Below are 57,671 nucleotides of genomic sequence, written 5' to 3' on the forward strand. Positions count from 1 at the left end.
ACCGGTGACCGCGCCCGCGTTGGCGACCCGGCACCAGGTCATCCTGTGCTCCGACCCCGCCCGCGTGATCGCCAAGCTGTTCGTTCCCGGCGAGGACGCCGCGGTGGTGCACACCCGCGCATCCCCGCGCAGCACCGCCGCGACCTTCTCGCGGCCGGCCTCGCCGAGCGCAGGAGACCTTGGAACAGCTGCGGCGCACCAACGCCCGCCGGATCCCCTACGGATCCAGCGACACCCGCATCGGCTTCGCCACCGTGCCCGTCGCAGGACTCCTCGACGCCATGGTCCCGATGGTGCGCTGAACGGTACCCACCGGGCGGGTCGGCCGGTCCGGCGCCTCAGCGGGCCGCGTGTTCCTCGCGGGCCGGAGCGCCCACCTGATGCAGGTACCGCAGCGCCTGCCGGTAGGACGTGGTGAGGCTGGTCTCTTCATAGGACACCCCGAGCTCGGCGCAGTACGCCCGCACGATCGGCTGGGCCCTGCGCAGGTTCGGGGTCGGCATGCCGGGGAACAGGTGGTGCTCGATCTGGTAGTTCAGGCCGCCCAGGGCCGCGTCGGTGAGCCAGCCGCCGCGGACGTTGCGGGAGGTGAGCACCTGCTTGCGCAGAAAGTCCTCGTCGCCCGTCGGGTGCGGCATTCCCTTGTGGTTGGGGGCGAAGGTCATGCCGAGGTAGACGCCGAACAGCCCCTGGTGGACCAGCAGGAAGGCGACAACCTGCAGGGGCGAGAGGACGAACAGCAGGGCGGACAGGTACGCGACCGCGTGCACGATCAGCAACGCGCTCTCCAGGCGGGGGCGTTTGACCGTGCCGTCGCGCAGCGCCCTGACGCTGGACACCTTCAGGTCGACGGCGAGCAGGGTGAGCAGCGGGAAGAACAGGGCGGCCTGGTGCCGGGTGATGAATCCCTTCAGCCCGCGCCGGCCCAGGGCCGACTCCGTGGCCCAGATGAGCACCTCGGGTGCGACGTCTGGGTCGAGGTCGTCGTGGTTGGGGTTGTTGTGGTGACGGGTGTGCTTGTCCATCCACCAGCCGTAGCTCATCCCGATGCCGAGGTTGCCGGCGACCAGTCCGGCGATGTCGCCGGGGCGCCTGGTCCGGAAGACCTGGCGGTGGGCCAGGTCGTGTCCGATGAGCCCGACCTGGGTGAACGTGACGGCGAGGAAGGCCGCTGTCACCATCTGCCACCACGACGATCCGACGAGGAAGAACGCGGTCCACCCGCCGGCGAACATCAGGGTGACGACGCTCATCCGGACGAGGTAGTAGGCGGGCCGCCGCTTCATCAGCCCCTCACCGGTGATCCGGCGGGACAGGACGGCGAAGTCACTGCCCGTTCTGGTCGGCGGTGGCGGCAGGGTAATCGTCATGTCCCCATCGAACCGCCTGCGGGCCGGCCCGTCAGGAGCACTACGACCTGCGGCATGGTGGTGCTGGCACCACCGGTCACCTCCGTGCCGCAGGGCACTATGAGACCTGTGGACATCGCCGCGATGGGAGCACGACTGGGGCGCTGGGCGCACCGCGGACTGCGCGGCGCCCTCAGCGGCCTGGCCGCGATGGGGCTGGCCTTCACCAACCTGCCGTTGCTGGCCGTCTCATTTGTCGCCTTCGCCCTGGCGCCGGTGCCGTTCCTCGGCCTGGCGTTGGTGCCGTGGACGATGACCCTCGTCCGGATGCGCACCGACCTGGAGCGCAGACGCGCGTCACGAACCGGGATCCTGGTGACCCGCCCGTATCAACCGCGCCCGGAACGGGCCGTGGCCGGCGGCTGGCCGCACTTCCGGTGGACCGTGACCGACCCGGCGACCTGGCGGGACCTGGCCTGGCTGGCGCCGGGTGCGCTGGTCGGCTTCGGGCTCGGGCTGGTCGGCGTGCTGGTGCCGTTGTACGGGCTCGCGGGTGTGACGCTCCTGCCGTTCTGGATCTGGCTCGGCACCGGCTGGTACGGCTACGGCGCCACCCTGGCCGTCGACACCTGGCCCGCCGTTCTGCTCTGCCTGCCCGAGGGCGCCGCCGTTCTCGTGGGCGGCCTGTGGTTGGCCCCGTGGCTGCGCCGCGTCGACGCCCACTTCGCCAAACTCTTCCTCGCGCCCACCAGGGCCGCCGAGCTGCGGCTGCGCGTCACCCAGCTGACGGTCACCCGCGCGGACACGGTCGACGCCCAGGCGGCCGAGCTGCGGCGCATCGAACGCGACCTGCACGACGGCGTCCAGGCCCGGCTCGCCTCGCTGAGCATGACGATCGGCCTGGCCGACAAGCTCATCGACCGCGACCCCGCACAGGCCCACAAACTGCTCGACGAAGCCCGCGAGTCCAGCCACACCGCGCTGGTCGAGCTGCGGCATCTGATCCGCGGCATCCACCCTCCGGTTCTCGCCGAGCGCGGACTCGGCGGCGCGATCCGCGCACTGGCGCTGAGCCTGCCGATGCCGATCACCCTCGACATCGACCTTCCCGGTCGGCCGGACACACCCGTCGAGTCCGCGGCGTACTTCGCCGTCGCCGAGACGCTGACCAACATGATCCGGCACAGCCGTGCCCACAGCGGATCGGTATTCATCCGGCACGCGGACGGCGCGCTTACCATGGTCGTCACCGACGACGGTGGCGGCGGCGCCGACCCGACCGCCGGGACCGGCCTGGGTGGCATCACACGACGACTCGCCGCGTTCGACGGCACCTTCGCGTTGTCGAGCCCGCCCGGCGGGCCCACCGTCATCACCATGGAGGTGCCGTGCGCGTTGTCATCGCCGAGGACCATGCCCTCCTCCGGTACGGACTGACCCGGCTCCTGGACGCCTTCGACTTCGACGTCGTCGCCGCCGTCGACAACGGCCCGGAGCTGCTACCGGCCCTCGTCACCCATCGGCCCGAAGTGGCGATCATCGACGTCCGCCTCCCACCGACCTTCACCGACGAAGGCCTACAGGCGGCGATCGCGGCCCGCACCGAACTGCCTGGTCTGCCCGTCCTGATGCTCTCGCAGCACGTCGAACCGCTCTATGCCCGCGAACTGCTCGCGACCCCGAACGGCGGGGTCGGCTATCTGCTCAAGGACCGCGTGTCCAACGTCGACGACTTCATCGACGCCGTCCGGCGGGTCGCCGCCGGCGGTACCGCCATGGACCCCGAGGTGATCACGCAGCTCTTCGCCCGCAGAGAACCCCTGGCGGTACTGACCGCGCGGGAACGCGAGGTGCTCGGCGAGGTGGCGCAGGGCCGGTCCAACGCCGCGGTCGCGACAAAGCTCGGCATCACCGAGAAAGCCGTGAGCAAGCACATCAACAACATTCTCACCAAGCTGCACATGCCGCCCTCGGACGACGACAACCGCCGGGTCCTCGCCGTCCTCGCTTACCTCAACGCCTGAACGCGAGGATCCCGTCCAGGTGTTGGCTGCGGTTGCGGATCTGTGACATAGCCGGCCGGACACCGAACAGACTCGCACTTGATCATCTTCCATCGCCGATTACGGCGGTCAGGGCGTGGCTGAGCCAGTAGCGGCGGCCGGTAAGAATGGCCCGCTCCTGCGCACTTCTCGGTGAGGGAGCAACCTCCGCCACCGAGAGGGGAGCCAGTGACAGAGATCGACCCACGAAGACGGTTCACCGCGATGTACGACGCGCACTACGCGCGGGTGTACGCCTACGCGGTCAGCCGGGCCGGGCGGCAACTGGCCGACGACATCGTCAGCGAGACGTTTCTCGTGGCGTGGCGGCGGTTGGCCGACGCGCCGGACGTGCCGTTGCCGTGGTTGCTGGGCATCGCCCGCAACGTGGTCCGTGAGCGTTACCGCGCCGAGGTCCGGCAGGTGAGCATCGCCGAGGAGATGCGCGCCTGGACCGACGACGCCGAGGACGACGTGGCCGACGCGGTGGTCGACCGGGCGGTGACGCTCGCGGCGCTGGGCAGATTGAGCGACGACGACCGTGAGCTGCTGACCCTGATCGCCTGGCACGGGTTGTCGCCCCGCGAGGCCGCCCGGGTCGTCGGTTGCTCGACGGCCACGTACTTCGTCCGGCTGCACCGCGCCCGGAAACGGCTGCAACAGGCACTGCAACAGGCACCGCAACAGGCACTGTCCACCGGGGCGCAGGCCGCTCGTCCCGCCCGTATCACGTTCCCGTCCGAGGAGTTCAGCCGATGAGCGTCCAGCACGACGTCATGAGAACCCTGGCCGAGGCCCGGCCCGCCCGGCTCGACCCCGGCCACGACGCGCGCCGGGTCGACCCGTCCGACATCATGTCCCATTCCCGGGCGGCCGTTGCGGGCGGCGCGCACCGGCGCACCCGCCGGTGGGCGCTCGCCGTCGGCGTGCCCGCGGTCGCGGCGGCCGCGGTGTTCGTCGGGGTCGGCGGGTTCGACGAGGCGTCCCGCACAGCGTCCCGGGAAGAGGGGACGCACGCCGACGGTCGGACCGGCACCACGAACACCGACCGGCCGCCAACCTCGTCCCGTGAACTGTTCCTGGCCGCGGCCGACCGTAACCTGGCCGCCGCCGCGACCGGCGGGCGCTACTGGGCCCTCAAGGCCGAGCACGGCGAGGCGCGCACGAAAGGACCGGCGAACCGGCCGTACGACATCATGATCCGCCGGTACACCGAGGAGTGGCAGCCCGTGCGCGCCGGCGACGCGACGGTCGTCGCGGGCCAGTACCTCGGGGCCGCGCCGATCACCGACGCCGACAAGGCCGCCTGGCAGGCCGACGGCGCACCGACCCGGTGGACGGAGTCGGCGCCGGGAATGGACCCGGTCGTCATCGACGCCGCGGCCGAACCTAAGTACGCCCGGCCGATCCAGGACGCCACGCGCGAGGCGACCTACCCCCTCGGGGGCGCCACCGTGACCGTGGCACAGCTGGCCGCGCTACCCACCGATCCGGCCGCGTTGAAGACGGCGCTGCTCGCACTGTTCCGGCAACAGGGCGTCACCGAACCGGACGACTACGCCCTGTTCTGGACCGGGGCCCACCTGGTCTCCGACCTGCCGGTACCGACCCAGCTCCGGGCGGCCTCCTACCGGATGCTGGCCGACGTCACCGGCGTGACACTGCTCGGCCCGGCCACCGACCAGCACGGCCGCGCCGGTGTCGCGGTCGGCTACACCAGAACCGGTGACGAGGGACGCCGCAGCCAGACCAGGCTGATCATCGACCCGAAGACCGGCCAGGCCCTGGCCCAGGAATCCTGGGACGTCGCGGCGCAGAAGCTGACGGGTTACACGCTGATACTGACCGCCATCTTCACCGACGAGACCCCACCGACCGATCTCCCCACCCGGCCGGCACGCCAATAGGCTTCATCCACTGTGGACCGGGCGCGGAGCCGTCCGGTCCACACCGGCTTCAGGGCCTTCTTGCTGGTCGACCGGCTCGAACCGGCCACGGCGCTGGTCAGAGCAATGTCGGCCGCCGAGGACCGACAGCCCGATGAGGCCGGCGATGTCGTACGGGCGCATCGGGCCGATGCGAACCGAAGCACTCCTCCGCCTCAGTGGCGACCTGGGTCGGGACCATGAACCACGACTCCAGCATCGCGGACACTCTGGCGGCGATCCCGGGGTCGGACCAGCCAACCGCGACCGTCTCCTGATTCAGCAGCTGACGCACATCGATGACCGACTCGTCGCTCATGCTGCTCGCCGTACCGGCGGACAGGATGGGGACTTTCTCGCTAACGGTGTTTCCGGCGTGGTCTTCCAGAAGATTTCAGGGGCACCTACCCGATCTTGCTGCTGCACGAGAGTTCCTCAGGCCTTACGGAGTTGATTTCCTGTGACCGAGTCGCTGGTGCCACCCGATCTGCTGGCCGCGCTGCCTCTTCCGTGGCGGATCGCCGACCTGGTCGAACGGGGCCACGCCATGAGGAAGACGGCACCGACTCCCGAGAACCGGAGCGTGGCGTTGTCCGCATTGGCTGCCTGCCTCGCTTACGGCGTCGAGGCCAAAGCCCGGTATGGCGACGACCCCGACTGGGGCCTACCGCCAGAGCTTCACGACGACTATTCGTTCGTCGTGTACAACACCCTCAGGGAATGGATGCCGACCCTGGCTGAAGTGACCCGGGAGACCGTACGCGAATGGGCCCAGACGAACATCGACGCACCGGCGATGTTCGGTGCCGCATGGACCACGCCACCACAGAACTTCATCGACAACATCGCCCGGATGTGGGTATACGGAATCGCCGTCGGGGCATGCGAGCACCTGATCCAGTGGTTCCGCGAGGTGGCGCGCGACCACCTGACCGATCAGCACCGCGCGCAGGTGGTCCAGCTACTCAAGGACGCCACACCGCAACTGTCATGGCGCCGCGCGATCGTGACGATCCCCGCCATCCTGGACCTTGGCGGCCCGTCACAGCGAGGCTACTTCGACCAGCTGGCGAACGACCCGACCGTACCCGAGAAAACCCGCGAGACGGCGGCGAGCAAGCGTTGGCTCATCGACCGGGGATAACCGACCGACCTGACCCTCGATCCCACCGGACAGTGGCCAGATGCGCGTCCGCGATGCGCCATCGGCCCACCTTGCCCATCGATTCAGCCGGATAGGTACGGAGGACCCAGGCGGGCCATCTGCTCGATTGATAGGCGCCTGGCCCGGTCAACGCCTGTTCATGACGCCTACGCGGCCTGCCTGGGCACGTTACAGAATCCGCGGGCGTCGTCCCGCGCCCGTGACGCGCCGAGGGCGGGTGGTACGGGCCTCACGTTTCCGAATCCCGGCCATGTCCCGCGGCGCCCGGGCTGTGTGCCGGAGCGAGGTTCGCTCGGGCGAGGGTGTCCACCCGGATCGCCTGGTCCCGGGTCTGATCGACGCGGGAGGCGTTGGCGACAGCGACACGGGTAATGGAACGCCTGTGACGAAGACGGTTCTGGTCAGTGGCGCGTCCGGTTTCATCGGCTCGCACGTGGCGGCGCGCCTGGTCGAGGGGAACTACCGGGTGCGGGCCATGACCCGCAACCCCGACAACTACCACGGCGCCGGTGAGCCGGTCGAGGCGGACGTGTCCGATCCCGGCACGCTGGCGGCGGCGTTCACCGGGGTCGACGTGGCCTACTACCTGGTGCACTCGCTGGGGTCGGACGACTTCGAACAGCGCGACGCCCACGCCGCCCGTCACTTCGCCGAGGCGGCGGCCGCGGCCCGGGTGGAGCGGATCATCTATCTCGGCGGTCTCGGCGCGAACGACGACACCCTGTCGGCGCACCTGCGCTCCCGCCGGGAGGTCGAGAAGATCCTCAGATCAGGACCGGTACCGGTGACGGTGCTGCGGGCCGCGGTGGTCATCGGCCACGGCGGCATCTCCTGGGAGATGACCCGCCAGCTCGCCGATCGGTTGCCGGCGATGGTGACGCCACGCTGGGTGCGCACCCGGACCCAGCCGATCGCCCTGCGTGACGCTGTGCGGTACCTCGTCGGGGTGCTGGAGCCGGCCGAGGCGCGGGGCGCCACGTTCGAGATCGGCGGCCCGGAGGTGCTGAGCTACCTGGAGATGTTGCAGCGGGTGGCCAGGGTTCGCGGTCGTCGTCTGCCCAACGTGACGGTGCCGCTGCTGACGCCGCGGTTGTCGTCGGCGTGGTTGAAGTTCGTCACCGACGTCGACACGGCGACGGCCCGCAACCTCGTCGACTCGATGACCACCGAGGTGGTCGTGCGCGACGACGCCATCACCCGGGTCGTGCCCGGCGCACCGATCGGGTACGACGAGGCGGTGCGGATAGCGCTGGCCGACCGGGAACGGGCCGCCGCGGACGACCGGTCGAGGGCGGTGCGATGACGTCGCAGTGGTGGCGGCGGACGTTAGGGCCCTCACTCATCGACCGCGTCGAACGCGACCACCTCCAGACCGACGGAGAGTTCCGTCGGCGCCGCGTCGTGGTCGTCGTCACCCTGATCGCCGGCGCCGTTCTGCTGGGAGTCTCGTTGTCGGTGCGTCCCGGCGACGATGTCTTCTACCTGCTGACCGCGTCCGTCGCGCTCACCTGGATCGGCGGGGCGCTGCTGTCGGGCCCGCTGCACCTGGGCCACGTACCTTTTCGGGACCGGCTGCGGCGCCCGGTCGTCACTCCGATCGTGACCGGTCTCGTGCTGGCCGCCGTTTTCGTGGCCGGGTCGCTCGTCGTCCGTGAGCTGGAGCCGTTGCGTGATCTGGTCAACAGCGTGCTGGCCCACGCCCGGTACGGTGCCGTCGTGCCGATCGTGGCCGTCACGGTGCTCAACGGCGTCGCCGAGGAGGTGTTCTTCCGGGGCGCGCTGTTCGCGGCGATCGGCCGGCGTCACGCCGTCACCATCTCCACCGTCGTCTACGCGGCGGCGACACTCGCGACCGGCAACCTGATGCTGGTGTTCGCCGCGTTCCTGCTCGGGCTCGTCCTGGGCCTGCAACGACGGGCGTCCGGTGGTGTCCTGGCCCCGATCCTGACCCACATCACCTGGTCGACCACGATGCTGTTCGCGTTGCCCGCCCTGATCGGCCGGTGACACACGCCGGTGCCGGCGGCAGGCGCCGGCCGCGACACGGCAAACCGGTGCTCACTCCGCGGCCGCGGCGACCTCCCGGGCCCACTCCAGGTCGGCCTTGCCCGCCGGGCTGCGCCGTAGTTCCGGCAACACCACCACGCGCCGGGGCTGCTTGTGGTCGGCCAGGTGCCGCCCGACGAACGAGCGCACCTCGTCGGTGGTCACGCCCTCGTCGGCGGCGACCACCGCGACGATGCGATGCCCCCAGCGCTCGTCGGGCACCCCCACCACCATCGCGTCGCGGATCGCCGGATGCCGGCAGATGACCTGCTCGACCTCCTCGGCGAACACCTTCTCGCCGCCGGTGTTGATGATCCCGCTGCCGCGACCCTTGAAGACCAGTGCGCCGTCGGCCTCCAGGCTCGCGAGGTCGCCGGGAACCACGTACCGCTGGCCGTCGATGACCCGGAACGTGCGCGCGCTGGCGGCTTCGTTGCCCAGATAGTGGATGTGGTCGTCGGTCGGCGCGGCGAGCACACCGACCTGTCCGGAGCCGGGCGCCACGTCGCGGCCGTCGTCACCGATCAGCCGGGCCCGCGGGGCGAGGGTGAACCGCGCGGTGGTGACCGGGTCGCCCCGCCGGGTGACCGCCAGCGCGAACGGGCCACCCTCCGACGCGACGATGGAGTCGTAGCAGGCGAAGTCGCCGTGCGCCAGCAACCGCTCCTTGACCTCGGCGCTGAACGTGAGGCCTACGCTGCGCAGCCGGCGCAGGTGCGACAGGTCGTACGGACGGCCGGCGGCGGCCGCCGCGTCGAGTTCGTCGGCGAGCGGACGCGCGAACACGTCGCCGACGAGTCCGATGTCGGTGACCCGGTGCCGGTCGAGCAGCGTGGCCGCCTCGACCGGATCGTACGAGCGGCCGGCCATGTACACCACGGTTCCCGCGCCGAACAGGGTGGCCAGCGTGTTGTAGATGCCGGAACCGTGCATCAGCGGGGCGAACGGCAGGCAGACGAGTCGGTCGTCGCCGTCGCGGATGCGGCGGGTCACCGTGACGAGTTCGGTCAGTGTTTGCGGGACCGGTAGGCCGCGTACCGTGTAGCCGCTCTGCTCGCACACCCTGAACACCCACGAGTGCCGGGCGAGCACGCCCTTCGGCTGCCCCGTGGTGCCGCCGGTGTAGAGCAGCCACTCGTCGTCACCGCGGACGCGCCGCGGCAGCGGCGGGCCGGACACCGCTTCCGCGTACGCGGTGGCGGCCAGCGGATTGTCCACTGTAGACAGCTGTACGAACGTGTGCATCCCGTGCGCCGTCGCGGCGACACGGTGGGCCAGCATCGGGTCGAGAACCATCGCGCGCACGCCGGCGTCCTGGAACACATGCCGGAGTTCGGTCTCCTTGTACCGGTAGTTCACGTTCACCGGTACGGCGCGCAGCTTGAGGATCGCGAACAGGCTCTCGACGTACTCGATTCCGTTGAACAGCGAGATGGCGACCCGGTCGCCGGCCCGGACTCCGCGCCCGTCGAGGAATCCGGCCAGGCGCGCGGCGCGGTCGTCGAAGTCGTACCACGAACGGATACGGTCGCCGTGCACGAGCGCCGGACGGTCACCCAGCTCGTCGGAGACGGTCTCCAGAACGGTGGCGAGATTCTCCTTCACGACTGCCCGTCCAGGCCGAGCAGACGGATGGCGTTGCCTTTCAACAGGTCCGGGCGTACCTCGTCACGGATCCCGGCGGCCGGCAGGTCGGCCAGCCACCGGTCGGGTGTGATGACCGGGAAGTCCGAGCCGAACAGCACCTTGTTCCTCAGCAGCGTGTTGGCGTACCGCACCAGGTTCGGCGGGAAGTACTTCGGTGACCATCCGGACAGGTCGATGTAGACGTCCCTCTTGTGCATCGCCACCGCCAGCGCCTCGTCCTGCCACGGAAACGACGGATGCGCGAGAATGATCCTCATGGTCGGGAAGTCGACCGCGACGTCGTCCACGTGCATCGGGTTGCCGTACTTCAGCCGTACCCCGCCGCCGCCCCGCGTGCCGGCACCGACGCCCGTCTGTCCACTGTGGAACAAGGCGATCAGCCCGTGTTCCTCCATCACCTCGTAGAGCGGGTAGGCCACCCGGTCGTTCGGGAAGAACTCCTGGGTGTTGGGGTGGAACTTCACGCCCCGGATCCCGTGGTTCTCCGCGAGCCGGCGCAGCTCCCGCACACCGGCCCCGCCCCTGGCCGGGTCGATGCTGGCGAACGGGATCACCACGTCGGCGTGCCCGGCGGCAAGCTCGGCGACCTCTTCGTTCGAGGGGCCGGTGGCGCGCTTCACGGAGTCCACGGTGAACACCACGCAGGCCATCCGCCGCTGCCGGTAGTAGTCGGCGATCTCGGGCACGGAGTACCCGCGCACCGGACCCGACCGGAAGTACCCCGCCATCTCGCCGAGGCGTTCGTCGTCGCTCCCGACGGCCCGCGCGGACCTGTGGACGTGCACGTGGACGTCGATCGCCGTGATGCCTTCGAGATCGATCGTCACCGCTTCTCCAGGTGCGGCCGGATCCCGTCGGCGAACGCGTCGGCGATGGCCTCGGCGGTCCAGCCGCCTTCACGGTTGGCCGCGAACGCCTCGCGCGGATGGGCCCACACGCTGAGCCGGTCGCCGCCGGCACCGAGGTACTGGCCGGTGACGTCGGCCGCCGCGTCGGAGGCGAGGAACACCACGAGCGGCGCGACGTCGTCGACCGTTCCGAGCCCGCCACGGCGCATCGCCGCCGGGACCGCCTCACCGGCCTCCACCGCAGCGACGACCTCGGCCAGCCCCGGAATGGTCGCGGCCATCCGGGTCAGCGCCATCGGCACCACCGCGTTGACGGTGACGCCGAGCTTGGCGCACTCCACCGACCACACCCGTACCAGGGCGATGACGGCCGCCTTGGCCGCCGCGTACGCGGTCTGGCCGAAGGTGCCCCGCTGGCCGGCCGGCGACCCGACCAGGATGAGCCGCCCGCCGTCACCCTGCTCGCGGAACCGGGCGACGGCGGCCCGGCCGCACGTGAACGTGCCGCGCAGGTGGCTGTCGACCACGAGGTCGAAATCGTCGTCGGTCATCTTGCCGAGCGTGCGGTCGCGCAGCGCGCCGGCATTGGTGCACATGACGTCGAGCCGCCCGAACCCGGTGACCGCCGTTGTCACGAGGGCGTCCGCCACCTCGGCGGTGCCGACGGCACCGACCTGCACCGCGGCGCGGCCACCACCATCCACAATGGACTTCACCGCCTGCCTGGCCGCGTCGCCGTCGACATCGTTGACGACCACCGCCGCCCCGGCCGCGGCCAGCGCCCGCGCGTACGCCAGCCCGAGCCCCCGTCCGGCACCGGTGACCACGGCTACCTTCCCGTCCAGTCGCATGTGTGGTGATTTCCTTCCCGCATGTACCCACGGGGCCTCGTCGTCGCCACGTGCCGTGGATCGCCGTCGGGCCGGCCCCGACCACGATCGCGATGCTATCCCGCGTCGGGGTGCCCGAAAGTGAACGTCGTCGCTCCCCGGAAGCCGGTGGGGCGAACCCGAACCGCTCGACCGGCACAGTGCCGGTCGATATCCTGTTGCCTCATCGGCCCGGACGGTTCGGTTGCCGTCCACAGCGGCAGCGCATGGAGGATTGGCGATGGCGACCGGTGCCCGGGCTCCGACCGCGTCCACTGAGGAGGACCGCGCCAGGGCGATCTGCGCGATCGACCCGCAACTCCGGCGCATCCGCCCGTTGGAGACTGTCACCGCGGCGATCCGGAGGCCCGACCTGTCGCTGGCGGAGCTCCTCACCACCGTCATGGAGGCCTACGCCGACCGGCCCGCGGCCGGCGAGCGCGCCCGCGAGGTGGTCCGCGACCCCGTGACCGGCCGCCGTTCGGTGCGCCTGCTCCCGCGGTTCGACACGGTGACCTACGGCGACCTGTGGTCCCGGGTCCGCGCCCTCATGGCCGACCTGCACCACGACGGTGCCGCGCCGCTCGCCGCCGGCGGGTTCATGGCGATCCTCGGCTTCGGCAGCATCGATTTCATGACCGTCGACCTGGCGTGCATGGGTCTCGGAGCGGTGCTCGTACCGCTGTCCTCCGCCGCGTCGCCCGCCCAGCTCGCGCCCATCGTCGCCGAGACCGGCCCGCGGGTGCTGGCCACCGGCCTGGCGCAGCTCGACACGGCGGTGACGTGCGCGATGGACAGCGGGTCGGTACGCCGGGTGCTGGTGTTCGACTACGACGACCGGGTCGACGACCAGCGGGAGCGCCTGGACGCCGCCCGCGCGCGGCTGGCCGCCGCCGGCGCGCCGATCGCGCTCGCCCCGCTGTCGGAGCTGGTCGAGCACGGCCGCACCCTGCCGGAGGTACCGCTGTACTCCGCCGGGCCGGGCGGGAATCCGCTCCGGCTGCTCGTCTACACGTCCGGGAGCACCGGCACGCCCAAGGGGTCGATGCGCCTGGAGAGCACGGTCCGTGGCACGTTCGTCGGGCCGTCACCCACCCCCGCGTACCTGCCGCTGATCACCCTCAACTACCTGCCGTTGAGCCACGGGGCCGGGCGCATGGTTCTCCTGGGGACCCTGGGCGCCGGCGGCACCTGCCACTTCACCGCGCGCAGCGACCTGTCCACGTTCTTCGAGGACCTGGCACTGGTCCGCCCGACCGACCTGCTGCTGGTACCGCGTGTCTGCGACATGTTCTTCCAGCGGTACCACAGCGAGCTGGAGCGCCGGGTCGCGGCGGGCGCGGACCGGACCGCGGCCGACCTCGAGGTACGAAGGGGCATCCGCGACGACGTCCTCGGCGGCCGGTTGCTGCGGATCGCCGTGGGCTCCGCTCCGCTGTCGGCCGAGATGACCGCGTTCATCGAATCCTGCGCCGATCAGGCGCTGCGGAACATCTACGCCTCCACCGAGGCCGGCCTCATCACCGTCGACGGCCGGGTGGTGCGCCCACCGGTCGTCGACTACAGGCTGGTCGACGTGCCGGAGCTGGGCTACCACCGCACCGACGTGCCGCATCCCCGCGGCGAGCTGCTACTCAAGAGCCGGAGCGTCACCCCCGGGTACTACAAGCGGCCGGACGCCACCGCCGAGGTCTTCGACGCCGACGGCTACTACCGCACCGGTGACATCATGGCCGAGGTCGGTCCGGACCGGCTGGTTTTCGCCGACCGTCGCAACAACGTGCTGAAGCTGTCGCAGGGCGAGTTCGTCGCCGTCGCGCGGCTGGAGGCGGTGTACGCCACGAGCCCGCTGGTACACCAGATCTACGTCTACGGCAACAGCGAGCGGGCCTACCTGCTGGCGGTGGTGGTACCGACCGCCGACGCGCTGGCCCGGTTCACCGACCCCGCCGAGCTCACCGCGGCCGTCCTGACCTCGTTGCGTGACCTCGCCCGGGCCGCCGACCTCCACCCCTACGAGATCCCCCGCGACATCGTCGTGGAGACCGAACCGTTCAGCACCGTGAACGGGCTGCTGTCGGACATCCGCAAGCAACTGCGCCACCGGCTGAAAGAGAAGTACGGTCCGCGCCTGGAGCAGGTGTACGCGCGGCTGGCCGAGCGGGAGGCGGCGGAGCTGTCCGCGTTGCGGCACGGTGGGCACGACCGACCGGTGCTGGAGACGCTGCGCCGTGCGGCGCAGGCGCTGCTCGGCGGATCGTCCGCCGAGATCAGCGCGGAGGCACCGTTCACCGACCTGGGTGGGGACTCGCTGACGGCGCTGTCCTACGCCACCCTGCTGAGCGACATCTTCGGCGTCGAGATACCCGTCGGGACCGTCCTCGGCCCGGCCGGCAACCTGAGCGCACTGGCGTCCTATGTGGACTCCGCACTGGCCTCCGGCGTCCGGCGCCCCACGTTCGCCACCGTGCACGGCGCGCACGCCTCGGAGGTCCGGGCCGCCGACCTGACCCTGGACCGGTTCGTCGACGCCGGCGTCATCGCCGCGGCGGCGGCCCCGCCGCCTCCGACCGGGCCGCCGCGCACCGTGCTGCTCACCGGCGCCACCGGGTACCTCGGTCGCTTCCTGTGCCTGGAGCTGTTGCGGTCGCTGGACCGTACCGGAGGCACGCTGGTCTGCCTCGTCCGTGGCGCGAGCGCCGGGGCCGCCGCCGGGCGCCTCGCCGCGGCGTTCGACAGCGGCGATCCCGAGCTGCTCGAGACGTACGGGCAGCTGGCCGACCGCCGTCTGGAGGTGCTGCCGGGCGACGTCAGCGAGCCGAACCTGGGGCTTCCCGCGGAGACATGGGACCGGCTGGCGGAGACCGTCGACCTGATCGTGCACGCGGGCGCGCTGGTCAACCACGTGCTGCCCTACGAGCGGTTGTTCGCTCCGAACGTGGCGGGGACGGCAGAGCTGATCCGCCTGGCGCTGACCACCCGGCTCACGCCGTTCGCGTACGTCTCCAGCGTCGCGGTCCTCACGACGGCCACCGGTACCCGCGAGGACGACGACATCCGCGTCACCAACCCGGTGCGGTCCCTGCACGCCGGTGGGTACGCCACCAGCAAATGGGCCGGTGAGGTGCTGCTGCGAGAGGCGCACGACCGGTGCGGACTACCGGTGACCTGCTTCCGCTCGGACATGATCCTGGCGCACCGCCACTACACCGGGCAGCTCAACGTGCCGGACATGTTCACCCGCCTGCTCCTGAGCATCGCGACCACCGGCCTGGCGCCACGGTCGTTCTACCGTGCCGACGACACGGGCCGGCACCGCTCCGGGCACTACGACGGGCTACCGGTCGACTTCACAGCCGCGGCCATCGCCGCCCTGGCGACCGGCACCACCTCCGGATACCGGACGTTCAACGTGGTCAACCCGCACGACGACGGCGCGTCCCTGGACGCGTTCGTCGACTGGCTCATCGACGCCGGGCTGCGCGTACACCGCGTCGAGGACTTCGCCACCTGGCGCACCCAGCTCGACACCGCCCTCCGGGCGCTGCCCGACCGGCAGCGGCGACGCTCGCTGCTCCCGCTGAAGCACGCGTACGCCACGCCCGCCGAACCGGTCGCCGGCTCCGCCACGTCCGCCGACCGGTTCCGCGCCGCGGTGCGGGACGCGGGAATCGGCCCCGGGCGGGACATCCCGCACATCACCCCCGAACTCATCACCAAGTACGTCACGGACCTGCGGCATCTCGGCCTGCTCTGACGGTTCCTCCACGCGACGTACGCCGGCCGGCAGCGCGGCGCTCCGGCCCGATCGGACAAGAAGTCGGACACTCCCCGATCACCTTCATGGGCGGGCGACGGCGGGCGATGTAACGTGCCCGCAAGTTCCCCGACGTGCCGACGAACGGATGTCGTCGGCCTCGACAAGGATGTCGCGCCGGGAGACTTCGATCGAAGGTCACGAGCCAGGCCGGAGGGTCGACTTGGGACAGCATGCGGTTGTCGTCGGGGGTAGCGTCGCCGGCCTGTCGGCCGCGCAGGTGCTCGCCGGCCGGTTCTCCGATGTGACAGTGATCGAGCGCGACGCGCTGCCCGACGGGCCGGCGTACCGGCGCGGGGTCCCCCAGGCGGCGCACGTGCATTCACTGCTGACCGCCGGGCTGACGTCCCTGGACGAGCTGTTCCCCGGCCTGCCAGACGAGCTGGTCGCCAAGGGCGCCGTACCCATGGACGCCGGCCGCGACGTCCTGTTCCACCAGCTGGGTCACTACCGGCTGCCGTACGACAGCAGCACCCGACGGATCACGTTCAGCCGGCCGTTGCTGGAGACCGTCCTGCGCACGCGGGTGGAGCGCCACGCCAACGTCACGGTGCGGACGGCGGCGGCGGTCGACGGCCTGCGGATGGTCGACGGCCGGGTGACCGCCGTCGAGGTGAGCGGCGGCGAGGTCCTGCCGGCCGATCTGGTGGTCGACGCGTCGGGACGGAGCAGCCGGCGGTTCACCCGGTGGCTGGAGTCCTCTGGTTTCCCACCGCCACCCACCTCCACGGTCAAGGTCGGTGTCGGATACGCGAGCCGCATCCTTCGTCGGCGCCCCGACGACCTGCCGCACGGCAAGATGGTGATCCTGTCCGCGCGTGCGCCGGTGAGCAAGCGGTTCGGTGTGCTCTTCCCGATCGAGGGCGAGCAGTGGATGCTCACCCTCGGCGGCTTCCACCATGACCATCCACCCAACGACGACGAGGGGTTCGCCGCCTACGCCCGCAGCCTGGGGACGACGGTCATCGCAGATGTGGTCGACCGCGCCGAGCCACTCGCGCCGATCGTCACGCACCAGTTTCCGGCGAGCATCCGGCGGCACTTCGAGCGGCAGCGCCGGCTGCCGGCCGGCTACGTGGCCATCGGCGACGCGATCTGCAGCTTCAACCCCGTGTACGGGCAGGGTATGTCGGTGGCCGCGTTGGAGGCGCAGGCACTGGGCCGCTGCCTCGACCGCGTCGGTGCGCCGTCGGCGCGGATGGCCCGGGCGTACTACCGGGCCGCGGCGAGACCGGTGCGGCTCGCCTGGTGGCTGGCGGGCAGTGTCGACTTTCTCTTCCCCGAGACCAGCGGCCCGAAGCCTGTCGGCGCCGACCTGGTCAACCGGTACCTGCGCCAGGTCGTCCTCGCCTCGCATGTCAACGTCGACGTGCACCGCGTCCTGCTCGAGGTGTCCCATCTGGTGCGGCGGCCGGCCGCGCTCGCACGACCGTCCACTGTGGTCGCCACCTACCGGTGGGCCCGACGCTCACCGGTAGCGGCCGGCGCTCCCGTCCCGGCCGCATAGCGACCGGAACGCTGTCGCTGCGTACGGCGCTCGAGACGCTCGGCTTCGGACCGTGCTACCACATGATGGACGGTCGATGCCGGTCCGCTCACGGGAACACCAGGATCGTCACCCCCGACCTGCTCCTCATCACCGGGACGGCCACGCGCCCGACGCCGGGGTCAGCGCCGGGGCAGGACGAGCATCGTGATCGAGTTCGCCGGGTACGTCGCCTCGATCCTGCCGTGCCTCGCGGCGACGTCGGCGCCGCGCACGATCGAGGTCAGATCGGCCGGCCCGTACGTGTAGCGCTGCGCCGTGCCGTTGCGGTTGGCGCCGGCGATCGACAGGGACGAGGCGATGTCCCCGCCCGTCTTGTTGACGACCATCAGGGTCACCGCCCGGTCGGACGAGCGCTGTGCGGCGAACACCGACAGCTGCCCCTGGTCGCTGCTGGTCGCCGACACGCTGACGTCACCGAACCGGCTCCCCGCGCCGTCGTAGTTGCGGTACATCCGGAACGCGAAGGCGCCGGGCTGCTGCGGCCGGGGTTCGCCCCAGATGGTCGCGAGGTCGAGGCCCTCGCGTCCGAAGATGCCGAGGACCTCGGCCTGCGTCAGCGCGCCGTTGATGTGGTCCAGCGCGCCGAAGTTGTATTCGGTGATGGCGGTCTTCGTACCCGGGTAGTACTGGGCGATCCAGGCCTTCATCGTCCGGATGAACTGCAGCGGCGGGGCGTTGACGCCGCCGGGGCCGATCCACGACTCCTCGACGTACGTCGGGTCCCACAGCGACCGGGTGGCCCGCAGCCGCAACGCGTTGGCGTCCGGGTCCGTGCCCCCGCCGATCTGCGGGTAGTAGTGCTGGTCGAAGTAGTCCAGGAAGCGCCGGCCGCCGTGGGCGTCACCGAAGTCCTTCATGTTCTTCAGGTACCACTGGGACAGGTTCAGGCCGCCGTGAGCGGCCGCGTCGGCACCCGGCCCGCACCCGTCGACTCCCGAGGCGACCCACTCGCAGTAGCCCCAACCGGACGGACCGAGCACGGCGGCGGTCGGGTCGGCCCTCTTGATGGCCGCGGCCGTCGCCGTGCCCTTGCCGCCCAGCTCGTCGTAGCTCACCGGATCGGGATGCACGTCGCGGTGGGTGGAGGACCACAGCACCGGCTCGTTGTCGAGCTCGTAGATCTTCACGCCGCCCCGGGCCGCCGGGCCGAACCGGCCCACCAGATGCGACACCATCTCGCCGCCGAAGGACGCGCCGACCGGTATCGAGGTGTCCGTCGGGTCCGCCCCGGTCAGGTTGGCGCCGTTGAGCTGCCCGTTGCCGCAGTTGGGGTCCCACTGGTCGAAGCTGTCCTGCTGCGGGAACCGGGTCGCCGGGTAGCCGCAGGCGAACGGGTGGTCGCGTGGCGAGTCCTTGGCGACCCAGCCGATCATCGGCACGGTGACGATCTGCTTGGCCCCGAGGGCCCGGTTCCGTTCGACGAACGCCTCGACCGTGTTGTCCGGCCCGGCCACGATGTTCTCGAAGAACCAGTCGCTACCGGTGTTGTAGGTCTGGTTCCGGAAGTTGTAGCGGCTGCTGGCGTTGCCGCCCCACCGCGCCACCGGTAGGCCGATCTCGGCGGCGAAGGCCGGGTCGGCCCCGTTCATCCCGTAGATGTCCGGGCTGATCCGGTGACGGGCGGCCGACACGTCGACCGTCAGGGTGAGCGGGGCAGCGGCCGTGGCCGGCGTCGGGACCCCGAGGGTCGCGGCGACCGTCGCCACCAGGGTCAGCACGACGCCGGTGGCGACGGCCCGAGGCCGTTTCCGCTCCCGTCCCATGGATCCTCCCGGCGATCATTCATCGATAAACATCGAACAAAGCTTCGCCGGACGACACCTCGTAGTCAAGCGGACGGCACGGCCGGTTCAGCGACGACGGGCGCACACCTTCCGGGGCCCGGCAGGTGTTCGCCGGGTTCGGTCGACGGCAGGCGTCACGACCGGAACGCCGTGGCCACACTCGACAGGGTGGAGCCGAACGTCGGCGAAGACCGGTAGCGGCCGCAGCCGCCCGGGGTGAGCACGACGACCGGACCGTGAGGCAGGGGCAGGTCAGAACGGTGGTGCGTCCTCGCCCATCAACGCCAGCACGACGCCGCCCTTCCCACGCTTGAGGCTCTGGACCACGACCTTGCCGGTACTGCCGTCGGGCAGTTCCAGAGTGAAGGTCTTCCCGACCGGGTTCCGGGGGCCGTCGCCGGCGCTGTTGGCGGGTCGGAAGTCGCCCGCCCACGGCGAGGTCCCACCCTTGCGGGCGGGCTCGGCGAAGAGAGCGGCGGTGCCGGGGGTCCTGGTGCCGTCGGAGGCGAGAAGCACTGAGGCACTACGATAGGTAGCCATATACGGCAAGGCTATCCGGACCGCACTCACTCGCGCGACGGCAACGGCATTGTGAACATGATGCGAGGATTCCGGCACCCGGCACTATCCCGTGCCGGCGAGCCACGCGGTCTCCCCCCGGTGGAACGCGGCGAGCTCGGCCGGCCGGTCGTCGCCGAGCAGGTCCTGGCTCACCGTGACGCCACGGGTCGACTGGATCCAGGTGAGGAAACGGTAGGACGGCCGGAGCCCGGCGAGCCGGTCGGCGTCCACCGGCAGCCTTTCGCCGGCGTGGACGGGGCGCAGCTCGTCGCGTTCCAGCAGGACCTCGAAGCTCATCAGCCGCCACCGTCCGTCGTCCCTGACGGCGCGGGAGAAGAACCGGCAGTAGGCGTGGAAGTCGACCTCCACTCCCTCCACCGTGGTGCGGTTGAAGATCTTCGCCGGGCTCTCGACGGTGGCCCGGTCGCCCGCGACCCGCGCGTAGGCGGGGAAGACCCAGTGCTTGCTGTTCCCGGTTCTGGCCATCCACGTCTTCGTCGCCTCGACGTAGGCGTCGCCGCCGCGACCGTCGTACCACGTGGTGCGGACGTAGGCGTCGTCGTGGAAGCAGTCCCGCATCACGTCGAACAGCCGCTGGTCGCGGGCGAAGCGTTCGCGCCGCACCAGGTCGAAGAGCTCCTCGCGGTCCAGGAGGGCCGCCAGCCGGTCGGCGTTCACCACCCGATCACGGCCTTCACCTCGAGGTACTCCTCGAAGCCGAACCGCCCGAACTCCCGTCCGTTCCCGGACTGCTTGTAGCCCCCGAACGGCAGGCTGCGGTCGAACGGAGCGCCGTTGAGGTAGACGCGGCCCGCACGGATGCGGTTGGCGACCCCACGGGCGCGGTCGGGGTCCTTCGACTGCACGAAGCCCGCCAGTCCGAACGGCGTGTCGTTCGCGATCTCGACGGCCTCGTCCTCGGTGTCGTAGAGCAGGATCGACAGCACCGGGCCGAAGATCTCCTCGCGGGCGATCCGCATCCGCGGCGTGACGTCGCCGAACACGGTCGGGCGGACGTAGAACCCCTTGTCGAGCCCGTCGGGGCGTTCCGGGCCGCCGGCCACGAGCGTCGCGCCCTCGTCGATCCCCGACCGCACGAGCGCGGTGATCTTCTCCAGCTGGGCCTGGCTCACCACCGGTCCCATCGTGGTCGACGGATCGTTCGGATCCCCGAGGCGGACCTCCTCGACCGCCCGTCGCGCCGCGGCGTACGCCTCGTCGCGCTGAGATCGGTGGACCAGCATGCGCGTGGGCGACTGACAGTTCTGCCCGCCGTTGGTGTAGCACGCGTGCACCCCGGCGACGACCGCGGACTCCAGGTCGGCGTCGGGCAGGATGATGTTGGCCGACTTGCCGCCGAGTTCGAGCGCGACGCGCTTCACCGTGTCGGCCGCGAGCTTGGAGACCCTGATGCCGGCACCGGTCGAGCCGGTCAGCGAGACCATGTCGACATCGGGGTGCGCCGCGATGGCCTCACCGACTCCTGGACCGTCACCGTTGACGAGGTTGAACACGCCGGGCGGCAGCCCGGCGTCGTGGACGACCTCGGCGAGCACCATCGCGCTGAGCGGCGCCAGCTCGCTCGGCTTGAGCACCACGGTGCACCCCGTGGCCAGGGCCGGTGCCACCTTCGACGCGACCTGGTTCAGCGGCCAGTTCCACGGCGTGATGAGACCGCAGACGCCGATCGGCTCGCGCCGCACGATCCCCGGTCCCATCTCTTCTTCAAAGGGGTAGTCGGCGAGCACGCGGGCCGCCTCCTCGAAGTGGAACAGCGCCACGGTGGCCTGGCGTTGCGTCGAGAACGTGATCGGCGCACCCATCTCGCGCGTCATCGTCCGGGCGATCTCGGGCAGCCGGGCCCGGAAGCCGGCGATGATCCGTTCCAGGTACTCCAGCCGTTGCTCGACGCTGACCTGCGAGTAGGCGGCGAAGGCCACGCGTGCCGCCGCGACCGCGCGGTCGACGTCCTCGGCCGTACCGAGGCTGATCGTCGCGAACGTCTCCTCGGTCGCGGGGTCGAGGACGCCCAGGGTCCGCGGCGCGGCGGGCTCGACCCATGCGCCTCCGATGTAGAACTGGTTCCTAGCAGACATGTCGCTCCAGTGGGACGTCGATGCGCGAGCGGAGCTCGGAGAACGAGAGACCCCACGTCTCCCGGACGAGGACCCGGTCGCCTCCGATGATCTCGAACGTGGCGACGTCGGTGTAGACCCGGTTCACGCACCGCAGCGCGGTGAGCGGATACGTGCACTCCCTGACGAGCTTCGGCTCGCCGGTCCTGGTGAACAGCGGCATCAGCACGAAGACCTGCCTGGCGCCCACGGCGAGGTCCATCGCCCCGCCGACCGCCGGGATCGCGTCGGGCCCGCCGGTGTGCCAGTTGGCGAGGTCCCCCGACGCCGAGACCTGGTAGGCGCCGAGGACGCACAGGTCGAGGTGGCCGCCCCGCATCATGGCGAACGAGTCGGCGTGGTGGAAGTACGAGGCGCCGGGCAGCTCGGTTACCGGAACCTTGCCGGCGTTGATCAGGTCGGGATCGGCCGCGTCGCCCGTCGCCGCCGGACCCATGCCGAGCATGCCGTTCTCGGTGTGGAGGACGACCCCCGACGACGGGGGAAGGTGGTCGCCGACGGTCGTGGGCAGACCTATGCCCAGGTTGACGTACGCCCCGCGGGGGATGTCGCCGGCGAGGACCCGGGCCATCTCCTCCCGCGTGAGCGGGCCGCGATCGGTGTGCTCCGCGACGCTCATGACGCCACCCGCACGATCCGGTCGACGTAGATGCCCGGGGTGACCACGGCCTCGGGATCCAGCGCTCCCGGCTCGACGACGTGCCGCACCTGCACGACGGTGGTCGTCGCGGCCGTCGCCATGACGGGAGCGAAGTTGCGCGCCGTCTTCCGGTAGACGAGGTTTCCCAGGGTGTCCGCGGTGTGGGCGCTGATGAGCGCGACGTCGGCGGCGATGGGCAGCTCGAGGACGTACGTCCGCCCGTCGATCTCGCGGGTCTCCTTTCCCTCCGCGAGGAGGGTCCCGACCCCGGTGCGCGTGTAGAACCCGCCGATCCCGGCTCCGGCGGCCCGCATGCGCTCGGCCAGGGTCCCCTGCGGCACGAGTTCGAGCTCGACCTTCCCGCCGCGGTACAGCCCGTCGAAGACCCAGGAGTCCGTCTGCCGGGGGAACGAGCACACGACCTTGCTCACCTGCCCGGCCGCGAGCAGCGCCGCGAGCCCGGTGTCGGCGTTGCCCGCGTTGTTCGACACGACGGTCAGCCCCCGCGCCCCCTGCCGGACCAACGCGTCGATCAGCTCGAACGGCATGCCGGCCGTGCCGAAGCCGCCGACCAGCACCGTCGAGCCGTCGGCGATGCCGCTGACCGCCTCGTCGACGGAGCCGCACAGCAGCGTCATGTCACGTTCTCGAGCACGACGGCCAGACCCTGACCCACCCCGATGCAGATGGCCGCCACGCCCCAACGCTCACCGGACTCCACCAGCCGCGCCGCGAGGGTCCCGAGAATGCGCCCGCCGGAGGCACCCAGCGGGTGCCCGATGGCGATCGCCCCGCCCTTGGCGTTGACGACCTCGGCGCCCCGCAGCCCGAGCCCGAGCCAGGCGTCGACACAGGCGATCGACTGGACGGCGAACGCCTCGTTCAGCTCGACGGCGCCGACGTCCTCCCAGCCGACGCCCGTCCGCTCGAGCGCGCCGTTGGCGGCCTCGACCGGGGCGTAGCCGAACTGCTGCGGCTCCAGCGCCGACCAGCCGCGACCGGCGATCCGCGCGAGCGGGTCACGACCGATGGTCGCGGCCGCGTCGGCCGAGCCCAGCAGGACCGCGCTCGCGCCGTCGTTCAGCGGCGAGCAGTTGCCGGCGGTGATCGTCCCGTCGGGCCGGAACACCGGCTTCAGCGTGGCCAGCTTCCCGACCGAGGTGTCGGCCCGGATGCTCTCGTCGCGGACCAGGTCGGCGCCGGGGACGGGCACCACGAGGTCGTCGTAGAAGCCCTTGTCCCACGCCTCCGCCGCGAGGCGGTGCGAGCGGGCGCCGAACTCGTCCTGCCGCTCGCGCGGGATGGAGAACTTCTCCCGCAGCTGCTCGTTGCACTCGCCCAGCGAGGCCGTCCACTCGGCCGGCATCCGCTCGTTCACCAGGCGCCAGCCCAGCGTCGTGGAGACGGCCGTGACGTCGCCGGCCGGGAACCGGCGTGACGGCTTCGGCAGGACCCACGGCGCCCGCGTCATCGACTCCACGCCTCCGGCGATCGCGATCTCCGCGTCGCCGACCCCGATCATGCGGGAGGCCATCATCGCGGCGTCGAGCGACGAGCCGCAGAGCCGGTTCACCGTGGTGGCGGTCACCGAGACGGGCATGCCGGCCAGCAGCACGGCCATCCGGCCGACGTTGCGGTTATCCTCGCCGGCGCCGTTGGCGTTGCCCCAGAACACGTCGTCGACCAGGCCGGGATCCAGGCCCGGCGAGCGGTCGAGGAGTCCCTTCAACGCGGTCGCGGCCAGATCGTCGGTCCTGGTGTCGGCCAGTGCTCCGTTGAACCGGCCGAACGGGGTCCGGACCGATGCGTACACGAAGGCGTCGCTCATCGGAGCGTCTCCACATCTGTCGTCGTTGGCGAAGGAGTCGTCGTGTCGTGCCAGTGCGGGAGGACGTGCCGCGCGACGAGGTCGAGCGTGTGGCCGGCGACGTCCGGCGGCATTCCGGACGGGGCGACCCGCAGCTGGACGGACGTGACCCCGGCCCGGACGTACCGGGCGATCGTCGCGTCGATCTCGTCGGGCGTGCCCACCATGGGGAACTCGGGTTCGCCCGGGCCGTCCGCGCCCATCCACGAGCCCCGCCCGGTGTAGTAGCCGGTCGCGGCCTTCAGGTGACGCACGGCGAGGTCGCGGGCGGTGGCGGCGTCCTCGTGGACGACGCAGAACCTGGTGGTGGCAACCGTTCCGCCCGGTCGCCCGCCGCGGTAGGACCAGTAGGCGGCCGACTGCTCGACCAACAGGTCGTCGCGGTAGTTCGTCGCGCCGTAGAAGCCGTCGGCGAGCGTCGCGGCACGACGGGCCGAGGCGGCCACCTTGCCGCCCACCAGGATCCGCGGCCCGCCGCGCCGCACCGGGGACGGGACCGCCACCGGCGAACCGGTATCCACGTCGTCCGACCAGGCGGAGCGCAGCAGCGTCAGCGTGGCGTCGAAGGCCGCGCCGGCCGGACCCGATGCGGGCGGCCCGGCCCGCTCCGCGACCTCCGGGCCGCCGAGCCCGAGACCGAGGGTGAGCTTCCCGCCGCACAGCTGGTCGACCAGCGCGGCCTCGTAGGCCAGCTTCCGCGGGCTGTACGCGCGCAGGAGCAGCACCGCCGATCCCAGCGCCAGGGACGTCCGTCCGGCCAGGTGTCCCAGGACCACCAGCGCGGACGGGAGGTGGAACGGCTGAGGGGCCGCGTGATAGCTCTCCCCCACCCACGCGGAGTCGAACCCGTGCTGCTCCGCCCGGGCGAGCATCGTGACCGTGCGGTCCACCTGTGGGCGGACCGGCTCCTGGGAGCTCAGGTCGATGGCGACCCCCAGTCGCATTCAGCTGGCGCTCTCTGCTCGTTTTTTCACGTCGTCGTAGGAGAAGTCGTTGAACGCCGAGAACAGCTCGTCGGTGTAGATCTCCTTCGCCGGGAACTTCCTGGTCAGTCCGGCCGACGCCATGAAGTCGACCGCGCGGGTGGCCGCGGCCCCGTCGATCCGGCCGAGGGACTTGTCGTCGAACCCCTGTCCGGCCAGGCGGACCTCGAGGACCTTGACGCCGTCGGCCAGCGCCTTCTCCTCCGGATCGGACCCGCGGGTCTCCGGGTAGAGCTTCCACATGGCGCGGATCGCGGCCTCGGGGTTGGCCTTGGAGAAGACGAACGCCTTCGCCACCGCACGACCGAACCGTTCGAGGACGTCCTTCTTACCCTCGAGGTTCTTCCGGGTCGTCGCGAAGCCGCCGCCCCACGCGTCCTCCGTCTCCTTGACCGGGAGCGGCGTCAGGTTGATGCCGGCGTTCTTGACGAGCTGGTACTGGATGTCCCAGAGCGCCAACGCGTCGACCTGGCCGCTCTTGATGGCGTTGATCTGCTGGGCGCCGGCACCGATCGGCACCAGGCTGGCGGCGTCCTGGCTCATCCCGTTGAGCTCCATCGCGGTCCGGGCGAACGTCGAGCCGGAGCTCGCGACCGCGGAGACGCCGATCTTCCTGCCCTTCAGGTCGGCGATGCTCTTCACGCTCGAACCGTCCGGCACCTGCAGACTGTAGATCCACTTCGCCCAGTAGGAGCTGAAGTAGACCAGGTTCAGGTCCTTGTCGTGCCCGATGGCCACGGGCTCGACCGTCATGAGGCCGAGGTCGGCGCCGCCGGCCGCGACCTGCTGCGCCGCCTGGGTGGCCGACGGGAACAGGTTGGTCGTGACCTTCAGACCCTCCTCCTTGTAGAAGCCCTCGGCCTCCACGACGGCCATGACCGCGTAGCCGGCGTTCCAGCTCGGTGACGCCATCGCGAACGTCACCGGCGTCAGGTCGCCGGACCCGGCCGCGTCGTCGTCGGATCCGCACGCGCTCAGGGCCGCGGCCGCGCACAGGGCGGCGACCGCGCCACTTAAGACCTTCATCGCTCGTCTGGTCTTCACATCGGGAGCCTTCCTCTTACGGGGTGGGGAGCGGGTAGGTGTCTTCGTTGAGCACCCGACCGGGCGTCCGGGAGAAGTCCAGACGCGGCGGGCAGAAGATGTCGATCAGCTGGTTGGTGCCCGCGCCGACGGCCTCACTGGTGTGGATCATGGGCGGCGGGATCACGGCGACCGACGGGCTGCCGCACCGCAGGTGCCGGTCCTCGCGCCACTCGCTGCGCCGCTTCGACCACGGGGTCCGCAGGTGGTGGACGTATTCGCCCTCCACGGCGAGCGAGCACTGCTCGAAGTCGTCGTGGTCGTGCGGCGAGAGGCTGTCGGGATCGCGCGGACCGACCCTGGGCGCCAGGAAGTTGATCATGAAGGTGCTGCACCGCACGATCTGGCCCGGGCGGACGGCGTCCCGCGTCACCGCCAGGTCGGCCAGTCGGTAGGCCCGGATGCGGTAGCCCTCGGGCGGGTCCGGCCACGGCTCGAACGGCCTGGTGTTGGGGTGCGGCTCCGCGTAGGAGTCACGGTTGCGCGCCCGGTCCAGCAGATCGGTGGACCGGGAGCTGAACAGCCGCACGACGGTGCAGTCGTCGACGCCGACGATCGCGCTGGTGCCCGGTGGGACCATCACCACCGCCTTGCCCGAGACCGACGCGTTCTCCCGCGCCGCACGGACCTCGACGCGGCACTCCTCGTACGGGAGGATCGCGACGTACTCGTCCGGTTGGTCGTCCCGCTCCAGCACGTCGCCGGCGGCCAGCGTCGTGTAGGCGAGCACGAAGTTGTGTCCGCGGAAGTACCACGTCGACGATCCGCCGGGGGTCTTCTCGTCGGGATCGCCCGTACCGAGGTCGGAGAACTCCACGTCGGGCGGGGTGGCGAGGGTGGTCATCGCAGGTCCTTTCGCGTCAGTCGTCGAGGCCGAGCAGGAAGGCCGGGTTGTCGCAGAAGATCTGCCGCAGCGACCTCTCGTCCAGGCCGAGGTCCAGCAGCGCGGTCGCGACGCGGATGTAGGAGTCCACCGGCAGCGGCCGGTCCTTCTGACCGAGGTCGGAGGCCATCACGGTGTGCTCCGGGCCGATCCTCTCGATCCAGTCCAGGAGGAGCTTCGGATCCCACTTCTTGGTCCCCTCGGGGTCGTAGAAGCCGGTCTCGTGCTCGATGAACGCCCCGTAGCCGACAAGCTCACGGCACTTCGCCTCGTCGGCGCCGATGACGTAGTCGGGATGGTTGAGCAGCATCCGGGTGACGCCCCTGTCCCTGGCCGCGGCGAACAGCTGGGTGATCGACTCGGTCTCCATGTGGCCGCCGGTCACCATCGCGCCGCACTCCTTGACCAGGTCGAGCACCTCGTGGACCTCGGGGACGAGCTCACCGTCGTCCCCGTGGATGTCGACCCGGGACGACGGCACCTCGACGCTCGCGGTGGGGAAGCCGACGCCCTCGGGATGGCAGTCGATGTGCCGGCCGGCCGAGAACGTCGGGAACCACACGGCCCTGCCGCCCATGCGCAGACACATGGCCACCGCCTGCGGGTTGATGCCGCCGACCATGCTGTTCAGGGTTATGCCGCCGAAGACCGGGGTACGGATCGTCGCCAGCCGGTCGCTCATCGAGAGCAGATCCATGACGGTGTTGTGGTGGTGGGACTTCACCAGCACGCCCCGCATGTTGAGCCGCTCCCCGTCCTTGCCGGCCTCGGCATGGTCGATGCGTCGGGGGAACGGGTTCGGCCCTGAGTGGCAGTGCAGGTCGACGCAGCCGTTCAGCAGCTTGACGACGGCGGGTGAGTCGGTCATGGAGCCTCCAGGCGTCGGCAGTGTTCGCATCACAGACTCGGAGTTCGCTATCCGGTCTGTCAAGAGCGTGATTCAAAGAGCGCATCCGCGAAATACCAGGGAAACCTTGCAGCCGGACCCAGAGCGCGCCTAACCTCTGTCCGTACTGCGAACCAGGTGAACTCTTTGTGGACACTCAACGAGACGGGGTAACGCCGATGACGGAGCGTGAGGCCGACAAGCCGGCGGCTGCTCGCGAGCAGGACATCCAGGCGGTGAGCCGGGCCGCGCAGATCCTCGGGCTGTTCGCCCCGGAGACTCCGGAGCTCTCCGTCGCGGAGACCAGCCGCCGGCTCGGCCTGAACCGCACCACGGTGCACCGCTACTTCAGCTCGATGATCAGCTCCGGCCTGCTCGAGCGCGTGGAGGACTCCGCACTCGTCCGTCCCGGACGGGCGATCCTGCAGCTCGGCAGCTTCAGCCTGGGACGGCAACGCATCCTGCAGATGGCGCCGGCCTACATGCGCGAGCTCACGCTCGACATCAAGATCAGCACCGTGCTGTCGCTGTGGGGCACCTCGGGCCCGGTGGTCTCGCTGGTGGAGGACGCCGACCATCCCACCGTGGTGACGGTGCGCGTGGGTTCGCAGCTCGCCCTGAACTCCGCGCAGGCCAAGGTGTTCCTGGCCTTCCTCCCCGACCAGTTCCACGCCGAGCGGCTCACCGGCAGCCTCCCCGAGCCCCAGCGCACCGAGACCCGCCGTCGGATCGAGGCGATCCGGCAGGCCGGCATGAGCAGCGACGTCAACCACCGTGGCATCAGCGTGATCGCGGCGCCGGTGTTCGCCGCGAGAGGGATCTGCGCCACGATCGCGGCCGTCGGCACCGAGCGGATGCTGCCGGAGGCGCTGGACTCCCGGGAGGCCATGGCGTTGAAGGCCGTCTGCAAGCGACTGACCAAGGAGATGGGCGGCACGTGGCCCGAGGCGACCGAGGAGTGACAGACATGCCGACCGGCACCGACACCGACCACGCGATCCGCCTGGACTCGCTGTCCATGATCTACCCGACGAAGTCCGGCGGGACCGTCCAGGCGCTCGACGACGTCTCGCTGCGCGTCCGGTCCGGTGAGTTCATCTCCATCGTCGGCCCCAGCGGATGCGGCAAGAGCACGCTGCTGCGGATCATCATGGGCCTGTCGCACCAGACCTCCGGACGGGTCACGTTCGGGCCGTCGGACGACACCCACCGCAACCAGCTCGGGATGGTCTTCCAGCAGCCGCTGCTGCTGCCCTGGCGCACCGTGCGGAAGAACCTGCTGATGTCGCCGGACCTTCACCGCGCCAAAGACGCCGCGACCCGGGCGAAGGCCGACGAGCTGCTCGTGATGCTCGGTCTGGAGGAGTTCGGCGACCGGTACCCCAACGAGCTGTCCGGCGGGATGCAGCAGCGGGTCGGCATCGGCCGCGCCCTGATGCACGACCCGCGCATCCTGCTCATGGACGAGCCGTTCGGCGCCCTCGACGCGATGACCCGCGACCAGATGGGGCTGGACCTGCTGAGGATCTGGGAGCAGGACCGCAAGACCGTGCTGTTCGTGACGCACAGCATCCCCGAGGCGGTGCTCCTGGCCGACCGCGTCGTGGTCATGACACCGCGACCGGGCCGGTTGGCGGACGTCGTCGAGGTCGCGCTCCCCCGACCTCGACGGCTCGAGAACATCAACACGCCCGAGTTCGGCGAGATCGTCCTGAAGATCCGCAAGTTACTCGACTCCGAGCACAGCGCCCACTAGGAGACCTGATGTCCACCCACACCAAGGGCCACGCGGCCGGCCCGGTCCCGGACGCCGGGACCGGGCCGGTGAAGGCGCCCGCGAACCCGGACAACCCGGTCCGACGCCGCCGCCGACGGCTACCGGAGGTCACCTACAGCGTGCTGGTGTTCCTCGGGCTGTTGGTGCTCTGGCAGCTCGTCGTGACGGTGTTCGACGTCTCCACCGTGCTCGTCCCCGCGCCGTCGGCCGTCGCCGGCTCCCTGGTCGACGGCTTCCAGGACGGCAGCCTGATGACCCACGCGGTCGTCACCCTGAAGGAGATCCTGATCGGGTTCGGCATCGCGGTCGGCTCGGCGCTGGTCTCCGCGGTGCTCATCACCCAGTTCCGGACCGTGGAGCGCGTGCTCTTCCCGCTGCTCATCCTGACCCAGACCATCCCGAAGGTCGCCATGGCGCCGCTGCTGATCGTGTGGTTCGGCATCGGGGTCAGCTCGAAGGTGCTGACCGTGGCGCTGATCGCATTCTTCCCCCTCCTCATCAACGCCATCCTCGGCTTCCGGTCCGCCGCGCACGAGCAGGTCGAGATGCTCCGGTCGTTCGGCGCGTCCCGCGTACAGGTCATGCGGCACCTGCAGATCCCGTCGGCGCTTCCGCACATCTTCGCCGGGCTGGAGGTCGCCGTCATCCTGTCGGTGACCGGCGCCGTGGTCGCGGAGTTCGTGGGCAGCTCCGAAGGTCTGGGCTACCTGATCCAGGCGAGCAACTTCACCCTGGACGTGGCCAGGACCTTCGCGGTGATCGTCGTGCTGTCGGCCATCGGCATCGCGCTGCACGCGGTCGTCGTGCGGCTCGGCAGGTGGCTGGTCTTCTGGACCGCCGCACCCACCAACACCGCCAGCGAGATCTGAGCCGTGGCACGGGTACGCGACGGGATCAACGGCGGCACGCTCGGAACCTGGATCAAGCTGTCCAGCCCGGAGAGTGTCGAGATCATGGCCTTCGCGGGCTTCGACTTCGTGGTCGTCGACCTCGAGCACACGATGCTGGACCTGGGCGCCGCCTCGACCCACATCGCGACGGCCCGCGCCCTCGGGGTGGACCCGCTCGTGAGGGTGCCCGACCACGGCCACAGCGTGATCCAGCGGGTCCTGGACGCCGGCGCGGCCGGGGTGGTCGTGCCGCACGTCGACACGCCCCAGCAGGCCCGGGCGGTCGTGCGGGCCACCCGCTTCCCGCCGCGAGGCGACCGCGGGTCCGGTGGCACCAGCCGGGCGGGTCGCTGGGGACTGCTGCCCCGGGCCGACTACCTCGCGTACGACGCCCTGTGTGTCGTCCAGCTCGAGAGCGAGGCGGCGATCGGGAACGCGAAGGAGATCCTGGCTGTCGACGGCATCGGTGCCGCATTCGTCGGGACGGCCGACCTCTCGATGTCGATGGGCGTCGCGGCGGGAAGCCATGAGGTGGACCGGCTCGTCACGTCCGCGGTGGCGGCCGCCGCCGCGGCGGAGGTTCCCATCGGCACCGCGTGCGCCACGATCGACCAGGGCCGGGCAGCGCTGGCCCGGGGCTACGACTACGTGGTGGTCAGCAACGACACCTCGATCCTGGCCGGTGGGGGCCGCGCGATCGTGGACGCGCTGAGAGAGCGGGTCGCCCAATGAGGGCTCCCCGGGTCGCCATCGTGACGGGCTCGAGCTCCGGGATCGGGGAAGGGATCGCCCGGGCGCTCGCGGCCGACGGCTTCACCGTCGTGGTGAACTCGGCCGCCTCGGTCGACGCCGGCGAGCGGCTCGCGGCCGAACTTCCGGGCGCGAGCTACGTCCGGGCCGACGTCGCCGATCCCGCCGACGCCGTGCGCCTGGTGGAGACGGCCGTGGCGCGGCACGGCCGGCTCGACCTGCTGGTGAACAACGCCGGGGTGTCGCGACCCGTCCCCCACGCCGACCTGGACGCGGTGACCGCCGACGACTGGCACCGGATCCTCGGCGTCAACGTCGTCGGGACGTGGCAGGTCTCCGTCGCCGCGGTGAAGGCGATGGAGACCGGCGGCCAGATCATCAACATCACCTCGGTGGGCGGCTCCCGCCCGCTCGGCAGCTCGATCCCCTACTCCGTCAGCAAGGCCGCGGTCGACCACCTCACGAGGCTGCTGGCCAAGGCCGTGGGTCCGGACGTCCGGGTGAACGCGATCGCACCCGGGCCGGTCGAGACCCGGCTGACCTCGGTCAGCCTCGCCCAGCGCGCGGCGCACACCGGGGCGGTGACCCCGCTGGGCCGGCTCGGGCAACCGTCCGACGTCGCGGCGATGGTCCTGGCGCTCGTCAACGTCCCCTTCGTCACCGGTGAAGTGATCCATGTTGACGGCGGAATCAACCTCGTCACGCACGTCGACACCCCCCGCGGTGACGCGTGACCCGTCCCGGGCCGGCCCGGGACGGCGCACCCGGCCCGGGCCGGCCCGTCAGGGCGCGTCGGAGCCGGTGGTGTAGAGGTCCTCTTCGCTGAGGACCGGTGCGATGTCGTCCTCGGTACGACCGACCCGCGCGGCCGTGCCGAACATGCGTCCGCGGGCCGGTTGCACCGGCGCGAACGCCGCGAACCCGCGCCGCTGCGGGACGTCGTCGTAGACCGCCTCCATCCCGCCGCGTAGCAGGTAGGTCTCGTGCCAGAAACCGGTGCCGCCGCTGTCGCGCAGGAAGTCGCGCCACCAGCGCCGGTGCGGTTCGGAGCGGGCCCAGGACAACAGCGACGGAAGGTCACGCCAGTACTGGCGGATACCCACGTGCATGGGGAACAGCGACCACATCAACGACTCGTGGTGCAGCAGGCCCTCGGGCTTCCCGGTCACCGACCGGCCGATCTGCGGGCCGTAGCCCATCAACGTGCGCAGGCCGAAGAGCCGGTTGACCCGCATGCCGAGGTACACGACCACGAGGTCCGGGTACGGCGACAGGTCGACGGTCTGCCGGTTGACGCGGGTAATCATGACTGGCGCTCCTTCATGAACGGGTCCTGACGTGCTCGTCGACCCGACGCTAGGACCCGGTTGTGGACAGCGACTGAACGCGCCGCCCGGACCGTTGATCACTATTGATCGACTTCAATTGACATCGGGTGGTCGACTCGTGACAATCGGGGCCTTGGGAGCGCTCCCACCCCCGCTTGGAAGGACCTCTGTGAATCCACATCGACGGCGACGGGTCACCGCCTCGCTCGCGGCAGCCGCCACTGCCGCCCTCGCCCTGAACTTCCTGACGGCTGTGCCCGCCTCCGCCGAGCCGGTCCAGCACATCCCCAACGGCACCTTCAGCTCCGGCACCACCGGCTGGTGGTCCACCGACAACGCGCCCGTCTCGGTGGTCGACGGCCGGCTCTGCGCGCAGGTGCCCGGCGGCACCACCAACGCCTGGGACGTCAGCCTCGGTCACAACAGCGTGCCGCTGATCGACGGGGCGGCGTACTCCCTCAGCTTCCGCGCGTCGGCCAGCCGGGCGGTCAGCGTCCGGGCCAACGTGCAGCTCAACGAGGCGCCGTACACGACGGCGCTGTCGCGTACCGTCGCGCTCACCGCTGACGCGCAGACCTTCGCGTACGACTTCACCGGCGGCCTCGACTCGCCCAACGGCACCCTGACCTTCCAGCTCGGCGGCAGCGCCGAGGCGTTCACCTTCTGTCTCGACGACGTCAGCCTCACCAGCGACGAGGCCGCGCCCCCTGGCGGCCCGGAACAGATCGAGAACGGCACCTTCGACGAGGGGACGTCGGGCTGGTACTCCTACGGCACCACGTCCACCGGGGTCGAGGACGGGCGGCTGTGCTCGGCGGTGCCGGGCGGGCTGGCCAACCCCTGGGACGCCGGGATCGGGCAGAACGGCGTCCCGCTCGTCGCGGGCTCGTCGTACACGTTCGCGTTCGACGCGTCCGCCGCGCCGGGCACCACCGTCCGCGCGAACGTGCAGCTCGGCGCCGAGCCGTACACCTCGTTCCTGTCGCGTGACGTCGCGCTCACCGCGAGCCCGCAGCACTTCGAGTACACGTTCACCGCCACCGCCGACACCGAGGCGGGCCAGGTCGCCTTCCAGCTGGGCGGCAGCGCGGCGGCGTACACGGTCTGCCTCGACAACGTCTCGCTGGTCGGTGGGGAGGAGGAGCCGCCCTACGTTCCGGAGACCGGACCGCGGGTGCGGGTCAACCAGGTCGGCTACCTGCCCGGCGGGCCGAAGAACGCGACCCTGGTCACCGACGCCACCGCGGCGCTGCCCTGGCAGCTGAAGAACGCCGGCGGGACCGTGGTCGCCAGCGGCACCACCACGCCACGCGGGGTCGACGCCGCCTCCGGGCAGAACGTCCACAGCATCGACTTCGGCTCGTTCCGCACCGCCGGCACCGGCTACACGCTGGTCTCCGACGGGCAGACCAGCCACCCGTTCGACATCTCCGGCACCGTCTACCAGCAGCTGCGGTCCGACGCCCTGCAGTTCTTCTACATCCAGCGCAGCGGCATCGAGATCGACGGCGGGCTGGTCGGTGCGCAGTACGCGCGCCCCGCCGGTCACCTCGGCATTGCTCCCAACAAGGGCGACACCGACGTGCCGTGCCGGGCCAACAGCTGTGACTACCGGTTGGACGTGCGCGGCGGCTGGTACGACGCCGGCGACCACGGCAAGTACGTGGTCAACGGCGGCATCGCGGTGCAGCAGCTGATGAGCACCTTCGAGCGGACCAAGACGGCGGTCACCGCACGGCACGGCGCCGCCCTGGCGGACAGCACGCTGCGGGTCCCCGAGCGCGGCAACGCGGTGCCCGACATCCTCGACGAGGCCCGCTGGGAGCTGGAGTTCCTGATGCGGATGCAGGTGCCGACCGGCAAGCCGTTCGCGGGGATGGCCCACCACAAGATGCACGACGCCAACTGGACCGGCATCCCGATGCAACCCGAGGACGACCCCGAGCAGCGCGAGCTGCACCCGCCCTCGACCGCGGCCACACTCAACCTGGCGGCCACGGCCGCGCAGTGCGCACGGCTGTTCGCGCCCTACGACGCCGCGTTCTCCGCCCGGTGTCTGACCGCCGCCCGTACCGCGTACGCCGCGGCGAAAGCCAACCCGGCCAAGCTCGCCCAGGACCTGGGCGGCGGTGGCGGCGGCTACGGTGACAGCGACGTCAGCGACGAGTTCTACTGGGCCGCCGCCGAGCTGTACCTGAGCACCGCCGAGCAGACGTTCCTCACCGACGTGACGGCCAGCCCGCACCACACCGGCGACGTCTTCGCCGCCACCGGTTTCGGGTGGGGCAGCACCGCCGCGCTGGGCCGCCTGGATCTCGCCACGGTGCCCAACCTGCTTCCGCAGGCCGACCGGCAGCGCGTCCGGCAGTCGGTCGCCGACGCCGCCGACCGCTACCTGGCGACCCTGACGGCGCAGGCCTACGGGCTGCCCATGCCGGGCAACGCGGGCAGCTACTTCTGGGGCGCGAACAGCAACATCCTCAACAACGTCCAGGTGCTGGCGACCGCGTTCGACCTGACCGGCGACGCGAAGTACCGGGACGGCGCGCTGCAGGGCGTCGACTACATCTTCGGCCGCAACGCGCTGAACCAGTCGTACGTCACCGGCTGGGGCGAGAAGTCGTCGCAGAACCAGCACAGCCGGATCTTCGCCCACCAGGCGGACGCCAGCCTGCCGAACCCGCCCGCGGGATCGCTGGCCGGCGGCGCCAACGCGGGCCTCGACGACCCGTACGCCAAGGACCTGCTCGAGGGCTGCAAGCCGATGTTCTGCTATGTCGACCACATCGAGTCCTACGCGACGAACGAGGTGGCGATCAACTGGAACTCGGCGCTCGCCTGGGTGTCGTCGTTCCTCGCCGACCAGGGCACCGGTCAACCGGCGGCCGGTGTGTCGTGCGGCGCGACCTACACGAACTACGGCCCGTGGCAGGGCAACGGCGGCTTCACCGCCCAGGTCACGGTGACCAACACCGGCACCACGGTGATCGACGGGTGGACCACCCGGTTCGCCTTCCTCGGCGGCCAGCGCGTGCGCGAGGCCTGGTCGGCCACGGCCACCCAGTCCGGCGCGACGGTGACGGTCACGAACACCACCACCAACCGGAGGATCCAGCCGGGGCAGACGCTGTACTTCGGATTCAACGCCACGACTCCCGGCGGGCCGAACCCGTCGCCGGAGCTGATCACCCTCAACGGATCCGCCTGTCGTTGAGCTGAACACCCCGGCCCGGTCGGCATCCGCCGGCCGGGCCGGGTGCCACCGGTTCCCGGCGGACCCGATCGCTGTGTGCGACCGACCATCGGAGGTCCAACGTGAGCCGGATGCTCCACCGGGTCTGGTTAATCAGCGGCCATGCGGTTGGCCGGACGGTGAAGGCCGGTCAACGACCTCGCCTGCACCGAAAACTCCTCGTCCGACCGCGACCCGTACCGCAGCGAAGCCCCGAAGTTCATGTACAGCAGCACCTTCGAGAAGAACAGGTGCAGCTCGTCGATCCGGTCCCGTTGCTGGAGCCAGTCGTAGGTGCCGAGCCCGTCTCCGACCGGCGAGGTCTGGTCGGCGGCCTGCCTGACCAGACGCTCGGGCACCTCCTCCACAACGGCGAGCAACTCTGAATCGTCGTCGGTGACGAAGGCCCGCGCCAGCCCCGGCAGCAGCCCGTCGACACGCCTGCTCAGGTGCGGAGAGTCCACCTCCACCAGGAAGGAGTCCAGGAAGTTCTCGGGATCGATCGGCTGGCCGCACAGGATGGCCAGGGTGGTAAGCGGTAGGCGTAGCCTGCGGTGCCACTCCGGCAGCCACTGCTGCCCGTCGCGCGTGGACACCTCGATCGCGACGGACAGTTCGTGGCGGCCCGCCTGCGAGTTACCCTGCGCGAGCCGGTCGCCGGCCCAGTCCATCAGCGTCACCATCCCGCCGTCGGTTCGCGCGAGTCGCGCCGCGATGTGACGCCGGAGGACCGCCGAGCGTTCGGCAAGCATCGCCCTCAGTAGATCCGGGGCCGGGACCTCTCCCTGGTCCGCCGCCAGCGCCGCATAGCGAAGATGGGGATTGCGGTCGGCCAGGTCACGTCTACTGGCCCGTCCCGACTGCACGTAGCGCCAGGCGAGGCGGTCGAGGTCATCGAGAGACTGCGCCGGGCCGGCAAGCTCCCGTCGGGCGAGCCCACGGCCCCACCGCGTGCCGTTGCCGGCGATGAGCAGCGCCGCGAGGGTCATGAACACCAGGACTGCCACGGCGTACACGGCAGGCAGGGACGCCGCCGAACGCACCAGGCTGAGTGTGACACCCGAGCAACCGGCGACGAGCAGTGTCAGGCTAAAGAGCACACCGGCGGCGATCGCCGGAAGACGGACCATCCGCGCGTTCCATTCGCGTTCCGCGGCAGCGGTGAGCTTCTCCAGCTGGTCGAAGTCGCGTTGGGCCCTGTCGGCACGGGCCTGCCGACGTTCGTGCTCGATGCGCTGGCGCTCCACGGCCCACGCCGTCCGTAGGCCTTCCAGCTGCGTGGCGGCCTGCCGCCGGTCCATCTCCCGGGTGAACGTGGCGAGCTGGTCGCGAATCAGCGTGGCGTCGTCGCGTCGGGCCTCCTGGAGAGCCGCGAGCGTGGCCTCGATCCGCTCGACGGTCTCCGCATCGATCGAGCGGCCGGTCTCACCGGCCGGCGACGTCACCTGGCTGACCACCGCCCGCATCCGGTCGGCGAAGCTCTCGTCACGTGCCACCAGGAGTTCGTCGACCGCGTCGGCCAGCAGACGCTCCGCGCCCGACGACACGTAGCCGCACACGACCAGGACCGCCTTCGCGGACGGGGCCAGACGCCTGCTCTCCTTCACAAGCCGGACGCTGGTCAGCGCGGCCGCGACGTCGTCCGAGCCGAACACGGCGTCCATGACCTGGATGAACACCGTCGGCTTCCGGTCGGGGCCGAGCAGCCGGAACTCGACGGGTTTCTCCTGAACCACTGACGTGAGCTCGTACGGCACCGATGACGCGCGGAGCACCTCCTCGACGTCCGCCGCGACGCTCTCCCGGGTGTACTCGGCCACCTCACCGGGCAGGTGGAGGTCATGGGCCATCTCGCCGGTGATGAGCTCCTGCCGCGGGCACGCCTGGTCGAACAGGTACGCGCAGGTCTGGAGGAAGTGGCGGACGTTGCCGCCGCTCGACTGGAGTACCCACCGCACGGCTTCGTCGGTGAAGGGATGGATGGTGCCACCATGGTCGTGCTCTCCGGCCCACGGCGCGAGGTAGACCGCCAGGAGGTCCCGCGCACCCCGGTCCGACAATGCCTCGGACTCGAACACGGCCGGCCCGAAGCGCTGGTGGATGTCCGCCGGCAGCGCGTGCCACGCCTCCGCCGCGCAGCCCATGACGAACATTCCCCGCTCACGCGGCACCGCCTCCGCCACGGATCGGAGCGTTCCCGCGTTCTGTTTGTCGAGCTTGCCGTCCGGCCCGGTGAGAAACGCCTCGGCCTGGTCCAGCACGAGCAGCAACGGCGTGCCGGCCCGCCTCAGCATGACCGCGATGAGCTGCAGGCCGGTGCGGATCTGGCTCCTGGTCTGCAAGGGTGCCGAGACGCCCAGGCGCTCCAGGTCGCGGGGAAAGAGCGTGCCCGCGGTCAACCAGCGGAACGCGGCCTCGGCCAGGTCGCGTCGCGAGAGACCGGTGATGATGCGCTGAAAGTCCGTCTGCCGGTTGCCGAGGCTGTCGAGCTCCTCGATCTGCCGTTGCCGGACCGCGGTCTCCTCGATCTGGTACCGGTCGAAGTACTCCAGAAGAACAGACAGACTGCCCGTCGTCTCGAGCACGCTCGCGTCCGGTTGCTGATCCGGCTCCTCTCCACGCGAGCTCAGGATCTCTCCGGCCACCGAGATGAAGGCACGGTTGCACGCGTCGAGGAAATCAGCCATGTTGAGCTTGCTGGTGAAACGTCGGTACAGCTCCAACGGATCGGGTCCGTCCGCGCGGACGTAGACGACGAGAGGCCACGGCATGTCCGCCCGGCGGAGCTCGGCGAGCTCGTTCAGGACGTACCAGAAGGTATGTGTCTTTCCCGAGCCGTGCTCGCCGAACAGCGCCGCGGCCCGTCCGGACGCCATCTCGTCGGGAAGGCCCGTGACGAATCGGCGACAGACCTGGAGCATCCGCCTGACAGCCGGCCGCACCAGGGTCGGCACCGACCGTGCCGCCAGGTCGGATCCCTCCAGGGTGAACGTGGCCTGGGCCGAGAGCGGGTTGTAGGTGGGATAGGTCATCGCGACACCTCCCGCCACGTGACATCCGCCATCGGCAGGTTGTTTCGGATCGCGTCGCGGGTGAATGCCAGCGCGTCGTCGTCCGGCCAGACCGCGCCCGGGGCCACTTCTCCATGCCTGTAGACCAGCATCTGCGACAATAGGAAGAGAACCCGGGCGATGGGTCTCTGCATGGTCGAGAAGACCTCTTCGAGGCCGTCGAGATCGAAGGGGTTGCGCAGCGGCGAAACGGTCGTCCAGCGCCTGTCGATCAGTACACGGACGTCGGCGCCCGGTAACACGTTCAGCTCCAGCAGGCCGCCGAATCCGCTGTCCGCCAAATGCTGCTTGGCGGCCGCCCGCACCTCGGACGCCGTCGGGTTCACGTCGTCGACCGTGACGACCACGAGACCGGCCGTCTTCGCGAACGCGCGCTTGAGCTCCTCGAGCAAACGACCGGTGGGTGCGCGTTCGATGACGCAGGCGAAGCCCCAGTCCTTCGCCTTGAGATCGGTATCGACGTTGCGTAGCACACGCTCGAGCTTCGGACCGATGGTTCCCTTTCCCGGCAGGCTCTCCAGCGAGTCAATCAGCTTGCTGGTCGAGTCCGCCAGATGGATGCCGCTGCTCTCGATCTCGTTCCTCAGGTATAGAACCAGCTCCGTGAGGAACACCTCGACGTCGCTGTCGGGCATCGGTTCGCACCGGACGACGAGGTTCCTCCGCGTGACAAGTCCGCGCCACAGTTTGACGAGATAATGGGCGACTGTGGTGCGTCCGGTTCCACTGCCGCCCATGACGACCACGCACATAGGCTGCTCCGCCCGGGCACGCTCACGCATCGCCGGTTCGAGAGCGGTGATGCCGTGGCACCCGTCGACCTCGCGGACGAACAGCTTCTCGTCGTCGGGTCGCGCGAAGTCCAATGTCCGGTTCTGGAAGGGGTTCCGCACCAGGTTGTAGTAGGGCAGTTCCATGCGCTGCATCACTCCACGGGGACGACGACGAGCAGATCGGCACTCTCCGGGGTCCACACCCACGGTTGTCTGCAGTTCGGTGGCGCTCCGGGCACATCGGCGGTGTAGTCGAACACGAGGACCGGACGGGTATGGGTCCCGCCGATCGCGGTCGCCGTCGCACCGCTCTGGACGAGGGTGCAACGTCCGGGACCCGCGGCCCCTTCGGGCAGCGTCGCGGTCGGCGGGACAGGGTAGATCCGCACCTTCCGAGCCGTGGTGAACCCGGCGGGCGACGGCGGGGCGAGGGAGGCGGACCTCTTCCGATCGTCCTCGGCCCGCCGCTCGGTCTCGACGGCGCTCCGCGAGATGATCGCTGTGCTCAGCGCCGACAGCACCACGCCGGCGACAGCCGCCGCCCCGAGCGCGGTGATCCACCGCAGCTTCCCGTCGTACCTGTCGCGCACGTGGATGTACGCCGCGCATTCGATGGCGTCGGAGGCCGACTGCTGCAGCGCGGTGAGACGATCCTCGACCGACCGGAGGTCACTGTCCCGTTCGCGCGATCCGTCCGCGGCCCGACGCGCCGTGTCGACGGAAATGGCGGCCGCGTGCAACACATCGTCGAGCGGTCCCATGCCGCCGTGCACGGCCACGGACGGCGGTGCCAGCCGGTCGATCTTCGCGATGAGAACCCCGTCCGGGGACCCACCGCCGTACACGGGAAAGAGCGATCCCAGCTGTCTGTCCGGGTCGCTCATGACCCATTGGCCAATCGCCACGACAACGGCGGTGCAGATCAGCGGCGTGATGGCGAACGCAATCGGTACGTACCAGTGGTCCTGTTTCGACACCAGACTGACGTTCGCGATGGTCAGTCCGGAGAACAGCGTCGCACTCGCCCCGGTGAACGCGGCGATGACCCACTTGAGCTGATCGCGAAGTGTCGTCGCCTTCGCGGCGTACGGCCCGGCCTGGCTCACGGTCCCATCTCACCGGCAACCGCCGGCGCCGGCATCGGTATGTCGGCGAAGTCGGCCGAAACTCGCCGAGAAACAACACGGGGGCGCCGCGCCCCGGCCGATCGTCGGTAGCGCACGAATGATCGTCACGGGGACCCGTACCGACGGCGAAACGTGCGGTGCCGATTGAGCGAGCGATGGTGATCGGACGATCGGTGGACCCGGGACGTGACCGATGGCGTCGATCCCACCAGCCACCCGGACGGTCCACCCGCGTACAGGGCTGGACAGCCCAGTTCCCGTCCGTCAGGGACACCCGCAGCCACGAGCGGGTGATCGCGAGGTACCGGAACTTGAGCGGCGGACGAATGAGACCTCCCACGGAGATCGGCAAGGAGCTGGACGAGCTCGCCAGGTTGCCGGTATGCCGCAATCTCGCCGGCGCCCTCAAGCAGCTTGCGTCCGACCTCCGAGCGGGGCGTCTCGGGCGGTGGGCAGGCGTGGACCTGTTCCGCGTTCTCGACCCCGACGAGGTCGTCGCCGACCGGCGGGGCAGGGTCCGTCGCGGGCTGGACGTGCTCGACCTCGTTCGCACCGTGGCACTGTTCCTCCCGCTCCTGTTCACCTGGGGCGGGATATTTCTCGCCGTTCAGGCGTACCGCGAACTGCTGGACGCGCCGCCGGAGCAGCAGGCGGTGTTCCAGGACGCGTCGTTCCTGCAGATGTGGACCAAGGGGTTCGGTGGACGGACCTGGGTCACCCTGGACGTGGTCGCCCTCCTCGACTTCATCGCGATCACGGCGGTCGTCGTCCTGTTCAGCGTCGGTGGATGGCTGCAACGGCGGGCCGAGCATGGCAGCGACAGCGACCGGCGCACGGTGATGACGCGGCTGCGCGCCATCGCCACCGAGTCGACGCTGGCGATCGGTGAACACACGAGGACCCAGCCGGACCGTGTGACCCAGGAACTCCAGACCCTGGTGCCGGCCCTGCAGAAGACGTTGAAAGGTCTTGTCGCCGCTCAGATGGAGTTCGCGGCATCGATCGAGGCCGCGAAGTCCGGTGCCGCGGTCATGGCGAAGGTCACCGACGGGCTCACCACGTCGGCGGAGGCGGTCTCCGCCAGCGTCGACGGCCTGTCGACCAGCCTCACCTCGATCGGCGCGGCCACCGGGCGGTTCGACGACACGGCCCGCTCGCTGGTCGAGGCCACGACGAGCGTGGCGGGTCAGCTTCCGCTGATCGGCGCCCGACTGCAGGACCAGCTGCAGGCGACGGAGCAGTTCAGTAAGCGCCTCGACAGCCTGCAGGACAGGCACCTCCAGAGCATGAACGGCATCGTGCCAATGTACGAGCGGACGCTGCAGAACCTCCGCGACGCCCAGTCGGACATGACCGGGATCGTCACCCGCGCGAAGCAGAACGTCGGCGAGTTCGTCCGCGCGACCGGCGACCTGGCGGAGGTGGGCAACGCCGTGGCCGGAAGCGCGGACAGCCTCCGGTCCAACGTGGCGTCGTTCGCCACCGCGACGGGTGGGTTCGAAAGCACCGTCACGTCGCTCGTCTCCGGCGCCGAGGACCTCAACAACCGACTTCCGTCGATGAAGCAGGACCTGATCGAGGTCCTCACCTCCGTCCGCGGCGTCGGCTTCAAGCTGGACAACCTGTACGAACGACAGGAGACGATCGCGCAGGAGCTGGGCTTCATCGTGGACGTGCCGCTGGCGGCGGCGCAGGCGGCCAAGCGCACCGCCGAGGTCGCGGCCGCCACCGAGACCGCTCTGCTGCAGGCGTTGACGACGCTGCCCGGTGAGATGGAGAAGCTGCGCGAGGCGACCGTCGCGGCGTTGGACCGGGAGATCGCGGAACGTCGGGAGGCGGCGGCGGCCATCGACAACGCCTCCGACGCGGCCCGGCAGATGGCATCGTCGGCCGCGGCGGTGATGCGCGAGCAGGTCGAGCTGTCGAACCGGCTCACCCGCCGGGTCGAGCAGGAGCTCGAGGCCACCACGGCCCGGCTGGTGCGCTCCACGCAGCAGGCCGCGGTGGCGTTGACGCAGGCGGTCGACCGGCTGCGGGGCATGCCGACGACCGATCCGCCTGCCCGCCGCGGCTGGTTCTCGTCGCTGCTCCGTCCACGCCAGCCGAGCGAGTGACGGCGCATGTCCGCGGAACCTCACGACTCGCCGGGCGCACCCGGTGCGACCCGCCTCCTCGGCGTCATCGGCTGGATCTTCGCCGACATGCTGCTGGTTCTCGTCGTGGTCTTTCTGGCGACCCAGACGGGCGGCGCGGTCACGATCCCGCCGGCCGCGGTCGCCAGCGGTTCTCCCACGCCGACCCCGTCGAGCCCGTCGCCGGAAGCGACACCCGGGGTCGACAGCGACTTCGTCTGCCTGCGGGTCGACACCGACCCGGCGCTGCTGACCGGCGGTCCCTCCGCCGCACGCGACGCCCACCTCGCCGACATCGAACGGCAGGTGCGGGAGCGGGTCTCGCAGCCCGATCTCGCCGGCCGGAGGGCCGGCATCGTGCTGTCGTTCGGGATCGCCGACCTTCCCGACGACGGGACAAAGCGCGCGGCCGCGTTCAACAGGGAGATCCTGCCGCGGCTCCCGGCCGTGTTCCGTCGGGCCGACGGTGGACCGGTGGCGAACCGCCCCTTCTGGGGCGGCCGACCGCGCGGGGACCGGAGATCCGGCGCGATCGAGGTGAACATCTACCCGATCATCGACGCGACGCACGGTCCGCTCGCCCGCCCCGGCGCCGAGACCTGTTGACGACACGCAGCTATCGACCAGTCGATGCAACCAGCCCAGCGAAAGGAAACCCGAGATGTCAGACCTGCCCGGCGGAGCGATCTCCAGCAGACCGCTCCGCTTCTACTGGGTCCTGGACGTGTCCGGTTCGATGGCCGGCGAGAAGATCGGTGAGCTCAACCACGCCATCCGGGAGAGCCTGCCGGCGATGAAGGCGTCGGCCGACGAGAACCCGCACGCTGCGGTCGAGGTCCGTGCGATGACCTTCAGCACGGGCTTCCGGTGGGTGACGAAGACGCCGATTCCGCTGTCGAACTTCAGCTGGACCGACGTTCCGGTCTCCGGGATCACCGACATGGGCGCGGCGATGAAGGCGATGGCGTCGGAGCTGTCCGTCGCGAACATGCCCGAGCGTGGCCTTCCACCGGTCGTCGTGCTGGTGTCGGACGGTCAGCCGACCGACGACTTCGACACCGGGCTCAAGGCGCTGATGGCCGAGCCCTGGGGCAAGCGCGCCGTGCGCATGTCCATCGCGATCGGCAAGGACGCCGACCTCGACACGCTCCGGCGGTTCATCGGCCACCCCGAGATCGAGCCGCTGACGGCGCACAATCCCGGAGACCTGGTCAAGTTCATCAAGTACGTCTCGACCACCGTGCTCAGGTCCGCGTCCGCGCCCGCGAGCCAACCGGTGGGTACGCCGTTCGACGGAACGCCGCCGCCTCCACCGCCACCGCCCGCGCCGGACCCCGACGCCGACACCGTCTGGTGAACCGGCCCCGGGCGTACCAGTGGGGAGCACAGCGTTGAACACGCAGAGAACCGGGTGGTCGTGGCAGACCACCCACGTCTCGGTCGTCGGAGCGTCGCACCTGCGGAACACGGTCGAGTGCCAGGACCACAGCCGCGGCGAGAGCGACGACGCCGGTGCATGGGCGTCTCTCACCGTCGCCGATGGTCACGGATCCGAGGCGCACTTCCGGAGCCGGCGCGGCGCCGGGTTCGCCGTCGACGCCATGACGGAGGTGTTCGCCACCTTCCGCAGCTACCTCGACGAGCTGTCCATCAGCCCGGAGGTCGCCAATGCGAACACGCGGTGGAGCGAGGCGCCCAGGCTCCTCGTCGCGAACTGGCGCGCGCGGGTGCTGAAGGACCTGATCGCCGATCCGCCGCGCGTAAGCGACTCCGGCGACCGGGAACCTCGGATGAAACGGTTCTTCGACCACATCGCCGCGCGCCAGGGCCCCGCCGAGCGCGACCGGGCGCTCCAGCAGTTCCGCGAGTTCGAGTCCTACGCCGACACGGTCCGGTCGAGCGGATCCGATGATCCGCTGGCGTCCGGACCGGGCTCCGCCGACTGGGACGCCGAGCGCCTCGGCGGCTGGCAGCTACGGGCGTACGGCTCGACCGTCCTGGGAGTGCTGATCGGGCCGTCCGCCATCCACTGGCTCCAGCTCGGTGACGGCGCGATGATGAGGATCCTCGGTGGCCAGCCGGGCTACCTGTGCCCACCGCCGTCCGACGCGATCGCGAACGTCACCCCGTCGCTCTGCGACGACAACGCCGCGTACCGCATCAGCGTGGGAACGGAGCCGTTGCTTCCCGGGCACGTTCCGTCCGCGGTCATCCTGACGACCGACGGCGTGCCGAACTCGTTCGAGGACCCGGAAGGCTTCTTCAAGTTCTGCGTCGACATCGCCGACCGGGCGGTAGGCGCCGCGGACCTGTCCGCCGATCTGGCGCGATGGCTTCCGGAGATCTCGAAGCGCGGCAGTGGCGACGACATGTCGGTGTCGATGGCCTGGGCCACCGAGCGGGTGGTCCCACCCGGGCCGGCCGACGACCTCACACCACTCGACGCGTCGGAGGCCGCGCTGGAACGCGAGCCCCGCGCCGCCGGTGCCGGGATCACGGCCTCCGCACGAACGAACGCCGACGACGACCGGGAGCGTGACCCCACATGGTGAAGCCAGGCGACAAGCTCGACAGCACGTTCGGATCGTCCGTGGCGGTCGGGAAGCTGCTGGGCACCGGCGCGCAGGGCGAGGTCTACGAGGGACGCCTCGACGACGGCAGCACGGTAGCCGTCAAGTGGTTCCTGCCCTCCTACCAACGACGCGACCTACGGGACAGCATCACGGCGCTGGTCGTGGAGAAGGCTCCGTCCACACACTTCCTGTGGCCGGACGACGTGGTCACGAAGGGCACGGAGTTCGGCTACGTCATGCGGCTGCGACCGCCGAACTTCGTCAACCTCACCATGGTGCTGGGCCGTAAGGTGAACATCCGGTTCAGCGAGCTGGTCCGGGCCGCCAGCCAGACGGTGTCCGCGTTCAAGGCACTTCAGGCCAAAGGACTGTTCTACTGCGACATCTCCGACGCGAACCTGTTCGTCGACCCGGCCACGGGTGACGTCCTCATCTGCGACAACGACAACGTCGGGTCGTCACGGACCCGGCCGACGGTACTGGGGACCACACGGTTCATGGCGCCCGAGATCGTGCGTGGCGAGAAGCGGCCATCCGCGTTGACCGACAGCTTCTCGATGGCGGTTCTCCTCTTTCTCCTGTTGATGAACGACCATCCGCTGCAGGGCGAGCAGGAGGCACGCATCCACGTCTTCGACGCGGCCGCGATGCGACGGATCTACGGGACGAACCCGGTCTTCATCTTCGACCCGAAGGACACGTCGAACCGTCCGGTGCCCGGTGTGCATCTCAACGCGCCACTGTTCTGGAACCTGTATCCGCAGGTTCTGCGCGACGTTTTCATCCAGGTCTTCACCGACGGGGTCCGGGACTCCGGTCGGCGGCCGTCCTTCGGTGAGTGGCAGTCGGCACTGGCGGCCGTGGAGGACGCGGTGGTCGAGTGCACGTCCTGCCGGCGTCAGAACTTCCTGTGTCCGACGCGGGTCGACGTCATGTGCTGGAGCTGCCGGCGACGACTCGTTCTGCCGCCACGGCTCGTCATCGACGGCAAGCGGCTGATCGTTCTGAACCGCGAGACGCGGCTGTACGCGCGTCACCTGACGCGCAATGGCAATCCCGCCCCCGCCGGACAGGCGCACGCGGAAGTCGCCCGACATCCCACTCAGAACGTGCAGGGGCTGAAGAACCTCGGCCCGGTGCAGTGGTTCGTCCACGTACCGGGCCGGGCGCCCCAGACCGTCGAGCCCGGCCGGTCGGTGAGCCTCATCTCCGGCACCGACATCGACTTCGGCGATGTGACCGGCCGGATCGAGATCTAGCGGTCAGACGTCCCCGTGCCGGCCGAAGCGTTCGATCGCCCCTCCGGGCACTCCGCTGCCCCGGCACGGGGTCCACCGGCAGTGCCAGACCCGGACCGCACCGTCCCAACAGGTCAACCGTTGGCACGTACCGCATTGGACGAAGGAGGCCGCTTCACAGTGCGGGCACCCCGGAAACCCGTCGGCGAGAAGCAACGACGACCGGACGACCGTGTCGCCGTACCTCTCGCGTGTGGCCCTGCGCTGGTTCAGCGCGAAACCCCAAGTGGCATACCAGGCATCGGACCGCTCCTCGACCCGGATGCCGTACAGTCCCGACGGCTCGGATGCCTTCTCGCAGCGGGCAAGCAACACGTCTGCGTTCACCCGGTTCAGGGTACTCGATGAAGAGGCAAAACCACCGCTGTGTCGTATGTGGACGTTCGGTCGGTTTCCGTTGGCTGGTGGACCATTTCGGCGAAATTCTCTGCCACGGCTGTGGCGGCGGGCCGTCGTGCTGGAGCTGTGGTGCGGTCACCGGCGGCGCGGGAACGCGGAAACGGACGGTCCTAGCGGACGGTCGCATCCGCTGCCACCGGTGCTCCCGGAGCGCGGTCGACGTTCAGGCCGACGTCGGTACCGTGGTGCGACTCGTCCGGTCGCTCCTGCACTCCTACGGCATCCGCCTGCCGAACCGGGTCAGGGTGGAGGTCACGTCCCTGTCCCACCTGGCGACGGCGGCGCGTCGGACCGCACACGGGTTGACGATCACCCACTACCGGTCGGGGCACCGGGGAACGGTCGCGGCCATGCTGGTCGCCGAGGGCATGCCGGCCACCCAGTTCGGACAGGTGCTCGCGCACGAGATGGGGCACGCGTGGCTGGTCGGCTGTCCGGGCGGCGACCGTGGTGACGTCGAGGAGGAGGGACTCTGCGAGCTGGTCGCGAGCTGGTGGTTGACCCACCGGGGCGGGCCGCTGGCCCGGCACCTCCTGGACGGGATGTCCACCAACCCCGACCCGGTCTACGGCGAGGGCTTCCGATCGGCGTGGCGTCAGGCGGCGGGCCTGACGCCCTCCCAGATCGTGGCACGTGTCTCGCGGACCGGCTCGTTGACGCACGGCGATGGTTGACCGCCCCGCCCGGTCAGTCGACGTGGTACCCCCACCGGGGCGGCTCGCCGGTGTCCTCCGTCGACCGCGCGGACCGTGCTCCACCCGCCCGCTCCGGTGCCGGCCACGGCGTGCGCCGAGCAGCTTCGGAGCGGGCTCCCAACGCCGCCTGTGCCTCGATCCTGGACAGTTCCTTGTGGCGCCAGGTCTCGGTGTGCTGCTCGTACACCTCGCGTTCCGCGGCCATGCGGCGTTCCACCAGTCCCTGCACCGTCTCCTTCTCGATGTCGGTGCGGACCTGGAGTTCGCGTCGGGCCGCCCGGCGGCGGTGCGCCAGCGCCTCCTTCGTCGCGTCCCGGTGATGGGTCTCGACGTCGGCGAGGATCTGTTCGTAGAGCGTCGGACGGCCCAGACTCGTGAGAAACGTGACCAGTACCGGCAGGACCTCGATGGTCGTGATGAAGAGCAACAGGAGCAGGTAGGCCGTCCGCAGGGTCGGCGCGCGACTGGTGAGGTTGGACAGCGCGCCGAGGCGGGCCAGCAGTCCGTCGCTGTTGGCCAGGTCGGCGGCGTACTGGTCCTGCTCCGCCCGCTTCAGCCTGTTCAGCCGCTCCAGCGCAGCACGCCTGTCGGGAAGCTCCGCCTGGGCCGTGGCCCGGCTCGCCGCCGCGCTCGCACCCAGCCGGTTGGATGCCTGTGCCCGAGCCACGTCCAGCTGGGCACGCAGCTCGTCGAGACGCGCTCGCAGTTCGTCGGCGGCCGCCTGCTTCTGGCGGTAGGACGGACCGGCGCCTCTGCTCCCCGATCCGCAGCTACCGTCCAGCTCGCAGGCGGCATCCGCCTGTGCCCGTTGGTACTGCTTGTCGACCTCGGTGTACTCGGCGGCCAGCCGCCGCACGGTCGGGTCGGTCTCCAGATCCGGCGCGGCGGACCCGTCTGCGACCGCCTCCAGACGTGCGATCTCCGCCTGGAGACCGGGGATCGCCGAGAACCGGGGGTCATTCGCGAGCGCCTTCTCGTACCGGATGCTCTCCGCCTGCCGCAGCCGGTTCAGTTCGGCCTCGATCTCGGCGTTGAACACCGACAGGACCAGCGGCGTGGACACGACGGCGCCGATGATCAGCGCGAGCAGCACCCGTGGGAGCACCGTGGTCAGGTTCTGGTACCACCGCTCGCGTCGCCGCGTCGCGACGATCAGCCAGCGGTCCAGGTTCATGATCGCCAGACCCCACAACGCGGCGATCGGCACAATGACCACCCACGAGGCGTGCAACGCCATCCGGAGGGCGAAGATCGCGGACAGGGCCGCCATCCCCGCTGTCGTCAGGACGACGCCGCCGACGGCGGCGAACCGACGCGTCTCGCTCGGACACCGGGCGAGCGTCACCGGGTCGACCCCGGACAGCCAGATCATCACACCCGTCGGCCGCGGGGACACGTCGGGAACGCTGGTCCCGGTGACCTGGGTCAGTTCGGGTGCGGTGGTCATGGATGCCTCCGGACTTCGCATCGACCACCACACGAAGTGCTGGTGAGAGTCGGGAACGGGCGTCAACTCACGTACGGTAACGAGCGCCCTCACGACATGTCGCGGGACGATCGAACAGCTCGTGATGTCCTTTTGGACACCGTCCGACATACAACAGTCATCCGATCCGTCGCGGGGGCCGATTGTCGCGGTCGATCCCTTCAGCGTCGAATGTTCGACACAGTGCCGTGTCGTGTCCGTCAGTTCCTACTGTCCGGTCCGACCGTCCGGTCGCGCGTCTGGAAGGTGAAACAACGGTGAAGGCGGCATCGAGGTGGGCTGCGTGGCGGGCGCGCGGCACCGTTGCCGTCCGGCTGCTCGTCGCGGTGTCACCGATGCTGTCCACGCTGGTCCTTCCGGTCGGTCCGGCGGCGGCCGGGCCGGCGGTTCCCGTCGCGCCACGGACCCCGCAGGCGCCATCGGCACCGCGTGGACCCGATACGCCCGACGACATCGAGGAGGTCTACCGCAGGCTGGGCGTCGACGACGTCGGTGCGGCCTACGTCGTCCTCGTCGACGTGTCCGGGTCCATGCGGAACAACGGCCTGTACGAACGGATGCGGCGCAGCCTCGTGGAGTTCTTCGCCGCCATGGCACCCAACGACAGGGTCAGCCTCGTCGCGGTCGGCAGCGACGCCACGATGCTGTGGAACGGGCCGGTCGGTCGGTCCCCGGAGGCCATCCAGGCACGGCTGCCGGCCGAGCCGACGGACGCGCACACCGATCTCGGCGCCGGCATCGCGGCCGCCGTGCAGGTGCTCGAGCAGCGTCCGCCGGGCCAGGTCGCCGGCGTGATCCTGCTGACCGACGGCGGCCACGACCCACCGCCCGGCAGCCCGTTCCCGTTCGGGGCCGGATACGCCTGGCAGGAACTGGCGGAACGGGCCGGGAAGCTGCCGCGTCCGCTCGTCTCGTTCGCGGTGCAGCTGTACGGCTACAACGGCGCCGCCCAACTCACCACCGTCTTCCGTGACACCACCGTCGTGGACACCACCCAGATCGACGACCTGACCCGCACGCTCCGGCGCCCGAAGGAGGCCATGCGCGCCGCCGCGGCCCGGCACCGGCTCGCCAGGGAGCTCGACTCCGGGCTGAGGGTCGAGTGGCCGTCACGCCGCGTTCTGGGGGACGGCAACAACTCTCTCACCGTGAGGCTGCGTTCCGTCGGTCCGGTGCCGTTCCGGGTGTACGGGCTCGCCGCGAAACCCGGCGCGGACCACCTCCGGGTGGTGATTCCTCCCGGCCACATCGACGTCCGCCCCGGTGAGTCCGTCCAGGTTCCGATCACGGTCGAGTGGGACGCGGGGCCACGGTCGTGGCACCCGTGGCAGCGGGTGCGGGCCGACCTTCCGCTGAAGGTGGCACCCGTCGTCGGGTCGCCGTGGACCTCGCTACTGACCCGGGGCGGCTTCGACGACCCGGTGCTCGCCAGGCCGACCGAGGTGGTGAGCCCGGCCGAGGCCCAGCTGGGCCTTCCGTGGCTGTGGTTGCTCGGTGCCGTCCTCGCCATCGCGATCGTCGCGCTGTCGGTCCTGCCGGCCGGGCCCAGTCCCGGAGGTGCCCTCGTCGCCATACCGAGCAACGGCGCTATGCCCGGCGGTTCGGTTCCGCTGCAGCGGTACCGGAGCACGTTCAGCGGTCCTGAGCTGGGACTGGCCGACGCGGTGACGGTGACCGGACCGCGGCGGCTGCGCGGAGCAGCCGACCGCCTGTCGATCTCCTACGGCGGGCCGACGGCGCGGTGCACGGGACGGTGTTCGGCCAACGGCGCGGTCGACCTCGACGACGTCAGATTCGAGTGGCACCGATGAGCCTGACGCTGGCCGACCGCATCCGTATCGTCGACGGGCTGCTCGCCGTTCCCGACATGACGACGCCGGGCGTCCGCGACGCCATGTACTCGCTGCTGCCCGACGTGCTCGCTCAGCACCAGGCGCGCCACGCGACGGCACGTATGGAGGCCGACGCGCTGGTGACGGTCTGCGAGAACCACTCCGGGTCGCGTCCGTGGGTCGCAGTGCTCGCGGCGCTGTCCGTTCTGCGGCCCCGGGATCCGGCCGTCTCCGCACTCGCGAACGTCCTGTCCGGCCTCGGTCTGGTCGCTCCGGACGACAAGTGGGAGGTGCGGGCATGAGTGCCGACGAGCGTCCGCGGTCGCTGTCCCTGCGCCAGCGCAAACGGCTGGTCGACGCGTTGATCAGCATCACCGAGTTGCGGGACGAGACCGTCTATCTGCGTTTCGTCCAGCTGGTCGGTGCCGAGCTCGACGCGACGTTGTCGTCCCCGCCGACCGACGGCGGAGCACGGTACAGGCTGGACAGCCTCATCGTCGACTGCTACCGCCTGGCACCGGCCGACGTGCCGGTCGTCGATGTCCTCCTCCTGGTCGCCGAGCACCTGTTCGGCGCGACCCACGTCGGAGTCGTCCAGCTGCGGGAGGCCAACGGCGACCTGACGCAGACGCGGGACCAGAGCGTCCGCGCGTCGCTGGACGATGTCCTGGAACCGGAGGAACGGACGGCGCTGCGCCGCATCCTGTCCACGGTGAAGAAGTCGCTCGGCCCCGCCGACGTCGCGAGCGTTCTCGACGTCGCCTTCGCCTCCGTCGTACCGGTAACGGTCGCGCAGACGCACGACCTGCCGACGCTGACCCGTCGGCTGGAAGCAATGCCGTTCTCCCACGGTGCGCCACCGCTGCTCGTGTTCCTCGCGCACCTCACGCGGTACCTCGAGGACCCGGACCCGTTGCGGGAATGGCTCGTCGACGTGGCCGACCGGCTCGAGGTCGACCCGTCGCTGCTGGACCCGCCGTCGTCGTCGCAACCGCGGGACCGCGCCTACCTGATGGTGCGAGCGGACGAGGACGACTGCCGACCCGGCCGGTACCGGCTGGCGGCGTGGTGGCGCTGGGACGGCGGCGGCGTGACCCCGAAGCACGAGCTCGACAAGCTGTGCAGCGGGAAGGAGCTGCGGCTGGTCGGTCGGTCGCTCCTCGAACAGGCGGCGCCGATGCTCACCGACCCGCGCGGCGTCAAGCTGTCGGTCGAGTTCCTCCTGCCGTGGTCCCTGCTGGACCATCCCGTCGAGGGTTGGACGGTCGGCGCGCCCACCGGCAGCCCCGTCGGCTGGCTGCACCCGGTGGTCGTCCGGTCGTCCGACCGTCTCAGCGACCTGGAGACCCTGGCCCGGCCGAGCTGGCACCAGCGGTGGGCCATCGCCACAGGTGGTGGCACGAGCCGGCCGGCCGCGAACTGGATCGTGCGTGGGCAGCCGGCCGACGGATCCGCCGACCCCGAGGTCATCGTCGAGCCCGCGGACTGGCGGCAGCTGCTGGCCCAGCTGCTGCGGAGGAAGACCCTGGCCTGCGTCGGCCTGATGTACCCCTACGAGGCGCACCTGCCGGCCAGCGTGTCCGCGCTCCAGGCGACCGTCAAGGCGGGAATTCCGGTGGTGCTGTGGAGCCGCAACGGGCGGTACGTCGACACGTTGCGCGCGCTCGTGCGGACCGCGTGCGCGGACGGCAGGCTCACCGACCTTCCCGCCGCCGTTCACGATCTGCGGCTGGAGGCGGCCGAGGACGAGCCCGACGACAACCCGGTGGCGCTGTTGTGGGACGACCCCGACCGTCTGCCGGAGCATCCGTCTCCGTTGACAGCGCCCCAGAGCAGGAGAGGACCCGGCGGATGAGCCAGCAGTCGGCCACGGCATGGTGGGTGTACCGCGGTGACGGACGGCCGCACGACGGCATCGACCGGCTTCCGGCGGCCCCGCCATGGCGACGCTTCGTCGGCCGGGACGGAGCCGACGGCGCCACCGAACGGCACATCGGCACCCACTCCGAGGCGGCCACAACGCCCGACCGGGACACGATCGACCTCGTCAACGCGGCCATCTATCTACGCCGGCCGCTACTGGTGTCGGGCCAGCCGGGAACCGGGAAGTCGACGCTCGCCTACAGCATCGCCCACGAGCTCGGCCTCGGTCCGGTGCTCCACTGGCCCATCACCAGCCGGTCGACGCTCACCGACGGGCTCTACCACTACGACGCGATCGGTCGGCTCCAGCAGGTGAACACCAAGGGGGCGGAGCCGGGGATCGGGCGGTTCCTCAAGCTCGGGCCGCTCGGTACCGCGCTGCTCGCCCGGGAGCGGCCGCGCGTCCTGCTCATCGATGAGATCGACAAGAGCGACGTCGACCTGCCCAACGACCTCCTCAACGTCTTCGAGGAAGGCACCTTCACGATCCCCGAGCTGGAACGGGTCGACGACGAGACGAACGTCGAGGTGTTCACCGCCGACCCGGCGGGCCGCGCGACCGTGGAGGACGGACGGGTCCGCTGCAACGCGTTCCCGATCGTGGTGATGACGAGCAACAACGAGCGGGACTTCCCGCCGGCCTTCGTCCGTCGGTGTCTGCGGCTGCACCTGGAACCTCCGGACCGTGACCGGCTCGCCGCCATCGTCGCGGCGCATCTCGGCCGCATCGACGACACCGTCCTCGCACGAATCGACGCGTTCCTCAGGCTCCAGCTCGACGGCCGGGAACGCGCGATCGACCAGCTCTTGAACCAGGTGTTCCTGGCCGCGTCCGGCGTCACGAACGGCGGTGACCTGAACGCCGCGTTCCTCGCCAAGCTCGTGACCCCGCTCGACGGCGACGCGGAATGACCGGGCACCGGGCAGCGTCGATCGCCGCTCTTCCCATGGTCGACCGGTTCGCCGCCGACGACCTGGCCGATGTGCTGTGGCTGCTCGGACACACCGATCTCCCGGGTCCGGTCGCGGCCGGGCCCGGTTCCGGGTCCGCCACGACGGCGCTCGACGACCGGGCACGGTCGGACCCACCGGCGCTGCCGACGCCGCGACGGCCGGTGGAGGCCGGAGCCGAAGCGGCGGCCGACACCACCACCGACGTGCATCTGGTGCGGACCGGCGACGACCCGCGACCGTCGGCCGCGACGGAGCTTCCGCACGCCCGTCACCGTGAGATCCCCGAGCGCCTGGCGGTCCAACGGGCGCTCCGACCCCTGAAGCGCCTCGTCGACGACCGCCGCCGGACGCTGCTCGACGAGACGGCGACGGCCCATCGCAGCGCCCAGGCGATGACCGTCACCCCGGTCATGCGCCCGGCCCGGGAACGGTGGCTCGACGTGGCGCTGGTCGTCGACACCGGTGCGTCGATGGCGCTGTGGCAACGGCTCGCAGTCGAGCTGCGCGACCTGCTCGAGCGCCACGGCGCCTTCCGGGACGTCCGTGGGTACTGGCTCGACAGCGGGACCGGTCGCCTGCATTCCCACCGCCGCCGCGGTACCACGCCCGGTGCCGGTGGCCGACCACCCCGCGCGCTGGCCGACCCGACGGGACGACGACACGTGCTCGTCCTCACCGACGGGGTCGGCGAGGGCTGGACCGACGGAACGATGGACGCCGCCCTCGACGGCTGGGCACGCGCCGGTCCGGTGGCCATCCTCCACGCGTTGCCCCCGCGGCTGTGGCGACGTGCGAACATCGCCACCGAGCCGGTGTGGTGGCACGCCGTGCCGTCCCGGGCCGGCCGGACCGCGAGCAGGCCACGCCATCCCGCCTCCGGCGGAGGCGGCGCGCCCGGACGCCGGAGCATCCCCGTCCTGGGGGTCGACCCGACCTGGATCGGCGGATGGGCGGGCGTGCTGGCCGGCACCCGGGCCGGAGCCGTACCTGGTGTCGCGCTCCACCGCCCCATCGTGCCGCCGGCAGGCGCCGGCCCGGACCGGACGACCCACGGTCGCGACGATGCGGTGCGGACGGTGACGGCGTTCCGGACCGGCGCCTCCACCACGGCGGTCGCACTGGCCGGCCTGCTGACCGCCGCGCCCCTGTCGCTGCCCGTCATGCGGCTGGTCCAGCAGACCCTGCTGCCTCGGGCCGGCACCGAGCACCTGGCCGAGGTGTTCCTGTCCGGGCTGCTCGTCCGCGACGGCGTCCACCACACCGGCGAGGATCCCGACTCGGTCGTGTACGACTTCGTGCCGCACGTACGCGACCTGCTCCGCAACAGCGTCACCCGGCAGCACATCTTCGACGTCCTGACGGTTCTGCGGAACGCGTCGAGCGAGCTCAGCGCCCCGTTCGGCGGGTGCCTCGACTACCGGCTGCTGGTACCGGACTCTGAGGGCCGGCTGGCCCTGCCACCGGAAAGCCAGCCGTTCGCGGAGGTGGCCGTCGCGAACCTGCGCAGCCTCGGCGGGGAGTTCGCGCGGCTCGCCGACCGCGTCGCCGACCAGTTGGCACGGCTCGCGGCCGGGGACCCGGCCGACCCGCCGGCCAGCGGGGCCGCGGACGGGGTGGCCGGTCGGCATCCCGGTCCGCGGGCCGCGGACCCACTGGCACCGGCGCGGTCGACGTCGGTCGTCGCGCGACCGGGCCCCCGGACCGGCCCGTCGTTCCCTGGTTGGCTGCGGAGGTTGCTGCCGGGCAGAGGTGAGGAGTCCGGCCCCGCACTCCGCTTCGGCGGTGTGTGTCCCCTCTGCGGTGCGGCGCTGCGAACCACGCCGGACCGGGATCCCCGTACTGGACGGTTCGTCGAACCGCCCTCCCTCCGGCTCGAGATCGGCTCGCCGGACACACACGGCGAACGCCCGTGGCGGGTCTCGGTCGTCGGGGTCAACTTCCCACCCGCGATGTCGACGGCTCCCGGCTTCGTCGAGCCCGAGATCGAGCAGACCTACGTTCTCTGCGGCGACGGACACTTCTTCCCCGATCCGGAGGAGAGCCGGGTGCACGGGGAGTGGAGGATGGTCGCCGTCGTCGGTGCGCCCGCGAGCGGGAAGACGGCCGTCCTCTCCGCGACGCTGAACCAACGCCTCGACGACCACCGCTCCGGCGGCGCCGACTGGAACGGCGTGCGGCGGCGGTGGCCGGCCCCGCTGGAGGCCGAGGTCCCCCTGTCGGTGCCCACCGACGATCCGCGGTCACGTGACACGCGGGCCACGGTCACCCCGAGGGCCGCGCTCGCCGGACACGTGCCCGACGCGGTCGAGGCCATCACCGACATCCTGGCCCGTACCGTCGCCGGCGGCACCGGCCGGCGACGGTCCTGGGGACGGCGGATTCCGCAGCCGGTCCCGGTCCGGAGCATCGACCGGGGTCGGCCGTCGTGGACCGGGCTGGCGGAGGTACCGGCGGCCCGCCTGACGCGCGTCATCGACCGTTCGCCCGACGCCTACGACACGACGCTGTGGGTGGTCGACCCGACGCTGGACACCGGCGACACGTGGGAGACCGGTCACGACCTGTCGGCTGTCAACCGCGACCTGACGCGCGCGAACCGCGCGTTCACCCAGATCAGTCTCGGGCACCGGTTGGCCGCCGCCACCCCGCGGAACGACGCGGCGCCCCGGCCGTCGCTGCTGGTCGTCGTCGCCAAGTGCGACCTGGTGTTCGCCGCCCTGACCGCCGGCCGGCCGGGTCCCGGCCGAGACCGCGCGGCCGTGGTCCGCGGAACCGCCACGCACCTGACGAGGCTCGCGGCCGACATGCACGCGGGCCGCCACGTTGACGCCGCGACCGCCACGCTCCTGCACGCCCTGGGCGGCCCGTCGGCCGGCACCGACGTGGTGCGGCAGCACGCCAACCGCGTGGCGGAGGCCCTCGTCACCCACTACTCCTCGCCGACGGCGTTCTGGAACCTGGTGCACCACGGCGAACGCGACCACATCGGGGTCGCTCCCGGGCCGGGCCGGAGCGCCCGGCCGCTCGATGTCACGGTGCCGTCCCTCGACGAGCACCTGCACCACACGGCCCTGCCCGGATCCGCCGGCCGGCTGCTCTGCCGCGACGCCGTCATGTCCGCGGTCGCCTGCGGGCTCGCCTACGGAGCCGGGCTCGCCGAGCCCCTGTCGGCGGCACACGGCGAGGGGTACTGGGACCTCAGGTTCTCCCTCTGCTCGGCCCGCGCGGCCGCCTGGGGGGCCAACGGATCGTTCGGCCGCTCCGCGGGTCTCGCACAGCTCTTCTCGACGCTGTTCTCCGACAGGCCCGGGCCCGCGTAGGTCCACCCGGCGCGCGTCGGGTGGTCACAATG

47 protein-coding genes and 1 pseudogene are annotated in these 57,671 nt (G+C 70.7%); 28 read left to right on the plus strand and 20 right to left on the minus strand.

Translation table 11 applies throughout. The features are described from left to right. Positions 1 to 179: 179 nt before the first annotated feature. A complete protein-coding gene (locus Voc01_RS54340; protein ID WP_275423830.1) occupies positions 180 to 302 on the plus strand; it encodes a hypothetical protein in 123 nt (40 codons plus the stop codon). Between the two features lie 36 nt (positions 303 to 338). Here Voc01_RS54340 and Voc01_RS46945 read toward each other — a convergent pair whose 3' ends face one another. Beyond that, positions 339 to 1,370 (minus strand): fatty acid desaturase family protein, encoded by a 1,032-nt coding sequence (locus Voc01_RS46945; RefSeq protein WP_203934289.1) that lies wholly within the window; start codon positions 1,368 to 1,370, stop codon positions 339 to 341. A gap of 99 nt (positions 1,371 to 1,469) precedes the next feature. Between Voc01_RS46945 and Voc01_RS46950 the strand changes: the two genes are divergently transcribed. The 7 genes from Voc01_RS46950 (at position 1,470) to Voc01_RS46980 (ending at position 8,488) form a co-directional block, all read left to right on the plus strand. Next, positions 1,470 to 2,786 (plus strand): sensor histidine kinase, encoded by a 1,317-nt coding sequence (locus tag Voc01_RS46950; protein WP_239161007.1) that lies wholly within the window; start codon positions 1,470 to 1,472, stop codon positions 2,784 to 2,786. Next, a complete protein-coding gene (locus Voc01_RS46955; RefSeq protein ID WP_203934290.1) occupies positions 2,738 to 3,373 on the plus strand; it encodes a response regulator transcription factor in 636 nt (211 codons plus the stop codon). The genes Voc01_RS46950 and Voc01_RS46955 overlap by 49 nt, the downstream gene beginning before the upstream one ends. A 207-nt stretch (positions 3,374 to 3,580) precedes the next feature. Next, complete coding sequence (locus Voc01_RS46960) at positions 3,581 to 4,150, plus strand: RNA polymerase sigma factor (RefSeq protein WP_203934291.1); 570 nt, start codon at positions 3,581 to 3,583, stop codon at positions 4,148 to 4,150. After that, positions 4,147 to 5,298: a CU044_5270 family protein gene (locus Voc01_RS46965; RefSeq protein ID WP_203934292.1), complete on the plus strand. Its 1,152-nt coding sequence runs from the start codon at positions 4,147 to 4,149 to the stop codon at positions 5,296 to 5,298. The genes Voc01_RS46960 and Voc01_RS46965 overlap by 4 nt, the downstream gene beginning before the upstream one ends. Before the next feature lie 478 nt (positions 5,299 to 5,776). Beyond that, positions 5,777 to 6,460 (plus strand): hypothetical protein, encoded by a 684-nt coding sequence (locus Voc01_RS46970; RefSeq protein WP_203934293.1) that lies wholly within the window; start codon positions 5,777 to 5,779, stop codon positions 6,458 to 6,460. Positions 6,461 to 6,863: 403 nt separating this feature from the next. After that, entirely contained in the window at positions 6,864 to 7,784 is a 921-nt protein-coding gene (locus Voc01_RS46975) for an NAD(P)H-binding protein (protein ID WP_239161008.1), read from the plus strand. Beyond that, positions 7,781 to 8,488, plus strand: coding sequence for a CPBP family intramembrane glutamic endopeptidase (locus Voc01_RS46980; protein WP_203934295.1), 708 nt, complete (start codon positions 7,781 to 7,783; stop codon positions 8,486 to 8,488). The genes Voc01_RS46975 and Voc01_RS46980 overlap by 4 nt, the downstream gene beginning before the upstream one ends. Before the next feature lie 51 nt (positions 8,489 to 8,539). On the opposite strand, the gene Voc01_RS46985 is transcribed toward Voc01_RS46980, so the two are convergent. Genes Voc01_RS46985 through Voc01_RS46995 form a run of 3 tightly spaced genes read right to left on the minus strand, consistent with a single transcriptional unit; the run spans position 8,540 to position 11,873 of the window. Beyond that, complete coding sequence (locus Voc01_RS46985; protein WP_203934296.1) at positions 8,540 to 10,132, minus strand: AMP-binding protein; 1,593 nt, start codon at positions 10,130 to 10,132, stop codon at positions 8,540 to 8,542. Continuing rightward, positions 10,129 to 11,001, minus strand: a complete 873-nt coding sequence (locus Voc01_RS46990; RefSeq protein ID WP_275423831.1) for an amidohydrolase family protein — start codon at positions 10,999 to 11,001, stop codon at positions 10,129 to 10,131. The genes Voc01_RS46985 and Voc01_RS46990 overlap by 4 nt, the downstream gene beginning before the upstream one ends. Beyond that, positions 10,998 to 11,873, minus strand: a complete 876-nt coding sequence (locus Voc01_RS46995; protein WP_203934297.1) for an SDR family NAD(P)-dependent oxidoreductase — start codon at positions 11,871 to 11,873, stop codon at positions 10,998 to 11,000. The genes Voc01_RS46990 and Voc01_RS46995 overlap by 4 nt, the downstream gene beginning before the upstream one ends. 259 nt (positions 11,874 to 12,132) lie before the next feature. Between Voc01_RS46995 and car the strand changes: the two genes are divergently transcribed. The 3 genes and pseudogenes from car to Voc01_RS54905 form a co-directional block, all read left to right on the plus strand. Then, a complete protein-coding gene (gene car / locus Voc01_RS47000; protein WP_203934298.1) occupies positions 12,133 to 15,648 on the plus strand; it encodes a carboxylic acid reductase in 3,516 nt (1,171 codons plus the stop codon). Positions 15,649 to 15,871: 223 nt separating this feature from the next. Further along, positions 15,872 to 17,215 carry an NAD(P)/FAD-dependent oxidoreductase gene (locus Voc01_RS47005; protein WP_203934299.1) on the plus strand — a complete coding sequence of 448 codons (1,344 nt, stop codon included), beginning with the start codon at positions 15,872 to 15,874 and terminating at the stop codon, positions 17,213 to 17,215. After that, positions 17,164 to 17,280: pseudogene (locus Voc01_RS54905) on the plus strand (sulfotransferase); the annotation flags it as partial. The gene Voc01_RS47005 and the pseudogene Voc01_RS54905, both read left to right, overlap by 52 nt. A 96-nt stretch (positions 17,281 to 17,376) precedes the next feature. Here the strand turns inward: Voc01_RS54905 and Voc01_RS47010 are convergent. The 11 genes from Voc01_RS47010 to Voc01_RS47060 all read right to left on the minus strand — a co-directional run bounded on the left by Voc01_RS47010 (position 17,377) and on the right by Voc01_RS47060 (position 28,061). Then, the gene (locus Voc01_RS47010) at positions 17,377 to 19,020 is read right to left on the minus strand and encodes a glycoside hydrolase family 44 protein (protein ID WP_203934300.1); all 1,644 of its coding nucleotides are present in this window, start codon (positions 19,018 to 19,020) and stop codon (positions 17,377 to 17,379) included. 273 nt (positions 19,021 to 19,293) lie between these two features. Next, the gene (locus tag Voc01_RS47015) at positions 19,294 to 19,557 is read right to left on the minus strand and encodes a hypothetical protein (RefSeq protein ID WP_203934301.1); all 264 of its coding nucleotides are present in this window, start codon (positions 19,555 to 19,557) and stop codon (positions 19,294 to 19,296) included. Between the two features lie 108 nt (positions 19,558 to 19,665). Continuing rightward, complete coding sequence (locus Voc01_RS47020; protein WP_203934302.1) at positions 19,666 to 20,280, minus strand: nuclear transport factor 2 family protein; 615 nt, start codon at positions 20,278 to 20,280, stop codon at positions 19,666 to 19,668. Next, the gene (locus Voc01_RS47025; protein ID WP_203934303.1) at positions 20,277 to 21,698 is read right to left on the minus strand and encodes an aldehyde dehydrogenase family protein; all 1,422 of its coding nucleotides are present in this window, start codon (positions 21,696 to 21,698) and stop codon (positions 20,277 to 20,279) included. The genes Voc01_RS47020 and Voc01_RS47025 overlap by 4 nt, the downstream gene beginning before the upstream one ends. After that, positions 21,688 to 22,356 (minus strand): 3-oxoacid CoA-transferase subunit B, encoded by a 669-nt coding sequence (locus Voc01_RS47030; RefSeq protein WP_203934304.1) that lies wholly within the window; start codon positions 22,354 to 22,356, stop codon positions 21,688 to 21,690. The genes Voc01_RS47025 and Voc01_RS47030 overlap by 11 nt, the downstream gene beginning before the upstream one ends. Beyond that, a complete protein-coding gene (locus Voc01_RS47035; protein ID WP_203934305.1) occupies positions 22,353 to 23,015 on the minus strand; it encodes a 3-oxoacid CoA-transferase subunit A in 663 nt (220 codons plus the stop codon). The genes Voc01_RS47030 and Voc01_RS47035 overlap by 4 nt, the downstream gene beginning before the upstream one ends. Further along, the gene (locus tag Voc01_RS47040) at positions 23,012 to 24,205 is read right to left on the minus strand and encodes a thiolase family protein (RefSeq protein WP_203934306.1); all 1,194 of its coding nucleotides are present in this window, start codon (positions 24,203 to 24,205) and stop codon (positions 23,012 to 23,014) included. The genes Voc01_RS47035 and Voc01_RS47040 overlap by 4 nt, the downstream gene beginning before the upstream one ends. After that, positions 24,202 to 25,188 carry an LLM class flavin-dependent oxidoreductase gene (locus Voc01_RS47045; RefSeq protein ID WP_203934307.1) on the minus strand — a complete coding sequence of 329 codons (987 nt, stop codon included), beginning with the start codon at positions 25,186 to 25,188 and terminating at the stop codon, positions 24,202 to 24,204. The genes Voc01_RS47040 and Voc01_RS47045 overlap by 4 nt, the downstream gene beginning before the upstream one ends. Next, the gene (locus tag Voc01_RS47050) at positions 25,189 to 26,253 is read right to left on the minus strand and encodes an ABC transporter substrate-binding protein (protein WP_203934308.1); all 1,065 of its coding nucleotides are present in this window, start codon (positions 26,251 to 26,253) and stop codon (positions 25,189 to 25,191) included. Between the two features lie 34 nt (positions 26,254 to 26,287). Next, a complete protein-coding gene (locus Voc01_RS47055; RefSeq protein WP_203934309.1) occupies positions 26,288 to 27,154 on the minus strand; it encodes a cupin domain-containing protein in 867 nt (288 codons plus the stop codon). A gap of 16 nt (positions 27,155 to 27,170) precedes the next feature. Further along, a complete protein-coding gene (locus tag Voc01_RS47060) occupies positions 27,171 to 28,061 on the minus strand; it encodes a DUF6282 family protein (protein WP_203934310.1) in 891 nt (296 codons plus the stop codon). Positions 28,062 to 28,258: 197 nt separating this feature from the next. Between Voc01_RS47060 and Voc01_RS47065 the strand changes: the two genes are divergently transcribed. From Voc01_RS47065 to Voc01_RS47085, 5 genes are read left to right on the plus strand one after another with little or no spacing between them, the layout of a single operon-like run. Continuing rightward, positions 28,259 to 29,041: an IclR family transcriptional regulator gene (locus Voc01_RS47065; RefSeq protein ID WP_203934311.1), complete on the plus strand. Its 783-nt coding sequence runs from the start codon at positions 28,259 to 28,261 to the stop codon at positions 29,039 to 29,041. Positions 29,042 to 29,046: 5 nt separating this feature from the next. After that, positions 29,047 to 29,835 (plus strand): ABC transporter ATP-binding protein, encoded by a 789-nt coding sequence (locus tag Voc01_RS47070; RefSeq protein ID WP_203934312.1) that lies wholly within the window; start codon positions 29,047 to 29,049, stop codon positions 29,833 to 29,835. 8 nt (positions 29,836 to 29,843) lie between these two features. After that, the gene (locus tag Voc01_RS47075) at positions 29,844 to 30,725 is read left to right on the plus strand and encodes an ABC transporter permease (protein ID WP_203934313.1); all 882 of its coding nucleotides are present in this window, start codon (positions 29,844 to 29,846) and stop codon (positions 30,723 to 30,725) included. Positions 30,726 to 30,728: 3 nt separating this feature from the next. Beyond that, positions 30,729 to 31,478, plus strand: a complete 750-nt coding sequence (locus tag Voc01_RS47080; RefSeq protein ID WP_203934314.1) for an HpcH/HpaI aldolase family protein — start codon at positions 30,729 to 30,731, stop codon at positions 31,476 to 31,478. A 20-nt stretch (positions 31,479 to 31,498) separates the two neighbouring features. Continuing rightward, positions 31,499 to 32,230, plus strand: a complete 732-nt coding sequence (locus tag Voc01_RS47085; protein WP_239161009.1) for an SDR family NAD(P)-dependent oxidoreductase — start codon at positions 31,499 to 31,501, stop codon at positions 32,228 to 32,230. Between the two features lie 48 nt (positions 32,231 to 32,278). On the opposite strand, the gene Voc01_RS47090 is transcribed toward Voc01_RS47085, so the two are convergent. Next, positions 32,279 to 32,803 (minus strand): monooxygenase family protein, encoded by a 525-nt coding sequence (locus Voc01_RS47090; RefSeq protein WP_203934316.1) that lies wholly within the window; start codon positions 32,801 to 32,803, stop codon positions 32,279 to 32,281. Positions 32,804 to 32,993: 190 nt separating this feature from the next. On the opposite strand from Voc01_RS47090, the gene Voc01_RS47095 reads away from it, so the two are divergent. Next, entirely contained in the window at positions 32,994 to 36,038 is a 3,045-nt protein-coding gene (locus tag Voc01_RS47095; protein WP_203934317.1) for a glycoside hydrolase family 9 protein, read from the plus strand. Between the two features lie 128 nt (positions 36,039 to 36,166). Here the strand turns inward: Voc01_RS47095 and Voc01_RS47100 are convergent, their stop codons facing one another. The 3 genes from Voc01_RS47100 to Voc01_RS47110 are packed head-to-tail and all read right to left on the minus strand — an operon-like array spanning position 36,167 to position 41,006. After that, positions 36,167 to 39,088, minus strand: a complete 2,922-nt coding sequence (locus Voc01_RS47100; protein ID WP_203934318.1) for a hypothetical protein — start codon at positions 39,086 to 39,088, stop codon at positions 36,167 to 36,169. After that, positions 39,085 to 40,044 carry a hypothetical protein gene (locus Voc01_RS47105; RefSeq protein ID WP_203934319.1) on the minus strand — a complete coding sequence of 320 codons (960 nt, stop codon included), beginning with the start codon at positions 40,042 to 40,044 and terminating at the stop codon, positions 39,085 to 39,087. The genes Voc01_RS47100 and Voc01_RS47105 overlap by 4 nt, the downstream gene beginning before the upstream one ends. Before the next feature lie 8 nt (positions 40,045 to 40,052). After that, positions 40,053 to 41,006, minus strand: a complete 954-nt coding sequence (locus tag Voc01_RS47110; RefSeq protein WP_203934320.1) for a hypothetical protein — start codon at positions 41,004 to 41,006, stop codon at positions 40,053 to 40,055. Positions 41,007 to 41,485: 479 nt separating this feature from the next. Between Voc01_RS47110 and Voc01_RS47115 the strand changes: the two genes are divergently transcribed. The 6 genes from Voc01_RS47115 (at position 41,486) to Voc01_RS47140 (ending at position 48,103) form a co-directional block, all read left to right on the plus strand. Next, positions 41,486 to 43,141 carry a hypothetical protein gene (locus Voc01_RS47115; RefSeq protein ID WP_203934321.1) on the plus strand — a complete coding sequence of 552 codons (1,656 nt, stop codon included), beginning with the start codon at positions 41,486 to 41,488 and terminating at the stop codon, positions 43,139 to 43,141. 6 nt (positions 43,142 to 43,147) lie between these two features. Further along, a complete protein-coding gene (locus Voc01_RS47120) occupies positions 43,148 to 43,765 on the plus strand; it encodes a hypothetical protein (RefSeq protein WP_203934322.1) in 618 nt (205 codons plus the stop codon). Between the two features lie 55 nt (positions 43,766 to 43,820). Next, positions 43,821 to 44,516 (plus strand): vWA domain-containing protein, encoded by a 696-nt coding sequence (locus Voc01_RS47125; protein WP_203934323.1) that lies wholly within the window; start codon positions 43,821 to 43,823, stop codon positions 44,514 to 44,516. A gap of 34 nt (positions 44,517 to 44,550) precedes the next feature. After that, positions 44,551 to 45,711 carry a protein phosphatase 2C domain-containing protein gene (locus Voc01_RS47130; RefSeq protein ID WP_203934324.1) on the plus strand — a complete coding sequence of 387 codons (1,161 nt, stop codon included), beginning with the start codon at positions 44,551 to 44,553 and terminating at the stop codon, positions 45,709 to 45,711. Continuing rightward, positions 45,705 to 46,991 carry a serine/threonine protein kinase gene (locus Voc01_RS47135; protein ID WP_203934325.1) on the plus strand — a complete coding sequence of 429 codons (1,287 nt, stop codon included), beginning with the start codon at positions 45,705 to 45,707 and terminating at the stop codon, positions 46,989 to 46,991. Before Voc01_RS47130 ends, Voc01_RS47135 begins: the two co-directional genes overlap by 7 nt. Positions 46,992 to 47,611: 620 nt before the next feature. Further along, the gene (locus Voc01_RS47140; RefSeq protein ID WP_203934326.1) at positions 47,612 to 48,103 is read left to right on the plus strand and encodes a protein DA1; all 492 of its coding nucleotides are present in this window, start codon (positions 47,612 to 47,614) and stop codon (positions 48,101 to 48,103) included. 13 nt (positions 48,104 to 48,116) lie between these two features. Here the strand turns inward: Voc01_RS47140 and Voc01_RS47145 are convergent, their stop codons facing one another. Then, a complete protein-coding gene (locus Voc01_RS47145) occupies positions 48,117 to 49,571 on the minus strand; it encodes a DUF4407 domain-containing protein (protein WP_203934327.1) in 1,455 nt (484 codons plus the stop codon). A gap of 296 nt (positions 49,572 to 49,867) precedes the next feature. Between Voc01_RS47145 and Voc01_RS47150 the strand changes: the two genes are divergently transcribed. The 5 genes from Voc01_RS47150 to Voc01_RS47170 are packed head-to-tail and all read left to right on the plus strand — an operon-like array spanning position 49,868 to position 57,639. Then, positions 49,868 to 51,421 (plus strand): vWA domain-containing protein, encoded by a 1,554-nt coding sequence (locus Voc01_RS47150; RefSeq protein WP_203934328.1) that lies wholly within the window; start codon positions 49,868 to 49,870, stop codon positions 51,419 to 51,421. Beyond that, positions 51,418 to 51,744, plus strand: a complete 327-nt coding sequence (locus tag Voc01_RS47155; RefSeq protein WP_203934329.1) for an effector-associated domain 2-containing protein — start codon at positions 51,418 to 51,420, stop codon at positions 51,742 to 51,744. Before Voc01_RS47150 ends, Voc01_RS47155 begins: the two co-directional genes overlap by 4 nt. Then, positions 51,741 to 53,297 carry a VMAP-C domain-containing protein gene (locus tag Voc01_RS47160; protein ID WP_203934330.1) on the plus strand — a complete coding sequence of 519 codons (1,557 nt, stop codon included), beginning with the start codon at positions 51,741 to 51,743 and terminating at the stop codon, positions 53,295 to 53,297. The genes Voc01_RS47155 and Voc01_RS47160 overlap by 4 nt, the downstream gene beginning before the upstream one ends. Further along, positions 53,294 to 54,277: an AAA family ATPase gene (locus Voc01_RS47165; RefSeq protein WP_203934331.1), complete on the plus strand. Its 984-nt coding sequence runs from the start codon at positions 53,294 to 53,296 to the stop codon at positions 54,275 to 54,277. The genes Voc01_RS47160 and Voc01_RS47165 overlap by 4 nt, the downstream gene beginning before the upstream one ends. Further along, entirely contained in the window at positions 54,274 to 57,639 is a 3,366-nt protein-coding gene (locus Voc01_RS47170; protein ID WP_203934332.1) for an SAV_2336 N-terminal domain-related protein, read from the plus strand. The genes Voc01_RS47165 and Voc01_RS47170 overlap by 4 nt, the downstream gene beginning before the upstream one ends. Positions 57,640 to 57,671 lie beyond the last annotated feature (32 nt).

Source organism: Virgisporangium ochraceum, from assembly GCF_016863655.1.
GTDB lineage: Bacteria > Actinomycetota > Actinomycetes > Mycobacteriales > Micromonosporaceae > Virgisporangium > Virgisporangium ochraceum.

Excerpts from the sequence above, each read along its gene's own strand:
- Voc01_RS46945 (WP_203934289.1), bottom strand. The coding sequence starts at position 1,370 with ATGACGATTACCCTGCCGCCACCGCCGACCAGAACGGGCAGTGACTTC.
- Voc01_RS46950 (WP_239161007.1), top strand. The coding sequence starts at position 1,470 with ATGAGACCTGTGGACATCGCCGCGATGGGAGCACGACTGGGGCGCTGG.
- Voc01_RS46965 (WP_203934292.1), top strand. The coding sequence starts at position 4,147 with ATGAGCGTCCAGCACGACGTCATGAGAACCCTGGCCGAGGCCCGGCCC.
- Voc01_RS46980 (WP_203934295.1), top strand. The coding sequence starts at position 7,781 with ATGACGTCGCAGTGGTGGCGGCGGACGTTAGGGCCCTCACTCATCGAC.
- Voc01_RS46995 (WP_203934297.1), bottom strand. The coding sequence starts at position 11,873 with ATGCGACTGGACGGGAAGGTAGCCGTGGTCACCGGTGCCGGACGGGGG.
- car (WP_203934298.1), top strand. The coding sequence starts at position 12,133 with ATGGCGACCGGTGCCCGGGCTCCGACCGCGTCCACTGAGGAGGACCGC.
- Voc01_RS47010 (WP_203934300.1), bottom strand. The coding sequence starts at position 19,020 with ATGGGACGGGAGCGGAAACGGCCTCGGGCCGTCGCCACCGGCGTCGTG.
- Voc01_RS47025 (WP_203934303.1), bottom strand. The coding sequence starts at position 21,698 with ATGTCTGCTAGGAACCAGTTCTACATCGGAGGCGCATGGGTCGAGCCC.
- Voc01_RS47030 (WP_203934304.1), bottom strand. The coding sequence starts at position 22,356 with ATGAGCGTCGCGGAGCACACCGATCGCGGCCCGCTCACGCGGGAGGAG.
- Voc01_RS47035 (WP_203934305.1), bottom strand. The coding sequence starts at position 23,015 with ATGACGCTGCTGTGCGGCTCCGTCGACGAGGCGGTCAGCGGCATCGCC.
- Voc01_RS47040 (WP_203934306.1), bottom strand. The coding sequence starts at position 24,205 with ATGAGCGACGCCTTCGTGTACGCATCGGTCCGGACCCCGTTCGGCCGG.
- Voc01_RS47045 (WP_203934307.1), bottom strand. The coding sequence starts at position 25,188 with ATGCGACTGGGGGTCGCCATCGACCTGAGCTCCCAGGAGCCGGTCCGC.
- Voc01_RS47050 (WP_203934308.1), bottom strand. The coding sequence starts at position 26,253 with ATGAAGGTCTTAAGTGGCGCGGTCGCCGCCCTGTGCGCGGCCGCGGCC.
- Voc01_RS47055 (WP_203934309.1), bottom strand. The coding sequence starts at position 27,154 with ATGACCACCCTCGCCACCCCGCCCGACGTGGAGTTCTCCGACCTCGGT.
- Voc01_RS47060 (WP_203934310.1), bottom strand. The coding sequence starts at position 28,061 with ATGACCGACTCACCCGCCGTCGTCAAGCTGCTGAACGGCTGCGTCGAC.
- Voc01_RS47065 (WP_203934311.1), top strand. The coding sequence starts at position 28,259 with ATGACGGAGCGTGAGGCCGACAAGCCGGCGGCTGCTCGCGAGCAGGAC.
- Voc01_RS47070 (WP_203934312.1), top strand. The coding sequence starts at position 29,047 with ATGCCGACCGGCACCGACACCGACCACGCGATCCGCCTGGACTCGCTG.
- Voc01_RS47075 (WP_203934313.1), top strand. The coding sequence starts at position 29,844 with ATGTCCACCCACACCAAGGGCCACGCGGCCGGCCCGGTCCCGGACGCC.
- Voc01_RS47090 (WP_203934316.1), bottom strand. The coding sequence starts at position 32,803 with ATGATTACCCGCGTCAACCGGCAGACCGTCGACCTGTCGCCGTACCCG.
- Voc01_RS47100 (WP_203934318.1), bottom strand. The coding sequence starts at position 39,088 with ATGACCTATCCCACCTACAACCCGCTCTCGGCCCAGGCCACGTTCACC.
- Voc01_RS47105 (WP_203934319.1), bottom strand. The coding sequence starts at position 40,044 with ATGGAACTGCCCTACTACAACCTGGTGCGGAACCCCTTCCAGAACCGG.
- Voc01_RS47120 (WP_203934322.1), top strand. The coding sequence starts at position 43,148 with ATGTCCGCGGAACCTCACGACTCGCCGGGCGCACCCGGTGCGACCCGC.
- Voc01_RS47125 (WP_203934323.1), top strand. The coding sequence starts at position 43,821 with ATGTCAGACCTGCCCGGCGGAGCGATCTCCAGCAGACCGCTCCGCTTC.
- Voc01_RS47135 (WP_203934325.1), top strand. The coding sequence starts at position 45,705 with ATGGTGAAGCCAGGCGACAAGCTCGACAGCACGTTCGGATCGTCCGTG.
- Voc01_RS47145 (WP_203934327.1), bottom strand. The coding sequence starts at position 49,571 with ATGACCACCGCACCCGAACTGACCCAGGTCACCGGGACCAGCGTTCCC.
- Voc01_RS47155 (WP_203934329.1), top strand. The coding sequence starts at position 51,418 with ATGAGCCTGACGCTGGCCGACCGCATCCGTATCGTCGACGGGCTGCTC.
- Voc01_RS47160 (WP_203934330.1), top strand. The coding sequence starts at position 51,741 with ATGAGTGCCGACGAGCGTCCGCGGTCGCTGTCCCTGCGCCAGCGCAAA.
- Voc01_RS47165 (WP_203934331.1), top strand. The coding sequence starts at position 53,294 with ATGAGCCAGCAGTCGGCCACGGCATGGTGGGTGTACCGCGGTGACGGA.
- Voc01_RS47170 (WP_203934332.1), top strand. The coding sequence starts at position 54,274 with ATGACCGGGCACCGGGCAGCGTCGATCGCCGCTCTTCCCATGGTCGAC.